We start from the raw sequence: 46,807 nt of genomic DNA, 5'->3' as shown, positions 1-46,807 counted from the left end.
ACCCCCGCGAGTCGCCCGCTTTCCGCGCCCGAGTTGCCCGGATCGGGCGCCCCGCTCCCGGCGTCGCCCGGGATCGCGGTCGGGCCAGCCCGGTCCGACGCGGCCGCGCCCGTGGCGGTGCCCGACGCGCCCGCAGGCGATCCGGCCGACGAGCGGGCGCGCCTCGACGCCGCCATCGCCACGGTCACGTCCGAGATCCGGGCCGGCCGCGCCGCCGCCGCCGCGGAGCTGGGCCCCGCCGAGGCGGCGATCTTCGACGCCCACCTGCTGCTGCTCGACGACCCCGAGCTGGTGGAGGACGCCGGCGCGGGCATCGGGGACGGGGCGGCGGCCGAGCGGGCCTGGTCCGACGCCGCGGAACGCGCCGCGGCCGCCTTCGACGCCCTGCCCGACCCGTACCTCGCGGCCCGCGCCGCAGACGTCCGCGCCGTCGGGGACCAGGTGCTCCGCGTCCTCGTCGGGGGTGCTGCCGACATCCCGGACGACCACGCGGACGGGCCGCCCGCCGTGCTCGTCGCCGCCGACCTCACCCCGGCCCGGGCCGCGGCGCTGGACCCGGCGCGCGTGGCGGGTGTGGTGCTCGCGGGCGGGAGTCCCACCGCACACAGCGCGATCCTGCTCCGCGCCCGCGGCGTGCCGGCGGTGCTCGGGGCCGGTGCGCAGGTGCTGGAGGTGCCCGACGGCACGCTGATCGCGCTGGACGGGACCACGGGCGAGCTCGTCGTCGACCCCACGCCCGACACCGTCGCGGTGTTCCGGGAGCGCGCCGCCGCGCAGGCCGTCCGGGACCGGGAGGCCCGCGAACGGTCCGCCGCCCCGGCGGTGACGCGGGACGGCGTCACCGTGCTCGTCGGGGCGAACGTCGGCTCGCCCGCCGAGGCGACGGCGGCCGTGGCCGGCGGTGCCGACCTGGTCGGGCTGGTGCGAACCGAGTTCCTCTTCCTCGGGCGCGCGGCCGCCCCGGACGTCGACGAGCAGGAGGCGGCCTACCGCGCCGTCGCCATCGCGCTTGGCGGGAAGCGGATCACCCTGCGCACCCTCGACGTCGGTGGCGACAAGCCGCTGCCCTACCTGCCGCTGCCCGCCGAGGCCAACCCGTACCTCGGCCTGCGCGGGATCCGGCTGGCCACGGCGTTCCCGGACCTGCTCGCCGACCAGCTGCTGGCCGCGGTGCGGGTGGCCCACGACGCGCCGGTGAGCCTGATGTTCCCGATGATCACGACGCTCGACGAGCTGGTCGTCGCCCGCCGCGCGCTGGACGCGGCGATCGCCCGCGAGGGCCGGGGCACACCGCCCGGGCTGGAGGTGGGGATCATGGTCGAGGTCCCGGCCGCGGCGCTGAAGGCCGCGGCGTTCGTGCCGCACGTCGACTTCTTCAGCATCGGCACCAACGACCTCACCCAGTACGCGCTCGCCGCCGAGCGGGGCAACCCGGCGGTCGCCGCGCTGGCCGACCCCCTCGACCCCGGCGTGCTCCGCCTCGTCGACGCCGTGTGCCGGGCGGCGGGGGAACGGGTACTGGTGGCCGTCTGCGGCGAGGCGGCGGCCGATCCGCTCGCCGCCGAGCTGCTGGTCGGGCTCGGGGTGCGGGAGCTGAGCGTGGCACCGCCCGCGGTGGCCGGGGTGAAGCAGGCCGTGCGGGACGTGGACGCGGCACAAGCCGCTGCCCGCGCCACCGCAGCCCTGACCGCGAGCGGACCGGCCGACGTGCGCCATTGATCGTTCATGCGGCCCGCCCCCCGGTGACGGCCGCAAGGACGGCGGGCAGTGCGTCGGCGTCGGCCTTGACCGAACGCCAGGCGATGAACGCGTCCGGCCGCACGAGCAGCGCTCCCGTGGCGTCGATCCCGACCGACTCCGGCCAGTCGCCGTCGATCCGCACCACCGGGAGGTCCAGCGTCCGTGCGGCGTCGTCCCACTCCTCGGAGCCGGTCAGGAGGGTGAACCCCGGGCCGATCATGTCCAGTGTGGACACACCGTCGATCCACCGGTGCCGCAGGTGCGAGCCCGGCGCCCCGTCGAGAGCCGCCGCGACGTCCTCCGTGGACGGCAACGGCGGCACCGGGCCGGCGATCGCCGAGGAGTCGTAGCGGTAGCCCATCGTGACCATCGGGGCGTACCAGGCACCGGCCCTGTCGCGCTCGGCGACCTCGGACGGGTCCCAGTGCAGCCGCGGGTTCGCCCATCGCAGCATGGCCTGCGCGGTCACGATCTGGGCGAGCGCGTGCCGTTCCTCGTGGTAGCTGTCGAGCAGCCGGTCCCCGGCCCTGCCGGTGAGCACCATGGCGAGCTTCCAGGCCAGGTTGTGGGCGTCCGCGATCCCGGTGTTGAGGCCGAACCCGCCCAGCGGCGAGATGGCCCGCGCTGCGTCACCGACCAGGAAAGCGCGCCCGGACCGGAACGCGTCCGCCATCCGGACCGTCGCTCGCCACGGCAGGACGCTGACGATCTCGAGCGGCACGTCGGCGCCCAGGGCGGTGCGGATCGACGCGGCGCAGGTCTCGTCGGTGAACCTGCCGTCCGCCGGCGGCTTGGTGTGGAACACCCAGCGCCCTTCCCCGACGGCGAGCAGCATTCCGCGCGCGTCCGGATGGCTGATCTCGGTCAGCATCGGCAACGGGCCGAACCGGCCGACCAGGTCGGCGTCGAACAGGATGTTTAGCGTGGTGTCCCCGATCTCGCCCGGCCCGGTCGTGCCGATGCCGAGCGCGGCGCGAACGGTGGTGTTCACGCCGTCGGCGCCGATCAGGTAGGCGGCGCGGACCGTGCGGCCGTCGGAGAGCGAAACGTCGACGCCGTCGGCGTCCTGCTCGACGCCGGTGACGGCCACGCCGATCTCGATCGTCGCGCCGCGGTCGTGCGCCGCCGGAAGCAGCACGGAGTCGAGCCTGTCCTGTGAATAGTGGCCGCGCGGCGTCTCCGGTGACAGGTCGGGGCCCGTGAACCGCGGCGCCCGCGACGGTTGCGTGCGGTCGATCTCCGCGACCGTGCGCGCGTCGGCCTTTCCCGGCACGGCCGAACGCACGGCGACGGCGTCGATCGCCTCGCTGAGTCCGGCGGAGCGGAACAGCTCCAGCGTGCGAGGGCTGACGCCGAGTGCGCGCGGATGCACCGACGGCCGGGTGCGGCGCTCGAGGACGAGGACCGGAATCCCCTGCTGACCGAGGAAGACGGCGGCGGCCAGGCCGACGGTGCCACCGCCGGCGATCACGACCTGAGACATTGGATCCTCCTTGGGAACAGTGTGCCCGATATCGGGAACACTGTAGCCGTACCCGTACGCTGTGCCCATGCCCGCCCGTGACCGTCCCCTCGCCACGCTGGTCTGGATGCGCGACCGGGACCGCGGTGCCCGGCAGGCGATGAGCGAGGAGAGGATCGTGCGTGCGGCCGTCGCGCTGGCCGACAGCGAGGGCATCGACGCGCTGTCGATGCGCCGGATCGCCACGGAGCTGGGCTCGGGCACCACGTCCCTGTACCGGCACATCACCGGCAAGGACGAGCTGATCGAGCTCATGGTCGACGCCGTGTACGGAGACCGGCCGCTGCCGCCGGACCCTGGCGACGACTGGCGTGCCGGGCTGGCGACCGTGGCCCACGACTTCCGGGCGTCACTGCTCCGGCACCCGTGGCTCGCCCAGCAGGCGTCCCGCCGCCCGGCGCTGGGGCCGAACGTCATCGCCCGGCTCGACCACGCCCTCGCCGTCGTCGACCGCTTCACCCACGACGCGACCAGGGCGAACATGATCGTCAGTGCGGTGAACACCTACGTCCTCGGCTCGGTGGCCGCCGAGTTGGCCGATCGGGAGGTCCAGCGCTCCACCGGCATGACCGAGGACGAATGGCGCACCTCCGTGGGTACCTACGTCCGCCAGGTCGTCGAGTCGGGCCGCTACCCACACTTCAACCGCCGCATCCTCGACGCCGAGGACCCCGACGCCGACGCCCGCTTCGCGTTCGGCCTCGACTGCCTGCTGGGCGGGATCGCGTCGGGCTAGATCCCGACCCGCTGCCCGTAGTCCGGCAGCGCGATGTTGCCGGCCTTGGCGAACTGCGCGGCGATCAAGGGCCGCAACGGCCAGCGCGTCATCCAGTTCATCGAGGCCGTCCGGATGCGGATCTCGAACCGGCCCTGCGGCGCGTACCCGCTCACGCCGCCGGGCGGCAGCTTCTGGCCTTCCGTGACGTAGGGCCGCATCACCTGCTCGTAGCGCGCGAACGCGGCCCGGTGGTCGCCGTCGGAGGCGGCGAGCTCACCGGCGAGCACGTAGGCGCCGACGAGGGCGAGGCTCGTGCCCAGGCCGGTTAGCGGGCTCGGGCAGTAGCCCGCGTCGCCGAGCAGCACGACCCGGCCCGCCGACCAGCGGTCGAGGTGCACCTGGCCCATGGAGTCGAACGCGAAGTCGGGCGCCTCCCGCATGGCTGCGAGGAGTCGCGGGGTCTCCCACCCGACGCCGGCGAGGCGCCGGGCCACGATGTCGCGCTGCTGGGCGATGTCCCGGCGGTCGTACGTGATCGGCTCGGAGCGGAAGCTGAGGCCGGCCTTGATCTCGTGGGGGAGCCGGCCCGGCCGGGCGGAGGCGACGAGCCCGCCGGGGGCGTTGTGCATGAGGTACCAGCCGTCGAGATCGATGTCGGCCGGCGCGGTGAACCAGGCGGTGTAGCAGCCGATCGGACGGACCGAGTCCGCCTCCGGGCCGAACGCGAGGCTCCGGACCGCCGAGTGCAGCCCGTCGGCGCCGATGACGAGGCCGAAGCGGCGGGGTGCGGCCTTCTCGAACGTGACGGTGACGCCGTCGTCGTCCTGGTCGATTCCGGTGATCGTGTCGTCGAACAGGTACTCGGTGCCCGGGAGGCTCGCGCGGTGGAGGACCGCGGCGAGGTCGCCGCGCAGGACCTCGATCTCGGAGACGATGCCTTCGCCGCCGAAGGCGTCGGCCCCGAGCCGCGCCTTGATGTGGCCGGTGCCGTCGACGTAGGCGAGCCCGCGCTGGTCGAGGGCGACGGCCCGCACGTCGTCCATCAGGCTCATGCGCTCGACGACCGTGCGGCCCGCGCCGCGCAGGTCGACGGCCTGGCCGCCGGGCCGTAGTGCGGGCGCCCGCTCGACGACGGTGGGGGTGAAGCCATTCTTGCGTAGCCAGTACGCCAGTGCGGGCCCGGCGATGCTCGCCCCGGAGATGAGGATGTTCGTGTTCTGCATGTGCAATAGCGTACGGCGTACAAACAGTTCGCATCAAGTCATCTAGCTGCATAAATGCTGGGACGGAGTGCACTAGTGCGGGCATTCTGGGGTCGACCTGCCTCGACGGGTCACCGCGGAGTCGCTAGTCTCGTCCGCGGCTCAAGTGCACTAGTACGGAGGGATCGTGGAGAGCAGTCCGCCGTATGCGCGGATCGTCGCCGAGCTGCGCCGGCGGATCGAGACGGGTGATCTCGCGCCCGGTGACCGGGTGCCTTCCACGCGGGAGATCACCCGGCACTGGGGCGTCGCCATGGCCACCGCCACCAAGGTGCTGGGCGTGCTGCGCCAGGAGGGGCTGGTACGCGCTGTGCCCGGTTCGGGCACCGTGGTGGAGACGCGCCCGGGGACGACGGCGCCCCGGCCGGTCGTGCCTCCGGCAGCATCGGAACCGGCGCTCGATCAGGCGCGGCCCCGCGTCCGCCCCGCACCCGACGCCGTCCTGACCCCCGAGCGGATCGTGGCCGTCGCCATCGCCATCGCCGACGCCGAAGGGCTCGACGGCCTGTCGATGCGACGGGTGGCCGCCGAGCTCGGAGCGGCCACCATGGCCCTTTACCGGCACGTCGTCGACAAGGACGACCTCGTGCTGCGGATGTTGGACGCCGCTCTGAGCGAGTGGCGACCGCCTGCGGACGCTCCGGACGGGTGGCGGCCCCGGCTCGAGATCGTGGGCCGCACGCTGTGGGCGTTGTTCCGCCGCCACCCCTGGCTCGCCCCGGTGGTGTCGATGACGCGGCCGCAGGCCGTCGCCGGAGGGCTGGCCCTGTTCGAGTGGACGCTGGCTTCGTTCGAGGGTTGCGGCGCCGACCACGCGACAGTCATGACCACCTACCTCACGCTCGTCAACTATGTGCGTGGGACGGCGGTGAACCTCGAACCCGAGGCCGAGGCCGAGGCGGCCACCGGACTCAACCCCGACGAGTGGATGGACACGCAGGAAGCAGCCATGCGATCGGTCCTCGGCGACGGCCGCTTCCCGACGTTCGAACGGGTGCTCTCCACCCCGTACGACTTCGACCTGGACGCGCTCTTCGAGTTCGGCCTGCAGCGACTGCTCGACGGCTTGGCCGTGGTGCTGCCCTCGTAGGCCTGCGCGTGACCGCGGCGGAGCGGCTACCCGAACGGGCGGCCCGGGTAGCCCCCGTAGGGGTACGGCATCTGCGGCGCGGAGTAGGGGACCTGAGGGCCCAGGTACGGCACCTGTGGCCCGGCAGGTGGCATCCGCGTTCCGTAGAACCCCGACAGGTCCTGCGCAGGCCGCTGGACCGCGACCGTGACCGGGTTGATCACCGAGTTGGCGGCGCCGCCCCCGTACACCTGCTCGTGGAAGCTCTGACCCGGTTCGCCGCCGTACATCCGGAAGTACCAGCGCTCGTGCTTGATCGCGTCGTCGACCAGGCGCAGGTACTCCTTCTCCCCGTCGCCGCCCACCCGGGCGGCCTCCTTGTCGATCAGCTTCCGCACGGCCTCCATGGCAGGACCCACCGGGGCGAACGGGTCCGTGTAGCGGCCGGGGTGGCGCAGTTCCTGCCACCGCTGGATCAGCGGGTTCGTCCGTTGCCGGTAGCGCTGGATCAGCACCGTGTGGAGTTCGGCGACCGCGCTCACCGCCGAGCGGGTGTAGTTCTCCATGGTGACCCGGTCGTTCCCCGACCTGGCCACCACCCCTCCGAAGTGGAAGTTCCAGGGCGGGTCGTCGGGCGACCGGGTACCGCCGGGCGCCGCGAAGTCCGGCCCGTCGCTGCCCAGCGAGGTGATCGCGAAGGACTGCCCGACGCCCGGGTTGGCGTACTGGTTGAGGCCCATCTCCTGCGCGCCCACCAGGGTCCCCGCGCGATGGGCCGCCCCGTAGGCCTCGACGGCCGCGCGCTCGTCGAACGTGCCGTCGCCGGACGCAGGACGTCCGGGGCCGGCCGGGGTCATCCGGTGGCCGAGCTCGAGGGCACGCTGCTCGGAGTACTGCCTGCCGTCGTCTGCGATGATCTCCCCGCGCCGCCGGCGCCGGGGAATGCCCATCAGCAGCCCGGCGACCTCGATGCACTCGTCCTCGGTGCGCTGTCCGAAGCGCCGAGCCGACGACGGCGCGGGAGCTGCCACCACGCGGTTCAGGGTTCGCCGGCGGCCGTCCGAACCGGCGACCCTGATGGTCTCGGGCCGCTGTTTCAGCCGGTAGAAACTGCCGGTGGCCCGCAGCGCGGCCACGGACTCCTCCAACACCGATGAGCTGCTGTAGAACTCCTTCGGCTCGAGGTTCGGAGCATCGTGCACGGCGAGGTCCGCCTTCGCCGAGACCCGGACGGGAACCGGATTCTCCGCCGACGGGCTGAGCGAGGGGGCGTCGTGGCTGAGCGCCCAGGGCAGCTGCCCGGCGGGCGTCTCGGCCGCGGGCCGCGTCCGTAGCCAGGTGTGGGGGGTCTGCGAGACGAAGTTCGGCCCCGGTCCGGTTCCGCTGCTCACCTGCTGCTGGCCGAAACGTTGCACCGGAACGGCCCGCTGGATCAGCTGGGTGACCGCGGCGTTGCCGACGGTGCCCTGCATCCGGAGCAACGGAACGCGGGGGTCGCGTTCGTCAGCGGCCTTCGCGGACGCGTGGCGTGCCGGTGAGCGGTCCGGTCGGCGCCGGTCGCGCGTTCCGTCGGATACCCTCATCTCACGCCTTCCCCGTCCGTTCCCGCCCGCTGGTGATCCCTGGTCCGGGCATGAGCGACCCACGTTCCAGGCTAGGGCGCTCGTTCCGCCCGCATCACGGTCGAGCGGTCGGTCACGGGGGAAGGGCGGTTGCCCGTTCGTACCGGCCCTTCGGGCACCGGGGCGCGGCGACCCCTAGACCTGCGGCGTGATCGCGCTGAGCGCCTTCGACGAGCGGATCGCGGCGGTCAGGTCCACCAGCGCGGCGCCGTGCGCGGCAGCCAGGGCGGCGCTGTCCTCGGTGAGCGTGGTGCGGTCGACGTAGCCGCTGTGGTCGAAGTAGAGCCCGGGGGACAGCACCTGCACCGCGAAGAAGCTCGCCAGCACGTTGCGCAGGTCGCCGAGCGCGAGGAAGTGGTGGCCGCTCGCCCCGGTGAGGACGATGGCCGCGGCCTTGCCCTGCAGCGGTGCGGTGCTCTCGCCCCACTTGCCGCGCTCGGTGCCCTCGAGCAGCCCCTTGAGCAGGGCGCTGTAGGTGGCGCGGTAGACGGGGCTGCCGAGCACCACGGCATCGGCGGCGTCGATCGCGGCGACCACCTCGGGGAGCTCGGTGGAGCCCAGCTCCACCAGCGTGGTGGCGGCACCCGCGGCGGCGGCACCGGCGAGGACCCCGGCGATCGCGGTGCTGGTGCGCCCGCCCGCATCCGGCCCACCCGCGATCCCCAGCACGGACAACGACTCGGTCATCAGCTCTCCTCCGGATCGGCCGTCACGCCGTAGCGGCCGCGGTAGTACAGCAGGGGCAGGCGAGCTGGGTCGGCACCGAGGTCGCGCACGCGGCCGATGGCGACCGTGTGGTCACCGCCGTCGTACTCGTTCCACAGCGAGCAGTCGATCCACGCGCTGACGCCGTCGAGGATCGGCGCGCCGGACGGCGCCGGGCGCCACGGCACCCCGGCGAACTTGTCGACCCCGGAACGGGCGAACCCGGCGCTGAGCTCCTGGTGGTCGGCGGCGAGGACGTTGACGCAGAACGCGCCGACGTCACGGATCCGGGGCCACGTCGACGACGACCGCGCCGGCGCAAAGGTGATCAGCGGGGGATCGAGCGACAGGGAGGCGAAGGACTGACAGGTGAAGCCGATCGGCCCGTCCTGGCCCGTCGCGGTGACCACCACGATGCCGGAGACGAAGTGACCCAGCACCTCCCGCATGACGGCCGGCGAGACCGGACCGGGTGGTGCGCTCATACTTCGAGCGTAGGACGGCGGAGGCGCCCGCGGTGGCCTCGACGTGAGGCAGCCCACACCGCTGGCGGACCGGGATGTCGGCCACTCGTCGAGCTGGGGGGCGAGTCGCCGCAGATCGTGTTCCCGGACACGGCCCGCGCCGAGGGCGCCACGATCGCCTACGGCGGTGCCGCCGACGAGGGGCCGGGCGGGCTGTTCGTCCGGCCGACGGCCGCCCGGCTGCGGGCAGGCACCGTCTGGATCAACGCACCGCGTGGTGGCGCCGGGCCGGGCTCGACGAGTACCTCGAGAGCAAGTCGGTGTGGGTCGAGCTCACCGGCGGTACCCGCGACCTGTTCACGCTGGGCCGACCGCCCGCCTCGGGAGGAACCGGACCTCCTGGTCGGCCGCGGTCATCACCGAGTAGGTCGAGCCCGCCTGGCCCGCGGCGCCGCCGTGGCGCCCGTCGGGGGTGAGGGCGAGCGTGCGCAGCTCCGCCCGGAAGGTGTCGGGCAGGGTGGCCGCGTCGGCCAGCATGGCGGCGCACGCCGTCTCCGGGTCGTCGCCCGCGGCGAGCCGGTCCACGACGACCCGGGCACCGGTGGCGCGGATGCTCAGCTCGCCGCGCCCGGTGCACGCCGCCCCGCCGTGGCGCAGGTCGCAGTAGTTGCCCGCCCCGGCGATCGCGGAGTCCCCGACCCGGCCGGGGTACTTCCACGGGTAGCCGCTGGTGGACACGCCCACCACCAGCTCGCCCCTCTCGTCGAGGGCCAGGACGTTGATCGTGCCCCACGGTCCCTCGTGCGGGGCCAGCCGCTTCACCAGCTCCAGCGCCGCGAGCCGGTAGGCGATGTCGCCCGAGCCCGCCCGGGTGTTCTCGCCCTCCACCGACTCCTCGGTGACCGACAGGGCGTCGTGCCAGGCCTTGCGGGCCTCCTCGGTGAGGAGCTCGGCCGTGGTGAAGCCGCACTCGGCGGCGAACAGCTCGGCCCCCTCACCCACCAGCAACGCGTGCTGGGGGAGGCGTTCCATGACGGCCCGGGCCACCGAGATCGGGTGCGGGTAGCCGCGCACCGCGGCCACCGCCCCGAAGGCCCGGGTGGAGCCGACCATCACCGACGCGTCCAGCTCCACCTCGCCGCGGGCGTTGGGCAGCCCTCCGGTGCCGACGTAGTGGTCGGCCAGGTTGTCCTCGCACAGCAGCAGGGCCGCCTCCACCGCGTCGAGCGCGCTCCCACCGGCGCGCAGCACGGCCATTCCGGCGGGCAGACCCGCCTCGCTGCGCTCACTGCCGATGATCACCGGGTCGGTCACGGGTGACGTCCTTTCGCGGGGGGCGGTCGTTCGGTGGCGTGCCGGCACGTGGCCGGGCCCCTCACCCTTCATGACGTGCGCGGTGAACGGCAACCGGGTGTTCTGGCCGTAGCCGGAAACGGTCGCCATGAACAGTGGGCCGACCGCAGTTCCATTGCCGAAGAGTGCGGCCTTCGCCGGTGTTCTGCGGTCGATCGCAGAGGGGACCGCGGCGCCCGTGCGCATCTTCGGATGCGTCAGCGAAATGTATTTCGCGCGCGCGACCGGCCCGCCCGGAACAGCCCGTGAGCTGGTCGAACATGGAGAACACCGGGATCTCATCAGCCCGCGCGGGGGCAGGCAAATGTCGCGGAGGGCCGGGCAAGGGGGTGTCCGCCCGCCCTGCTCGAACTGGCCAGGATGTGCTGTATACAGTTGCGGGGAATGTATGTGCTGGGCCGGACCGGACAAGCAGGAGCTCGCATGAAATTCACTGTCCTCGGTTCCGGTGCCATCGGTGGCACGGTCGGCGCCCATTTGTCCCGATCCGGCCACGACGTCCTCTTCTGTGATGCGGACCCGGCACACGTTGCCGCGATCGAGGCCGACGGGCTGCGGATCACCGGGCCGGTGGACGAGTTCACGGTGCGGGCGCCCGCGGTGCTTCCCGCCGGTCTGCCGGAGCTGGTCGACGGCGTGGTGCTCGTGGCCGTGAAGGGGCACCACACCGCGGCGGCCGCCGAGGTGCTGCGCGGCAGGCTGGCCCCCGGCGCGGTCGTCGTGTCGATGCAGAACGGTCTGACGGCGGACCTGCTGTCCGGCGTGGTCGGGCGCGACCGGCTGCTCGCCTGCTTCGTCAACTTCGGGGCCGACGTGGTGGGACCCGGCGTCGTGATGCAGGGCAACGTCGCGACGTTCCGGATCGGCGAGCTGGACGGCCGGCTGACCGACCGCCTGCGCGAGCTCGCCGGCGTCCTGCCCTACGCCGAGCCGACCGGCGACATCCTCGGCTACCTCTGGGCCAAGCAGGCCTACGGCGCACTGCTGTTCACCGGTGCCGTCTCGGACCTGTCGATCGCCGACTCCCTGGAGGACCCGCAGTTCCGGCCGTTGATGCTCGCGGTCGCGCGCGAGGTGCTCGCCCAGTCGCCGGTCATCCCGATGCCCTTCGACGGGTTCGACCCGGCGGACCTGCCGGGGTCGCTGCGCAGGCTCGTCGCCGTCAACCGGGGCAGCGCGAAGAGCCACAGCGGGATCTACCGGGATCTCGCCGTGCGCAACCGCCGAACCGAGGTCGACGTCCAGCTGGGGCCCCTCACCGGCCCGCTCACCGGGTACGTCGCGGAGCTGATCCGGGCGATCGAACGGGGCGAGCGCGTGTGCGAGGTGGCCAACCTCGAACTGCTCGCCGCCTACGAGCGGCTGGAACGGCTCGGCCGTCCGTTGCACGCCGTGGTGGCCGCGCTCCCCGCGCCGCTGCGGGCGAAGGCGGGGCCGCTGCACGGCACGCCGATCGCGGTGAAGGACATCATCGACGTCGCGGGGAGCCCGCGCGGCAACGGCAACCCGCACGACATGGCGGGCGCACCTGCCGCCTCGGACGCGCCGGTGGTGGCCGCGCTGCGGGCGGCGGGCGCCGACGTCTTCGCGCTGGCCTCGTTGCTCGAGTACGCGGCGGGTGCACCCCACCCGGACCTGCCGGAAGCGAGGAACCCGGTGCGTCCGGACCGGACCGCCGGTGGGTCGAGCGGCGGGTCGGCCGCACTGGTCGCCGCGGGCGTGTGCCCGGCCGCGCTGGGCACCGACACCGGCGGGTCGATCCGCATCCCGGCGGCCTACTGCGGGGTCGTCGGCCTGAAACCGACCGCCGGCCTGATGAGCACCGAGGGTGTCACCCCGCTCTCGCCCACGCTGGACCACGTCGGGGTGCTGGCTGCGTCCGTGGCGGATGCCGCCGCCGTGCTGGCGGCGCTCACCGGAATCGGCGCGGCACCGGAGGAGACCCCCGCGCGGCCCGTCCGGCTCGGGGTGGTTGCCGACCAGCTGGCCGACCCGCGGCTCGATCCCGAGCTCGCGGCGATCACCCGGACGGCGCTGGACCGGCTCCTCGTCGCCGGCATGGCGCTGGCCGACCGCGACGGCACGGTGCTCAGCGGGCTGGAAGCGTGCCTGGCGGACATCCTGCTGGTCGAGGCCTGGCAGGTGCATGGGCAGGCGATCACCGGGCCCTGCGCCGAGCCCGACCGCTTCGGAGCCACGACCCTGCGCCTGCTTCGCACCGCCGCGGAGGTCGAGCCGCGGCGCCGTGACGCCGCACTGGCCCGCCGGGCTGAGCTGCGTCCCGCGGCCGACCGGCTCCTCGACGGGGTGGACGTCCTGGTCGGACCGGCCACCCCCTACGCGGCGCCCGAGCGGACCCCGCCGATCGACACCCCGGAAGGGCGGATCGAGGGGATCTTCAGCGCTCCCTACAACGTCTCCGGGCAGCCGGCGATCGTCGTGCCGTGCGGCCTCACCGCCGGCGGCCTACCGGTCGGCCTGCAGCTGGCAGCGCGCCACGGCGACGATGCAGGGCTGCTGCGGGTCGCGGCGGCCGTCGAGGTGGCGCTCGCCTGACTCCCCGTGATCGCTGCGAGCCGCACGTCACAGCCCTCGGGAGGGCGCTCTCGTACGGCTCGCGCCGATCAGCTCGCGTAGGCGCGCAGGCGGTCGGCCCGCTCACCGATGCGCAGCTTGGCCATCACCTCGCGCTCGATCTGCCGGACACGCTCCCGGGAGAGCCCGAAGCGGCGGCCGATCTGGTCGAGCGTGCACGGCTGACCGTCGTCGAGGCCGTAACGCATCCGGATGACCTGCTGCTCGCGGTCGTCCAGCGTGGCCAGCACCCGGCGCAGGTCGTCGTGCAGCAGGTGGGAGATCACCGTCGTCTCGGCGTCGGTGGCCTCGCCGTCCTCGATGAAGTCGCCGAGCGGCGCCTCCTCCTCGGACCCCACCGGCATGTCCAGGCTCACCGGGTCGCGCGCGTGGTCGAGCAGGTCGGCGATCTTCTCCTCGGCGATACCGGACTCGGTGGCCAGCTCCTCGTGGGTGGCGTCGCGTCCGAGCTTCTGGTGCAGATCGCGCTTGATGCGGGCCAGCTTGTTGACCTGCTCCACGAGATGCACGGGCAGCCGGATCGTGCGGGCCTGGTCGGCCATGCCGCGCGTGATCGCCTGCCGGATCCACCAGGTGGCGTAGGTGGAGAACTTGAAGCCCTTGGCGTAGTCGAACTTCTCGACCGCGCGGATCAGACCCAGGTTGCCCTCCTGGATCAGGTCCAGCAGCGGCATCCCGCGGCCCGTGTAGCGCTTGGCGAGCGATACCACGAGCCGGAGGTTGGCCTCCAGCAGGTGGTTGCGCGCCCGCATGCCGTCGCGGACGACTGCCCGCAGATCGGCCGCGTACCGCCGCTCCAGCTCCGTGCCCTCTTCGGCGGCCGCATCGAGCACGTGCTGGGCGAAGACGCCCGCCTCGATCCGCTTCGCCAGCTCGACCTCCTGCGCCGCGGAGAGCAGCGCGGTCTTACCGATGCCGTTGAGGTACACGCGCACCAGGTCCGCCGCAGGGCTCTGCGCGTCGAGGTCCTCGGCGGACAGCTCCGGACGCTCGGAGGTGGCCTCCGAGTGGTCAAAGTCTGTACGCTGTGTCGGGATGCCAGGACCGGCCGCGTTCGTCGGCCCGTTCATGGTGGGCGCTGTCATCTTTCCTCCCCTGCCGCAACCCGGCGGGGCGGTGTCGGAGCGCCGCCGCCGGGGTTCTCATGGGGTTGAACGCCTGCATGCGGCAGAACGTTCCCGCAGGAATGTGGTCGGCGCTTCATTCTCAGCGGGCCCTCAGACCGGGCATCAGGGCGCGGGCACCTCCGGCGTACCGCCTGGATCAGCAACAACGTCCCGCGCGTTCCGTTCGTGATCGTCCCCGCCTGCCCCGTCCGGCCGGGGCACCGAGAGCGCGTGGACGGCTGCCATCAACGGCGGCCAGTCCGTCCGCAACGCCTCCCGCCCCATGAACAGACCGAGGTGGCCGCCGTTCGCGGTGCGCCGGTGGATCCGGTCCTGCGGGGTGCCGACGGCCTCGGCGGCCGCGAAGAGCTGCGGTGGCGGAGTGATGTGGTCGGTCGACCCGGCGAGAAGAAACAGGGGGCAGGTGATGTTCGCCAGATCGGCCCGGCGACCGTCGACGACGAGCTCTCCGGAGATCAGCTCGTTGCGCCAGAACAGGTGCTCCACGAGCCAGAGGTAGAACGCACCGGGGATGTCCTGAGTGTGTTTGAACCAGTCCTCGAACACGCGGTAGCGCTCGACGTGTGCCCGGTCGTCGATGTTCTCGAGCAGCTGCAGCTGGCGGGAGATCTCCGACTGCGGCTGGATCGCGATGAAGTTGGTGAGCACCGCCCGGCCCGGCATGTTGCCGCCGCCCAGCGCGACGAGCGCACGGTAGGGGGCGAGACCGAATGCGCTGGTCAGAGTCCGTGTGGAGGACGCGATCACCGACTCTCCGGCGTGGAAGTCGATCGGTGCTCCCGCCAGCGTCAGGGTGTGGACGCGCTCGGGGTGCAGTGCGGCGTAGATCGCCGCGAGCCAGCCGCCCTGGCAGTCCCCGACGAGGTTGGCCCGCCCACCCATCCGCTCGATGGACCGGTCGATGACGTCGAGGTAGTCGGTGATGGTGACGCCTGCGGTCCGGGGGGTCGCGGCGCGCCACTCGAGCACGAAGAGCCGGTGCAGGCCCGCCGCCCTGATCACGGCCAGCTGGCTCTGTGTCGGCGAGAAGTCGACCACGCTCGAGGAGTGACCGGCCTGGGGCGGGAGCACCAGCGTCGGCACGACCTCGGCCGCCCGGTCGGCCGGCTCGGTGAAGTCGCGCAGGTGCGCGAACGGCGTGCTGAGCACGATCTCGCTGGGTAGGTGCCAGCTCGGCTCGCTGCGCCTGCGCATCTCCCGCCACCACCGCAGCCCGCGGTCCGCCATGCCGAGCGGGGTGGTGCTGCGGGAGATCGCGTCCGCCCACACGGCCCCGCTCGCCCTGGTCAGTTCGGCCAAACTGTTGGCGGCCGCTGCGGTGTTGTAGCCGGCGAGATGGGCCAGCGCGGCTGCCATGTCGGGCATCCGGGGCGGGGAGGCGTTCGTGCCTCGCGTGGTCGACATCACAGGGTTGGATGGCACGGATTGCGACGCCGCAGTCAAGTCGGACTCCCATCGGCAGTGACGGTTCCCGACTGTCGGTTGATCGGACAATCGGTTACCCGACGGTAGCTCCCGCTTGTCATCCCCGGCAACACGCATGTCCGGTCTGGTAAACCAAGCGGCAGATCGGGCGATTCTCGCCCGGGGTAGCGGCACGCGCGATGATGGACGCCATGAGCGCAGCGCGGCCCACGTCCCATGAGTCCACGGGTGACGGCCCTTCGGGCGACGGCCCTCCCGCCACGGCGTGGACGGCCCAGATGAACATGCTGGGTGACTTCATCCGGGCGCAACGTCAGCTCGCCAACCTGTCGCTGCGGGAGATGGCGTCGATGACGAGCGTGTCCAACGCGTACCTGAGTCAGGTGGAGCGCGGGCTGCACCAGCCGTCGCTGAAGGTGCTGCGCTCGATCGCCGATGCACTGCAGCTGTCCACCGAGCAGTTGCTCTCGCAGGCCGGGTGGGCCACCGCGACGGGGTCCGCCGCCGGATCCGCAGGGGGCTCCTCCGCCGGGGAGGCGACCGGCACCGAGGACGCGATCCGCAAGGACCCCCGGCTGTCTCCGGAGCAGCGGACCGCGCTGCTGGGGGTGTACCGCAGCTTCGTCGGGGGCGCCACGGAGTGAGAGGGCGGGATCACACTCAGTCTGCTTGACATACTTAACGCTGTTGCGCAGTCTAGGTAGCACAGGCACGCAACAACCCGTAGGAGAGAGGCCGAACATGAGCGCCCCGACCGACCAGTTCCTCGAGATCGCCACCCGTACGCAGGACGCCCTCACCAGCGCCGTCCGCACGTGGGCCGACACCGTCACCACCTTCACCGGCAGTGTCACCGGCTCGCGCCCCGCGCTGCCCGACGCCCAGGTCGCCGTCGACCGGTACTTCGACTTCGCCGAGCAGGTGCTCGAGAACCAGCGCCGCCTCGCCAAGACCGTCCTGACCGCCGGCGCCCAGGCCGCCGAGACCGTCACGGAGCAGGCCGCCCGCACCGCCGAGTCCGTGGCCGCGCGCACCGTGAACGCCACCGAGACCGCGGTGAACAAGGCCGCCGACGTCACCAAGGCCGCAGGCGAGCAGACCGCCTCCAACGCCCGCGCCGCGAAGGTCGCCGGCAAGTGATGTGAGCCCGCTACGGGCCCACAGCAGTACCGACGACAGAACATCCCGGCACCGCCACGACCCGACCGGGTCGCAGTGGCCCGGCGACGAAGGAGCCCCGCCCGGTACCCCCGGCCGGGGCTTCTGCCGTTCCCGGCGCCGGGCGGTTCCTGAGCGCGCTCAGACCTCCACGAGCACGGTGAACGGGCCGTCGTTCACCGACTCCACGGCCATCTCGGCCCCGAACACGCCGGTGGCGACCTCGGCGCCGCGGTCGCGCAGCGCGCCCACGACGGCCTCGACCAGCGGCTCGGCGTGCCCGGGCGGAGCCGCGGCCGACCAGGAGGGCCGCCTGCCCTTGCGCGTGTCGCCGTACAGGGTGAACTGGCTGATCACCAGCAGCGGCGCCCCCAGCTCGGCGCTGGACCGCTCGCCCTGAAGGATGCGCAGCTCGTGCAGCTTGCGGGCCATCACTGGCGCCGCGTCCGGACCGTCGTCCCGGCCCACCCCGAGCAGCACCAGCAGCCCCGGCCCGTCGATCCGGCCGACGACCTCGCCGTCCACCCGCACCGCCGCCCGGCTCACCCGCGCGACCACCGCCCTCACCGGCCCGGCTCCGGCGCGGGCAGCAGCACGCCGTGGCGGACGAACTCCCGCACCGCGGGCAGCGCCGCCGCGGCCAGCTCGTCGGTGGGGCGGTCGTGGGCGAAGGCCAGCAGCTCCACCAGCTCGCCGAGCGGCAGGGCGCCCTGGCATCCGGCCAGCAGCGCGGCGGCCGGGCCGTCCACCTCGTGGCGCCAGCGCGGACCGTCCAGCCGCGCCACCGCGGACCCGACCTCCGTCCAGCCCTCGGTGCCCGGTTCGGCGTAGGTCTCCAGCACCACCGACGGCGCCACCGCGAGGCGTGCGCCCAGCAGCGCCCGGTCATCGGCGTGGGCGTGCAGCCAGTCCACCCGGTCCAGCCAGCCCTCGACCTCCGGGCCCAGCGGATCCTCGACGTCGCCGGGCAGGTCCTCGAACACCACCGTCGACTCGCCGTCCCGGCGCGCCCCACCCGGTCGGCGCAGGGTCACGAACCCGAAGCCCACGGCCTCCACCCGCGCGCGCTCCATCCAGTCGAGCCAGGCCGCGGCCTGCTCGCGGGCTGCCGGCGAGGTGAGATCGAGCCCGGCGTCGCGCTGCCAGGTACCGACGTGCAGCGCGGGATCGGCCACCTCCCGTTGCACGACCCAGGCGTCCACGCCGGCGGGCAGCCACGACCGCACCCGGTCGGGCCAGTCCTCCCCGCGCACGTGCAGCCACGAGCCGAGCAGCTGGGCCACGCCGCCCGGTTCGAGGTGCTCGGGCAGTGCCCGCAGGAGCGCGGCGAGCGCGGCGTCCCCGTCCTGGCCGGAGTCGCGGTAGACGTAGTCCACCCGCGCGGGGCCCGGCACGAACGGCGGGTTCGACACGATCTGGTCGAACCGGCGCCCCGCCACGGGCTCCAGCCACGGCCCCTCCAGGAGTTCGACGTCGAGACCGTTCAGGGCGAATGTGGCGCGGGCCATCGCGAGGGCGCGCGGCGCGAGGTCCGTGCCGGTGACGGCGCGCGCGTGCCGGGTGGCGTGCAGGGCCTGCACACCGCAGCCGGTGCCCAGATCCAGCAGGGACCCGACCGCGCGTCGCGGCGTCGCGGCCGCCAGGGTCAGTGACGCCGCACCGACGCCCGTGACGTGGTCGCGCTCCTGGCGCCGCTGGTCGAGGTCGGAGAGGACCCACCAGTCGGCGCCCCCGTCCGCGGCGCCACCGGAGGGGTCCCCGCCGGAGATGTCGGCATCGGAGGTGTCTCCATAGGGGCGCAGGTCGAGGGCGGCCGCCCAGCCGCCGGGCACGGCGCGGAGCAGACCGGCCGCGGCCGCGTCGGCGGGGGCGAGCGGGGCGAGAGCCGCGGCCACCGCGGCGTCCGGCTCGACGGCGCCGAGCAGCAGCAGCCGCACCAGCACGCCGAGCTCCCCGCCGTCGCGGCTCGAGCGGAAGGCCGGCTCCACCTCGCCGCGCCCGAGCGCGGCGTGTGCCGACTGCCCGAGCAGCGCCCGGACGCCGTCGGTGGTGTAGCCGGCCCGGAGCAGGGCGGTGCGCAGCGCGTCGGCGGTGGCGGGGGAGAGGTGGGGCAGCACGGCGCCGATCCTCCCAAGAGGCCCGTCGGCCGCTGCCGCGGCGCTACCCTTTCTGGCGTGCCCCTCTGTCTGAGCCAGGACGCCGACGCCGACGCGCTGCTCGACCGCGACCCGTTCGCGCTGCTGGTCGGGATGCTGCTCGACCAGCAGTTCCCGATGGAGCGGGCCTTCGCCGGGCCCGCGCTGCTCGCGCAGCGCCTCGGCCGCACCGAGCTCGACCCCCGCGAGCTCGCGTCCTACGACCCCGAGGCGTTGGTCCAGATCTTCCGCGGGCCGCCCGCGATCCACCGCTACCCCGGCTCGATGGCCGCGCGCGTCCAGGCGCTGGCCGTCGCCGTCGTGGAGCAGTACGACGGCGACACCGGGCTCATCTGGCGCGACGTCGAGGACGGTCGTGAGCTGTTCCGCAGGCTCGCCGCGCTGCCCGGCTTCGGCACGCAGAAGGCGCAGATCTTCACCGCGCTGCTCGGCAAGCAGCGCGGGGTGACGCCCACGGGCTGGCGCGAGGCCGCGGGCGGCTACGGCGAGGACGGCTCCTTCCGGTCGGTCGCCGACGTCGTCGACGCCCCGTCGCTCGTGCGGGTCCGGGAGTACAAGCAGGCCAGGAAGGCCGAAGCGAAAGCGGGCAAGCCCGCCGCGGGCGCACCGAAGGGCTGAGCCCGGCCGCGTCCCACGGCGCCCACGCCCCAGGGCACTAGCATCGACCTCGTGCACCAGGTGCCTCCCGCGCGTCGTGGCGTCCGCGTCGTCGACCCCGACCAGGTGTGCGACGCCACCGCCGTCCTCGCCGACGGTGAGCAGCTCCGGCACGCAGCGGCCGTGCTCGACGCGCTCGGCGACGTGCACCGCCTGAGCATCCTGCTCGCGCTGCACCACGCCGGTGACCTGTGTGTCTCCGATCTGGCGTTCGCGGTCGGGATGAGCGACAGCGCGGTGTCGCACGCCCTGCGGCTGCTGCGGGCGCACGGGATGGTCGCCGCGCACCGCGAGGGCAGGCTCGTCCGCTACCGCGTGGTCGGCGGGCTCACCACGCGGCTGCTCGACGTGGTGTCCGAGGGCGTCGTGGGCGACGTCGTGCTGCACGCGCACAGCACTGCGGGAGCGCACCTCGACGCCGTGCCGGTGCCCCAGGACTGACACCCGATCGCGTCCGGGGTCGACAGGCGCGTCCGCCCCGGCAGTGGCACGATGACCACGGAGGCGGACGAAGGGCCAGCGGCCGGGCCACCGCTCAGCGTCGACACCGCCGGGTGCCGGCGCCGTCGCGGCCAACGAGGGAGTTCCCGTGGCAGATCCGCAGCGCGCGGAGGAGCCTGTTCTGATCACCGACGCCGCTCTTTCCTACGAGGAGGAGCTGGCCACACGCAAGCGTCGCTACAAGATCATGATGGGGATGCGCATCCCCTGCATGGTGCTCGCCGCCGTCTTCTACCAGATCCCGTGGCTGGCGGTCACGCTGCTCGTCCTGTCCATCCCGCTGCCGTGGATGGCGGTACTGATCGCCAACGACCGGCTGCCCATCAAGGCCGAGCCCGTCAACCGCTACCAGGCCGAGCGGCCCCAGATCGAGCCCCGCGACCACCCGGTCATCGAGGGCTGACCGCGGCCTGGGCCGGCGGCCGCCCGCCCAGGCAGGCCACCGCGGTGGCGGCGGCCGCGCACCCCGCGCGCAACGCCTCCACCGGGCTCGCCCCGCGCAGCCGGGCGACGAGCAGGCCGGCGTCGAACGCGTCGCCCGCCCCTGTCGGGTCGACCACGTCGGTCGTCAGGGCGGGAACCTCGACGCGGCCGTGGCGATCCACCCAGCGGGCCCCGCGGGGCCCGTCCGTGACGGCCACCGCGCCGTCCGGGCTCGTGTCCGCCAGCAGGTACGGCTCCGAACCGCCCAGGGCGGCGAGCTCGTCGGCGTTGGGCAGCAGCAGGTCGACGCCGCGGACCCAGTGCCGGAACTCCGCGGTGAGCGCGGGCGCCGCCTGCGGGTCGACCGACGTGCTCAGCCCGGCCTCGCGCGCCGCGGCGAGCGCCGCGAGCCCGGCGGCCCGGGAGGACGGCCCGAGCAGCACGTAGCCGGACAGGTGCAGGTGGTCGGCGCCGTCGAGGGCGGGGAGATCGCCCGGTACCAGCCGGCCCGCCGCGCCCCGGTCGGACAGCATCGTGCGCTCGTCGCCGTCCAGGAGCACCACGACGGTGCAGGTCGGCTCGTCCGGGTCGACGGCCAGCGCCGGGAGCACCCCCGCCGTGGCCAGGTCGGCCACGGCGGCGCGGCCTGCCGCGTCGTCGCCCACCCGCGCCACCAGCGTGACCTCCGCACCGAGGTACGCGAGCCACGCGGCGGTGTTGGCCCCGGCGCCCCCGGCGGCGGTCCGGATCCGGGCCGGGACGTCCGCCCCGCGAACCGCGGCCCCGGCCGGTGCGACGAGCACGTCGACCGCGACGTCGCCGACCACCACCACGCGCGGCCTGCGCCCGCCGCTCACGAGGGCCCCGCCGCTCACGATGGGGGAGTCGCATCGGCGAGCGCCACGGCGACCTGGGCCGCCAGCTCGGCGTTGGCGCGCACGAGGGCGAGGTTCGTGCGCAGGCTCGCCCCGCCGCTGCCGGCGTGGAAGTGCTCCAGCAGCGCCGGCGTGACGTCCTTGCCGGTGATGCCGCGCCGGGCCACCAGCGCCATGCCCTCGTCGAGCAGCCGGTCGTGCACCCCGGCGGCGAGCTCGTCGGCGGCCGGAACCGGCTGCGCCAGCACCATCCCCGCGGGGGAGCCGAGCGAGCGGTGGGCCCGCCAGACGGCGGCGGCCTCCACCGGGCTCTCCACCCGCCATGGCACGGGATGCCCGGAGTCGCGCCGGTAGAAGCCGGGGAACGCGTCGGTGCGGTAGCCGAGCACCGGCACCGACCCGGTCTCGAGCACCTCGAGCGTCGCGGGCACGTCGAGGATCGACTTCACCCCGGAGCACACGACGAGCACGCCGGTGACGGCGAGCGCGGCGAGGTCGGCGGAGACGTCCCAGCTGTCGCGGGCGCCGCGGTGCACCCCGCCGAGGCCGCCGGTGGCGAAGAGCGGCACCCCCACCGCCTGGGCCAGTGCGGCCGTCGCCGCCACCGTCGTCGCGCCGTCGCGGCCCAGCCCGACGGCCACGCCGAGGTCGCGCACCGACAGCTTGACGAGCCCGCCGCCGCAGACCCGGTCCAGCTCGGCGGGGGAGAGCCCGACCCGGGGCACCCCGTCGAGGACGGCGACGGTGGCGGGCACGGCGCCCTGGTCCCGGACGGCGGCCTCCAGATCGTCGGCGGCGGCACGGTTGTGCGGACGGGGCAGCCCGTGCGCGAGCAGGGTGCTCTCCAGCGCGACGACGGGACGCCCGGCCGCCACGGCGGCGGCGACCTCCTCGGACATCACGGTCGGTGCGGGTGGGAGCCGGGCGTGCGGGGAGACGGGAACGGGCACGTGCGGCATCATGGACGACATGGCCACCCAGGTGCTGCCCGACGTCGAGACCCGCCCAGAGGGCACCGACACCACGGGCAACGACGAGCCCAAGATGTTCCACTACGTGAAGAAGAACAAGATCGCGGAGAGCGCCGTGCTGGGCAACATGGTGGTGGCGCTGTGCGGCGAGACGTTCCCGGTCACGCGATCACCGAAGCCCGGTTCGCCCGTCTGCCCGGACTGCAAGAAGATCTACGAGGGGCTGCGCCCCGGCAGCGACGCCTGAGCGGCTGACCAGTGGGCAAGGTGCCGGTGCGCAGGGTCCTGCGCGGATGGCTGTACGACCGGCTGGTGGCCGGGATGACCACGGACTGGTACCGCGAGGTGCTGGTCCGGCTGCCGGACGGGGCACGTCTCCTCGACGTCGGTATCGGCACGGGCGCCGCGCTCGCCCGCTGCGCCGATGTCGTGCGCGCCAAGCGGCTCGACGTCGTCGGTCTCGACATCGACGCCGACTACCTCGAGCGGTGCCGCACCGAGATGGCGAACGCCGACCTCACGGCGCAGGTGGTGCCGGTGCTGTCGTCGGTCTACGACCACGAGGGCGGTCCGTACGACGCGGCGTACTTCAGCGCGAGCCTGATGCTGCTGCCCGACCCCGTGGCGGCCATCGCGCACGTGGCGGCGCAGCTCACGCCCGAGGGCCGGGTGTTCGCCACCCAGACCTTCCACCACCGGCGCTCGGCGCTGCTGGAGCGGGCGAAGCCGCTCGTCCGGCACTTCACGACGATCGAGTTCGGGCGGGTGACCTACGAGGACGACTTCCGCCGGGCGTTCGCGGACGCCGGGGTCGAGCTGATGGAGCTCACCACCATGAGCGGCACGCGGCGCTCTTCGTACCGGCTGGCGGTGGCCCGGGTCGGCGACCACGGCGACGGGCGGGGCTGCTCGGCGGCGTAGGGCTCGGGTCGGCCTAGCGTTGCCTGCATGAGTGCTTCGTCGACGGCCGTACTGGACGGCACCCGGGTCCTGGTGACCGGTGGCACGAGCGGCCTGGGCCGGGCAATGGCTCAGGCGCTCGTGCAGGCGGGTGCCCGGGTGGCGTTGACCAGCCGGGACGCGCAACGGGCGCAGGCCACCGCCGCGGAGCTGGGCGCCGGCGCCGTCGGGATAGAGCTCGACGTCCGCGACCCCGGCTCGGTGTCGGCGGCGGTCGATCGCGCCTACGCGGCGCTGGACGGCCTGGACCTGCTGGTCAACAACGCCGGGATCGGGATGCGGACGGTCAACCCGCGGTTCCTCACCGATCCGCAGCCCTTCTGGGACGTGACACCCGCCGGTTTCCGGGACGTGCTCGAGACCAAGGCGACCGGGACGTTCCTGGTCGCGCGGGCAGTGGTGCCGCGGATGCTGGGAGCCGGCGGTGGTCGGGTCGTCACGATCTCCATGAACGACCAGACGATGACCCGCCGCGGCTTCGTGCCCTACGGCCCGTCCGGTGCCGCCGTGGAGGCGCTGGCCCGGGTGATGGCCGCCGATCTGGCCGGCACCGCGGTCACCTCCAACATCCTGCTGCCGGGTGGGGCGAGCGCCACCGGGATGATCCCCGACGGGACGGCGGACGAGCTCCGGGGCCACCTGCTCGACCCGGCGGTCATGGGGGCGCCGATCGTGTGGCTGGCGTCCCCGGACGCCGCCGGAGTGCACGACGAGCGGATCGTCGCCCGTGACTTCGGGGAGTGGCTGGCGGCGCGCGGGAAGAACGACGTCTAAGGGCCCCGGTCGCGCCGGCCGGGAACTCCGCGCGGCTCCCGTTCGTGTTCCGGACATGGGGGACGAACGGGGCAGGGGGCGGCCGGTCGAGCAGCAGGTGCGTGCCGGGGCGGGCGGCTGCGTCCGCCGTCCGGCGGGGAACGGCGAGGTCGACATCGCCTACCTCCGCCCCCGGCCGCGGGAGGGGACACCGATCGTGTTCCTGCCCGGCGGGCCCGGCCTCGCCTCCGCCCTGCCCTACCGGGCGCTGCGGCGCCGAGCCGTGAAGCGCGGCCTCGACGTGATCATGATGGAACACCGGGGGGTCGGGGCCTCCCGGCGCGACATCACCGGCGCCGACCTGGCGATCGAGGCCGTCACCGGCGAGGCGGCGGCCGACGACCTCGCGGCCGTCCTCGACGCGACCGGCGTCGAGCGGGCCGTCGTCTACGGCAGCTCGTACGGCACCTACCTCGCGCAGCTGTTCGCCGTGCGGCACCCAGGACGGGTCGCCGGGATGGTGCTCGACTCCCCGATGCTGTCCGCGGTGGACGACGTCGCAACGGTCCGTGCCTTCCGCCGGGACCTCCTCTGGAAGGGCCCCGGCCGGGCCGCCGCGCTGTTCCGTGAGCTGCTCGACGCGGAGCAGGTCCCGGTCCCCGAAGCGAGCCACGTGGTGCAGGTCGTGTACGAGTTCGCCGGCCCCGAGGTCCTCGAACGGCTGCTCGCCGCCCGGCTGGCGGGGCGGGCACTGCGCACCTGGCGGCGCGTCGCCGAGCTGGGGGCCGGGGAGATCGAGGGACCGGGAACCCGGTTCGTGATGGAGCCCGATCTCGTCGCTGGCATCACCCACGGCGAGCTCGGGTACGGCGAGGCCCCGGACGGCCTCCCGCTCGACCCGCAGGAACTGTTCTCCCACCACGCGGCCGACCGCCCGCCGTTCACGGGCGAGCGCGTCGACCTGCCGGCGGCGTTGCCGCACTTCGCCTGGCCCACAGCGGTCGTGTCGGGCGAGCGTGACCTGCGCACCCCCCGGCCGATCGCCGAGCGGATCGTCGAGCTGGTCCCGGGTGCCGTGCTCGTGCCGCTCCCGGACCTCGGGCACAGCGCCATGGACACCCACCAGCTCGCCGCGCTCAACGTCGCCCACGTCCTGGCCGCGGGTGGGCTGGGACGGCTGCCGGATCTCACGCCGCGGATCGCGGCGCTCCCGCGCAGGGGCGCATCGGGCAAGCTCGGCCCCGTCATCCGGGCGGCACTCGCACTCGAGCTCGCGTTGCCCGGCGGCCGACAGGGCTCCCCTTCGAGCCGGGGCCGAGGCGATCGCCATCGACGGGGCGGCTAGGTGTAATGCCCAGGCGGGTTGTTGACGCGGCTGATGGGTGGTTGGCCGCCGAGGGCGGTGTGGCCGCGGTTGGCGGCGTGGAGCGTAGTTGAACCCGACCAGTGGCCGGTGCGGGTCTGGCGGGACTGGTCGCTGGCGCGGCCGTGCACCCCTCACATCCACGTGCACCGTGTTCGCAGCGGCAGATCACCGTGCCGGTGGGACGGTCGAGTCAGGTCGGCCGGGTGAGTCCGTGGCGGGTCAGGACGGCGTGCATTGTGGAGGCCGCCAGCCAGTGGGCCGACGCGGACCGGGCCGAGTTTGGGATGGTCGCTGCTGCGGACGACCCTCACCCGACAGGCCACCGCCACGAGCGCTGAACGGCTGTTGACCTGCGACGACCAACATCGATTCGAACATGTGTTCGAGTATGATGGTGGGGTGTCGGACAGTCCGCTCACCACCGCGCATCGCCTCCTGGTGGAGGCGATCGACGCGCTGTCCGCCGCCACCGACGGCGCTACAGACGACGACCTGCTGTCTGTCCTCACCTTGTGCGAAGGCACCAGCAGGCGGCTGGACCGGCTCGTCGTTGCCACCGTGTCGACTTTGGAGCGGCGGAGCACGTTCGCCGAGCGCGGCTACAAGTCGACCCCGGCGGCGTTGGGGGATCTGCTCGGGTGGGAACGGTTCGAGGCCCGGCAGCGGGTGGTCGCTGCCGAACAGGTCTGCCCCCGGGTCGGGATCGACGGCACTCTGCTGCCCGCCCGGTTGGCCGCCACCGCGGAGGTGTTCGCCGCCGGCGCCACCGGATTGCGGCACGTCGCGGTGATCGCCCGCGTGTTGGCCAGCCCGGCCGCCGAGCGGCTCACGCCCGAGGTGTGGGCGGGTGCCGAAGCCCAACTCGCCCACAAAGCGGCCGTCTATACGCCGTCGGAGCTGCAGACCTGGGGCACCGCTCTCGTGGAGGCCCTCGACGAGGACGGGCCCGAGCCCGACGACCGTCCACCCGCGCCGGTCAACGAACTGCACCTGCTCCGGCACCGCGGAAAGGCGGGCGGCACGCTGAAGGGCCGGTTCGATGACGCGGCGATGTTCGATGCCATTGCCACCGTGGTCGACTCCCACGCCCGGCCCGTCACCGGTGATGAGCAGCGCAGCCTCGCGCAACGGCAGGCCGAAGCCCTCGCGGATGTGTGTGGCTACGTGCTCGACCACGGTGACGTGCCCGAGTGCGGCGGGCGCCGTCCACATCTCACGGTGCTGGTCCGGCTGGAGGACCTGGAGAACCGGGCCCGCGCCGCGTGTTTGGACTTCGGTGGCACCTTGTCGCCGGAGTCGTTGCGGATGCTGGCCTGTGACGCCGCGGTCGTCCCCGTCGTGCTCAACGGGAAGGGCCAGCCCCTCGACGTCGGCCGGGTCACCCGCACCATCCCCGACGGGCTGCGCCGCGCGATCGCCGCCCGCGACCGCGGCTGCGCCGGGTGCGGGCGGCCACCGTCGTGGTGCGAGGTCCACCACATCACAGCCTGGCAGGACGGCGGCGACACCGCCCTGCACAACTGCGTGATGCTCTGCCGGGCGTGCCACCGCCTGCAGCACCACTCCGAGTGGGAAGTCCGCATCCGCGACGGGTTGCCCGAGCTGATCCCACCCGCCTGGATCGACCCGCAGCGAAGACCCCGCCGAAAACCACTCCTGCACCTCGCCGCGTAAGGGGGCGAGCAGATGGGCGGTCGGCTGAGCCTCTGTGATCACTGGGGGACACACGTGCCCGCGCTGCGATCCTGGCCGGCGACAGCCAGGCCGACACGCCGTCAACAACGCTCATGGGCACTACAGCTAGGCGCTCCGGGCCCGGGTCAGCGCTGCAGCACGTACTCCCCGGGGGCAGGGGCCACCGCGTGCAGACCGCGCCCGCCGAGCTCGGGTGGAGCGTCCCGGACCGGGCCGCTGCGGTCGCCGAGCCACGCCAGGTGGTCCGACCACCAGGAGCCGGGCACCGGCCGTGCTGCGGCGAGCCAGCGTTCGGCCGCGGGCGGCGTGGTCTCCGCGACGCGGAACCCCGCGGCGGGCGTGCCGGGCGGGCCGATCACCGAGGCGGCGGAGCCGTTCGTGGCCAGCACGAACCGGGTGGTGCCCCCGAGCAGCCCGGTGGTGCGGTAGCAGGATCTCCACACCGCCGAGTGGCCACCCAGTGCGGCCACCACGTACGCGTCGCGGTCGACCTTCGACAGGTCGACGGCCGTGCCGAGCATCTCGGCCGCCCCCGGGGTGGCGAGGGCGTTGCCCAGTGCGACGGCCACCAGATCGCGATGCAGACCGGCCGGCACGCGCACGGTGTCGGCGAGCCAGAACAGGTCCTCGGACGCAGGGGGCGCCTCACCGCACAGATAGCTGCGCACCCAGTACGGCCAGACGAGGTCGTTCGGGTGCGCCCAGGCGTGCTCCTCGACCAGCGTGGCGCCGTCGAGATGACCCCGGTGCTGCGACGCGGCAACGGCCGCCTCCGCCGCCTGCCGGGCGGCCGGGGACACCGGGGCGTCGGCCTCCTCCCGGTCGAGCGGGGCGAGCACGAAGGTCACCGACGCCACCCGCTCCTGCGCGCCGATCGCGGCGAGATGCGCCAGCAGCATCGCCGTGACCGTGCCGCCCGACGAGCTGACGGCCAGCAGCGACGTGCGGTGGGTACGGGTGATGTGCTCGCACGCGTCCATCGCGTCGAGGACGGCCTGCCCGTAGGTGTCGAGATCCCAGGAGGCGTGCTCGGGGCCCGGGTTGCGCCAGGACAGGAGGAACACCTGCTGCCCGCCGCGGACGAGGTGCTCGACGATGCTGCGGCCGGGCGCCAGGTCGGCCAGGTAGTAGCGGGTGGCCATCGGTGGCACCACGAGCACCGGGAGGTCGCGGACCTCCTCCGTCTGCGGGAGGTACTGGATCAGCTCGAACACGGGTGTGCGGAGCACGACCGCGCCCGGCGTGGCGGCGACGCCGGTGCCGACCTCGAACGCGTCGGGCTCGGTGGTGGCCGGCAGCCGTGGCGGCGAGCCGAGATCGCCGACGAGCCGCGCCGCCCCGCGAACGATGCTCGCCCCGCCCGTGCCGAGCGCCGAGCGCCACGCGAGCGGGTTGAGCGGTGTGTTGCTGGGGGCGAGTGCGTCGGCGAGGGTGCCGACGGCCGAGCGGACGCGCTCGTCGTCGGCGCCGTCGAGCTCGGCATCCGCGATGAGATCGGACACCGTGGCGCCCGCGGCCAGGTGGGTCTGCACGATCCGGCGCAGCAGGGGGTGGTCCCACGCGGGATCGGCGTACCGCTGGTCCTGCGGAGCGGGGGCCAGCGACGAGCGGCCCAGCCCGATCCGGGCCAGCTCGACGGCGAGGCCCGTACCCCGCCGGGCCACGGTCAGGGGCCGGGAGGTCAGCGCCGCCGCCAGCCGCGCCGCCGGCGCGAGCGGGAGCACCCGGCGTAGCGGGCCCCCGGTCGCGCTGCCGGTGAGCAGCAGCTCGAGCCCGAGCGCAGCCTCAGCGGCGTCGAGGCCAGCGCCGCGCCCGCCCGGGTGCCCGCTCGTCATCTGCACTCCTCCGTGGCTCGGCGGTCCTGAACCACTCTGCCCCCTGTCCGTCGGGCGGATCCGGCGCTCCGCCGTCCGAGTCCGTCGGGCGGCTCCCAGCAGCATGGGCGGGTCGGGGCACCGGGGGCAACTCGGGTGCAGGCGGCCCGCTGCCGCCGGGTCCGGAGAGGGCTCCGGTGCCCTGTGGATCCCGGTCCGCGAGGTTCGTCGGAGGTCATCGCGCACACAGGATGGACCACCCGACACGCCGCTCCCGCGGGTGCGGGGCATGGCGGGCCACACGGCACCGCCCGGTTACCCTGACCATGACCGCCGGCGGCCCAGGACCCGCCGCGATCCCGCCCCCCGGGGCCCGCGCCGACGCGGGGCCCGCGCACGGGCCGGATCCCGAGCACACCATGCGCGACGTTGAGGGAGTTGTGTGTCCCAGGCCCAGCAGATCGCTCCCTCCTCGCGTCCGCTCCGGGCCTGGCAGCGCAGCGCACTCGCCCGGTACCTGGCCGCCGCGCCCCGCGACTTCCTCGCGGTCGCGACGCCCGGCGCGGGCAAGACGGCGTTCGCGCTGCGGGTCGCCTCGGAGCTGCTGGCCGACCGGGTGATCGACGCCATCACGGTCGTCACCCCCACCGAGCACCTCAAGCACCAGTGGTCCGGGGCCGCCGCCCAGGTCGGCCTGGCCATCGACCCCGACTTCCGTAACTCGACCGGCGGCACGTCGTCGGACTACACCGGCATCGCCGTCACCTATGCCGGCGTGGCCGCCCACCCGCTGCTGCACCAGGCGCGCACGGAGAACCGCCGCACGCTCGTGATCCTCGACGAGGTGCACCACGCGGGCGACGCCCGCTCGTGGGGCGACGCCGTCAAGGAGGCGTTCGACCCGGCCGTCCGGCGGCTGACGCTCACCGGCACCCCGTTCCGCAGCGACGACAACCCCATCCCGTTCGTCGACTACCTGCCCGACGCCGAGGGTGCCCTGCGCAGCCGGGCCGACCACTCCTACGGCTACGCGGAGGCGCTCGCCGACGGCGTCGTGCGGCCGGTGGTCTTCATGGCCTACTCGGGCCTGTCGAGCTGGCGCACCAGCGCGGGCGAGGAGATCACGGCGCGACTCGGCGAGCCGATGACCGCCGAACAGACGGCCCGCGCGTGGCGCACCGCGCTGGACCCGGGCGGCGAGTGGATCCCGGCCGTGCTGGCCGCCGCGGACAAGCGGCTCAGCGGGCACCGCGCCGGCGGCATGCCCGACGCCGGTGGCCTGGTGATCGCCTCCGACCAGACCACCGCCCGCGCCTACGCCGCCATCCTCACCGAGGTGACGGGCACCGCTCCCGTCGTGGTGCTGTCCGACGAGCCGGGCGCGTCGGCGCGGATCGCCCGGTTCTCCGAGTCGGAGGACCGCTGGATGGTGGCCGTGCGCATGGTGAGCGAGGGAGTGGACGTGCCGCGGCTCGCGGTCGGCGTCTACGCCACCAGCGCCTCGACACCGCTGTTCTTCGCCCAGGCCGTCGGCCGGTTCGTCCGGTCGCGGCGGCCGGGGGAGACGGCCTCGGTGTTCGTGCCGAGCGTCCCCGTGCTGCTGGGGCTGGCGAGTGAGCTGGAGGCCCAGCGCGACCACGTGCTCGGCAAGCCCCACCGTGCCGACGAGCAGTGGGACGACGAGCTGCTCGCCCAGGCACAGCGGCAGGAGGACGAGCCGGGGGAGGACGAGAAGTCGTTCACCGCGCTGGGGGCGCAGGCCGAGCTGGACCAGCTCATCTACGAAGGCAGGTCGTTCTCCGCCGACGAGGAGGACTACCTCGGGCTGCCCGGGCTGCTCGAGCCCGACCAGGTGCGGACCCTGCTCAGCCAGCGGCAGAAGGAGTGGCTGAGCCGCTCGAAGACCAAGGCGGCCGCCGCGCCGGCTCCCGTGGCACCCGAGCCGCCGGCCGCCCGGCCGCAGCTGTCGGTCCGGGAGCGGCTGGGGGCGCTCCGCAAGGAGCTCAACACGCTGGTGGCGTTGCACCACCACCGCACGAACAAGCCCCACGGCATGATCCACAACGAGCTCCGCACGCTCTGCGGCGGGCCGCCCACCGCGATGGCCAGCATCGAACAGCTCGAGGAGCGGATCGCCACCCTGCGATCCTGGCGCTGACGAGCTCTGAGAGGGCCGGACATGACAGCGGGGCGGAGACCGATGGTCTCCGCCCCGCGATGGGTCCGGTTGGGGTAGGGGCCGGCTGCGCCGGCCCCGGTCAACTGCCCGACTGCACGTCGATCTCCATTTCGCGGAGCTTGTCTGCGTGAGCCCGTGCGTGGTGACCGCAGAACAGCAACTCGCCGCCCGACGGCAACACGGCACGAACCTTCGCGGCCGCTCCGCACCTGTCACAGCGGTCAGCGGCGGTCAACTCGGGCCGGGTCAGGGTTCCTGGCTGCATAGCGGTCTCCCTCCGTCTCGGCGCCGGATAGCTCCGGCACCGCTTGCTGCGACGACCGCTTGCGCGGTGCGTCCACACTCTCAGACGTACAGAACCCTGCACGTGTTCCCAGATCGGGCCGCAACAACCGTCACGTGACCGAGTGTGGTCGGTGGACTGGTCCTTGCGGTGGTGATCCCGGTGACAATCGCAGATTCAGTTGACTTGGAGTGAATGATGCGACGCCCGCCGTGACACCGCAAGACGGCTTGTGTTAACAGTCTCGGCGGGGTGACTACGCTCTGCAACATGACGGCCAGGGTGCGAGACCGGGTTCCGGCCCCTGTCCTGTTCGTCGCGGGCTCCACCTCGATGTATGTCGGCGCAGCCCTCGCTGTCGAGCTCTTCGCCCGATTGTCGCCGTCAGCAGTGGCGGTGTTACGCATGGTGGGCGCCGCCGCTGTGCTCCTCGCCTGGCGCCGTCCCGCCCGCAGTGCGTGGCGGGGGCCCCGGTTCGGGCAGGCCGTGGCATTCGGGCTGGCCACGGCCCTGATGAATGTCGCCTTCTACGAGGCCATCGCCCGGATCCCGCTCGGCACGGCGGTGGCGGTGGAGTTCTGCGGGCCGGTGGTGGTGGCTGCGGTGGCATCCCGCAGGCCGCGTGACGTCTGCGCGGTGGTGCTGGCCGCGGTCGGTGTGCTGCTCATCGTGGATGTGCGCTGGTCAGGCAGTCGGACAGGGATGTTGTGGGCGCTCGCGGCCGCGGCGCTGTGGGCGGTCTACATCCTGCTCGGGAAGCGGCTGGCGACGGCGGGCAACGGTCTGGACGATCTTGCGGTGGGGTTCGTGGTGGCCTCGGTGGTGCTGTCGCCGCTCCTGGTCGCCGGCGGTCCCTCGGTGGCGGCCGCGCTGGCCGACCCCGCGGTTCTGGCGCTCGGGCTCGGGCTGGGGGTGCTGTCCAGCGCGGTTCCGTACGTTCTGGACCAGATCGTGCTGCGGAAGGTCGGCCGGGCTCGTTTCGCGATCTTGTTGGCATTGCTCCCCGTCACTGCCACAGTGGTCGGGCTGATCGCGTTACGGCAGGTCCCGGGCGTGCTGGAGGCCGTGGGGACGGCCGCGGTGATCGTTGCGGTCGCCCTCCGGACCCGGAAGAAGGGGATGAACCGGAGGCGTCGGCGCCACCCTAAAGCCGATCACGGAGAGTGAATCGACGAACGGTCACACAGGGTGAGTGATTTGTACCTAATGGTGTGTTCGGCCGCCGAATGGATGATTCGGTTGCGACACGCCCGAGGACCGTCCGCGCCCCGTGGCGGGCCTCCGGGAGACGCCGGTGGAGTGGATCCCCCGTTACCCGATCGTCACCACCGGCGGCCGGGAGGCACGCGTGCGAGGTGGTGCCCCGGGACCGGGTCGACCCCGGCTCAGGACAGTGGTCCGCCGGTGATGGGATCGAAGCGGCCGTTCGGCAGGTCGGGAAGCCCGAGCTGGTCCCGCTCGGCCGGGGAGAGGAAGTCGGTCTCCCCGCCGTGCTTCGGCTTCGTGATCCAGTTCGCGAAGACGTCGATGTGGTCGGCGACGGCCCGCTCCGCGGCGGACCCGTGCGGGAACTTCTGCCCTCTCACGTTCGCGGTGAACTCCACGCCGAGCCAGTGCTCGGCGTCCCGCTCGTAGAACTCGGCGTGCCGCCGGGCCTGGGTCAGCGCGATCTTCACCGGACGCTCGACGTGCACGTGGTACTGCGCGTTGGCCTGCAGCGTCATCGGCGTGAGGTTCGCGCTCACCCCCGGGCCGCCGAGGTTGGAGTTCAGCAGGTGCCCCTTGATGAAGCGCGTCCCGGCCCGGCCGGTCAGCGCGTCTGCCGCGGCCGAGCCTGCGGCGTTCAGGTCGTTGACGGCCCTGTTCTCGCGGGGCCCGGGAGTGGAGCCGTACACGCCGGGAGTGTCGATCCCGGGACCGAGCTCCACCAGCACGCTGCTCGCGCCGCGATACGGGTCGGCGGTGCCGAAGAGGACGCTCCAGATCCGCTGCTGCTCCACCGCATGGGCCCGGACGCGGGCGTGTTCGGGCCGCAGCGTGGGTACGCGCTGCACCGCGGTGCTCTGCTGTGTCGTCGCACCGCCCGTGAGCAGGTCGGCCACCGCGCGGTTCCCCACCGCGCGCTGCAGCATCAGGATCGCGTCCGGCCCTCGGACCGGCGGCGAGGGAGCGGCCCGGGGTGGGCCGGAGCGCCGGGCGCGGGCCGGCTCCAGCTGCTCGGCCCGTTCCGGCGGCCGGTTGTTCGCCCGCATCTCGCTCCCAGGCCCCTCACCGGTTGCCTCCAGGACATCGTCGGTCACCACGGACCGCCGGTGTACGACCGCACGGACAGCCGTGGGGGCAGTACCCTTGCCCGCCCGGCCGGATCCCGCGAACTGAGCCCGAACAGGGTGACCTTCCGGATCCGGGCGGCGCGGCTCGCCGCGCTGCGCCGGGTCACCCTGGACGTGCACGCGGGCGAGTGCGTGGCGATCGTGCCGAAACACCTGTGACGTCGGGTCTCACCCTGGCGGGGCGCACGATCTTCCTGTCCTCGGGCGACGCAGCGGACACCACCGAGCAGGTCTACATCAACCCGAACGCCGGCCTGTTCATACGGGACCGACGGGGGCCTGAACTACCTCGGCTGCTCGGATCCGGCCATCACAGCGGCACTGCCCGGCGCCCTGCAGTCGGGCGACCCCGCCGCGTTCGCGAAGATCGGGGAGATGGCCAGCGCCACCGGCTGCTGGACCAACGTCGCCTACCGCAAGGACTTCATGGTCACCCAGACCTGGCTCAAGGGGGTGGAGCAGGCCCATGACATCGCGGCGCCCATGAGCCTGCGGATCGCCGACCTGTCGGCCTGACCTGCGGGACGAGAGGAGAGACACCCATGTCACGAACGGGAATCCGCGAGATCGTCCTGCTCACCCTCGGCTGGGAGGACCTGCCCCGAGCGGTGTCGATCGAGGGGGCTCCGTCACAGGAGCGGATGCGCGAGCCCGTCCCCGGGATCCTGCTGCACGCCGACGGCGGCTGGCTGCTGCTCGACACCGGCTTCAACACCGCGCTCCTGCACGACGCCGCGCTGCGCAGGCGCTTCCACGGCCGCCCCACCTACCGGGCGATCCTCCCGGGGCCGGGGGAGCCGCTGGAGGAGGCGCTCGCCCACGCGGGCATCGAGATCTCGGAGGTGCGCGCGGTCGGGCTCAGCCACCTGCACGTCGACCACGCGGGCGGTCTGCGGCACTTCACCGGGGTGCCTGTGCACTGCCAGCGGCGCGAGCTCGAGTTCGGGCTCACCGCGGAGGCCGAGCGGCACGCGATGTGCCGGGTCGACTACGACGACCCGGCCCACGACTGGCACCTGGCCGACGGTGACGTGGAGATCGCTCCGGGCGTCACCGCGGTGCTGACCGCCGGGCACACCCCGGGCCATCAGAGCTTCGTCGTGGACCTGGACGAGAGCGTCGGGGGCGGCGGTTTCGTCTTCGCGTTCGACGCCGCCGACCTCACCGAGAACATCGAGCAGGAGGTCTCGATCGGCGGGCGCGTCGACGCGACACCGGAGGAGTGCATCGAGCAGGTCCGCAGGCTGAAGGCCATCGCGGCCGAGCGTGGCTACCCGCTGGTCCCCGGCCACGACCCGGTCGTCTGGCCCGCCCTCACCGGCGAGCTGTCCGCGCGGTTCGGCCGGACCCCGGCCCGGTGAGCGCGACCGGGCCGCTCACACCGTGGCCGCTCAGACCGCCGCCACGGTCGCGGCCCGCACGGCGTGGCGCCGGGCCTGGGCCCGGGCGATCCTGAGGAACCGGTAGCGCCCGCCGCCGACCGCCTCCAGGACGTGCACCCCGACCAGCCCTTCCAGCAGCCGGCGGGCCTCCCCGTCCCCCACCCCGAGCAGGGGGGCCGCCGCGGGGATGTCCAGCAGCTCGCGGTCGCACAGCGCGACCCGGTCGCAGGCCGCGGCGAGCTCGGGGGCGAGCCTGCTCATCGCCCACGTGAACCGCAGCTGCGCGGCCCGGCAGTCCTCGTCGAGCACGACCGGGGACGCGAAGTCGTCGCGGATCTGCTGGTGCACCTCGCGCACGGTCTCCCGCGGCCGCGCCAGCAGCCGGGCGGCCGCGACCCGCACGGCGAGGGGCTGCGCGGAGCACTCCGCGACGATCCGGTGCGCGGCCGCGGGCTCGGCGCGCACGCGCTCGTGCCCCGCGAGCCGCCCCAGGAGCGTCAGCGCGTCCCCGGTGCCGAGCGGGCCCACCGCCACGGAGCGCAGCCCCGGCAGATCCATCATGCGCCGCCAGCTCGTGACGATCACCGCGGAGGACGGCGCCGCCGGCAGCAGCGGCAGCACCTGCTCGCTGCTGTCGGCGTCGTCGAGGACCACCAGGATCCGGCGCTCGGTGAGCAGCGTGCGCCACAGCGCGCTGCGCTCGCACGTCGTGGCCGGCAGCCGGTCGCGGCTGATCCCGAACGCCGCGAGGAACCCCCCGAGGATCTCTCCCGGGTCGACGGGCGGCTGTCCCGGCAGGCTCAGCCTCGCGAACAGCTGACCGTCCGGGAAGTGCCGGCGGACGGCCTGCGCGACGTGGGTGGCGAGCGCGGTCTTCCCCATGCCGGTGAAGCCGGTGATGCCGACGAGTGCGGGGCCGTCCGGACACAGCAGGCGCTCGGTGATCCACGTGATCTCGCCGGACCTGCCCACGAAGTCCGCCGAGTCGGCGGGTAGCTGGGCGGGTGTCGGCGCGTACACCGGGCCCGCGGCACGTGCGGCAGCGGTGGTGGCCGGGGCGTCGTCGGCGAGGATCCGGGCGTGCAGCTCGCGCAGGCCGGTGCCCGGCTCGAGGCCGAGCTCGTCCTGCAGCAGCCGCCGGACGTCCCGGTAGGCCTCCAGCGCCTCGGCCCGTCGCCCCGAGCGGTGCAGCGCGAGGATCAGCAGCTCCCACAGCCGTTCGCGCAGCGGATGCCGCGACACCAGCGCCGACAGCTCGGACGCCGCCTCGACGTGACAGCCCAGCTCGATGGACACGGCGAGCTCGTCCACCACCGCGGCCGAGCGCATCTGCTCCAGCCGCACGCGATGGGCGTCGAAACCCGGGCCGACGGCACCGCTGAGCGGCGCGCCCTGCCACAGCGCCAGACCGGCACGCAAGCCTGCCGCGGCGGCCGACAGGTCACCGCCCCGCCAGGCCGCCCGCGCCGCATGGAGGTGGTGCCGGAAGAGACCGACGTCGACGGCGAGCGGGTCCACCGGCAGCGTGTAGCCGCCTCCCGCCGAGGTGATGGGCCCGAGACTGCCGCCGCCCAGAATCCGGCGCAGCCGGTAGGCGTAGGTGCGGACGGTGCCCGCGGCGCCCCTCGGGACGTCCGTGCCCCACAGCTCGTGCGCGACCTCCTCGACCGGCACCGGCCGTCCCTCCCGCAGGAGCAGCACCGCGAGCATGGCCCGCTGCTGGCGCGACCCGAGGTCGAGCTCCACACCGTCCCGCCACGCCCGCACCTGACCGAGCAGCGCGAATCTCAGTGCTGGGTCCACCCGATGTGTCCTCCCGCTCACGTGATCGGACCGTCCGGCTGACGTCACGCGCCACCGACCGGCCTCTCCGGGCACTACGCGCCGGGTGGTGGCCCCCGTTCACCGCGGGCCGATCCGGGCGGTCGAGGGGAGCTCCGCGCCGACGACGTCGCTGGTGGGGACCGCGGATGGGCGGCCGGCTGTGCCAATCATCACGACTCCGCCGCCGACGGCCGACCGGTCGACGCGGTGTCGACGCGAGGTCGATGCGAGCGTGCTCACCTGGAGACGCCCACCCCGGTGAGAGGGGAGACCCGTGGATACCGCACCGGCCGTCCGGCAGGAGACTCCCTCGGGGGACGCGGTCACCGCGCTGGAGAGCGCGGTCGACGGCCCGGTTCTGCTGCCCGGGACCGACGAGTTCGCCGCCGAGTGCGCGGGGTTCAACCTGCTGGTGGTCCACCGTCCCGCGGTGGTCGTCGGCGCGACCGGCCCGCAGGACGTGCAGGCGGCCGTCCGGTTCGCGGTGCAGCACGGGCTGCCCGTCGCCGTGGTGTGCACGGGGCACCAGCCGTTCGAGCCGGTGCAGGGCGCGGTGCTCATCACCACGAGCCGGATGGACGCCGTGGAGATCGACGTCGCCGCCCGCACGGCGCGGACCGGGGCGGGCGCGGTCTGGCAGCAGGTGGTCGATGCGGCGGCTCCGGCCGGACTCGCACCCCTGAACGGCTCGTCCGCCAAGGTCGGCGTCACGGGGTACGTCCTCGGCGGCGGGCTCAGCCCGACGCTGGGGCGCACCTACGGATGGGCCGCCGACCACGTGCGGGCGATCGAGATCGTGACGGCCGACGGGGAGCTGCGCCGGGTCACCGCGACCGCCGAGCCGGAGCTGTTCTGGGCCGTGCGGGGGGCCAAGGGCAACTTCGGGGTCGTGACCGCGATGGAGATCGACCTGTTCCCGGTCAGCACCTACTTCGGCGGCGGCCTGTTCTACGCGGGCGAGCACACCGAGGCGGTCCTGCGCGCGTACCGGGAGTGGATCACGACGGCGCCGGACGAGCTCAGCTCCTCGGTGGCGCTCCTGCGGCTCCCGCCGTCACCCGAGGTCCCCGCGCCGCTGCGCGGCCGGCTGGCCGTCCACGTCCGCGTGTGCTTCCTCGGGCCGGCCGTCGAGGGCGAACGGCTGGTGGCGCCGCTGCGCGCCCTGGCACCCACGATCATCGACACCGTCATGCCGACGCCCTACCGCGCCTTCGCCTCGGTGCACCAGGATCCGGTCGACCCGGTGCCCCTCCGGATGCGCAACGCGCTGCTCACCGGGCTCACCGACGAGGTCGTCGACGCGCTCGTGGCGTTCGGCGGCCCCGGCTCGCGGGCTCACGGTGCTGGAGGTGCGTCACCTCGGTGCTGCGCTGGCGCGCCCCGCTGCGGTGCCCAGCGCTGTCGACGCCCGGGACGCCGGCGTGAGCGTGTGGGGCGCCGCCATCGGGCCCGCCGAGGCCACCGCGCCCGCGATCGCGCAGCTGGACCGGCTCATCACCCGCCTCCGGCCGTGGAGCACCGGACGGAGGTACCTCAACTTCATGAGCGGAGCGGACGGCGCCGAGTGCGCCTACACCGCGCAGACCTACCAGCGGCTGCGAACCGTCAAGCGCGCCTACGACCCCGGGAACGTCTTCCGGCTCAACAACCACAACATCCCGCCCGCCTGACCGGTGCGGCCGGGTGCCGCCCCGCGGCGGAGCCGGGCCGGGGCTGACTGCGCCGCAGGGCCCGTCGCAGCGTCTCCTCGCTGCCCAGACCGCTGCGCCGGGCCGCGGCGGCAATGCTCTCGCCGGCGAGGATGAGCGCCGTGGCGGCCTCCAGCCGCACCGAGCTGACGTACTCCGCCGGCGTGGCGCCGACCTCCTCCTTGAAGAGGCGGCTCAGGTGCCGGACGCTCAGCCCGACGTGCCGGGCGAGGGCGGGCAGGCTGTGGTCGGCGCCGGGGTCGGCGGCCACGTGGTCGCACAGGTCACGGAACAGGCCGCGGCGCGGCCGGGCGGTGCGGGCCGGCACCGACAGCTGGGGCTGAGCGCCGCGACGGCGCATGAACACCACCATGTCCTGGCCGATCCGGTGCGCCAGTTCGTCGCCCTCGTCCTCCTCGACCAGCGCGAGTGCGAGGTCGATCCCGGCGATCACCCCTGCCGGCCGTCGCGGACGTAGATCGCCTCGTGGTCCACGGCGACGGTGGGAAAGCGGCGCGCGAGCTCGGCCGTGTGCCGCCAGTGGGTGGTGGCGCGCAGCCCGTCCAGCAGCCCGAGGCTGCCGAGCGCGAACGACCCGGCGCAGACCGACGTCACCCGCCGCGCACCCGGGGCGAGCAGCCGGACCGCGTCGAGGAGCTCCGGCGGGGCCCCGCTCTCCACCAGCACCTCCCCGCCCGGCACGACCAGGGTGTCGACGACACCCACCGCTCCGGCCGGTCGGGTGACGCCCAGGCGCAGGCCGCTGGAGGTGGTGACGTCCGCGCCGTCCGGCGAGCACACCACCACGTCGTAGGGCGCCCCCATCGACCGGGCCACGTCGAACACCTCGAGCGGTCCGGTGACGTCGAGCAGCCGCACACCGTCGAAGACCAGCACGGCGATCGCCCGCCGCTGTCCGGGTGGGGTGGGGGGCACGACGTCCAGGCTAGGCCGGGATCTGCCACCCACCGGCCGGTCGTGGCCGCATCTGTGTCACTTGTGGCTCGACCGCCCTCTGACCGTCAGGGGGCCGCCACCGGGAGCACCACGCGTGAGCGGCCGTCCACCGCGATCGTCCGGTGTGACGGGAGTGTCCGCATGCCGTCGGCGGCCGGCTCGTCCGTACCGAGGTTGCGGGCGAAGCGCGGGTGGGCGCCGCCCGCCACCAGCAGCCGGATCCGGTGCCCCGCCGCGAACCGGTGGGCCATCGCGTCGAGGTCCACCCGCACGACCCGATCTGCCCGGTCCGCGTCGACGAGCCGCACGAAACCGTCGGAGACGTTGCGCGAACGGCCCTTCGCGTCCACGTCGCAGATGCGGACGAACAGGTCGGCGTGCGGGTTGTCGCTGGTGTGGGCGAGCTCCACCACGGGGCTCCCGACGACCTCCAGGTCAGCAGGGAGCGGCGGCCCGGTGAACGTCACGACGTCCGGCCGGGCCTCGAGCGCGCGGTTGTCCCGCACGCCACTGCCTCCGGCCAGTACCCGGCCACCGACCGACGGGGTCGGGTGGTCGGGGTTGTAGGTGAACATGACGGGGAGGGCGCCCGCAGCCGGTGCGGCACTGCCGAGCGCGCCGGCGGGCTGCAGGTGCAGCACCTGGCTGCCGGGCGGCGGCGGCCACTCCGGCAGGCCCCGCCAGCCACCGTCGGCACCACCCACGTGGATGCGGACGGGCGCGGGCCTGCGCGTGCCGGGCCGGCCGGCCAGGTGCTCACCCAGCCAGTCGAGGGTCTCGCGGGCGATGACGCCGCTTCCCTTCCCCGCCAGGTCGGTGTGGGTCCAGGGCCCGATGGTCAGGCCGACGTCGACCCCGCGGCGGTGCAGGTGCTCGTACCCGGCGAGGGTCTGGTCGAGGAACAGGTCCTGCCAGCCGCCGATCACCAGCACCGGGACCTGCACCCGGTCGAGCGCGGCGTCGAGCCGCATGTTCTCCCAGAACGGGTCGTCCGCGTCCGGCCGGGACGCCCAGTCCGGGTACCAGGGTGCGCGGCCGGAGAGCAGCGCCTGCCCGGCGGAGACGAGCGGCAGGTCGTGGAAGGCGGGCCGCAGGCGACGGGCCGCCGTCACGGCGCGCAGGAGCGCCTGCCCGCCGGTGGCCACCTCCTGGTGGGCCACCATCTCGCTCCACCCGAAGAAGTCGCCGAGGGAGAACGCGCCGGCGCCGTGCACCGCGCGGTGGAAGTCGTGCGGGGCCATGGTCACCACCGCCGTCCGCAGTTCCGGCGGCGGATCCATGAGCAGCGCCCACTGCGTGAACCCGAGGTAGGACGGTCCGAGCGTCGCGAGCCGCCCGTCGAACCAGGGTTGCTCCCGCATCCAGGCCACCGTGTCGTGGCCGTCGGCGATCTCGTGCCGCATCGGGGTGAACACGTCGCCGGAGCCGAACGTGCCCCGGCAGCTCTGCAGCAGCACGTGGTAACCGCGGGCCGCGTACAGCCGCGCGGAGAACAGGGCGTAGATCGATCCCCGGCCGTACGGACCGCGGACGAGCACCGTGCCGAGCGCGGGTGTGGTGGTCGGTGAGTAGAGGTCGGCGACGAGGTCGATGCCGTCGCGCATCGGCACGCGCAGCCCGCGGGTGACCGTGTACCCCGACTCCTCGGGCCGGCGCAGCACCAGCGCGGAGACCATCCGGTCGACGAGCCGCGCGCCGCGGCCGGGTGGGCTGGTGTCAGGGCTCGACTCGACCGTCGTCGTCATCGCTCTCCTCGTCGTGAGCCGGGGCGCGGCGGGGAGTGCCGGCGCCGGATTGCGGCAGAGCCACTTTCCCGCAATAGGGCGGGAGGAACCGGACCCTGCCGCAATCCGGACGGACGCGGGTCGCCCCCGGATCACACTGTTTTCTGCCACTCAGGGTGACCGCGACAACAAACTCGGGTGGTCGTCACGGAATCGTGACCTCACAGTGACGACTTGAACGATCCAGTGTGCTTGGCGCCACTCCGTTGGGGGACATACGTTGTCCGTCACAACATTCCCCCGCACCCGCGGGGATCCCCGACGCTGTGGAAGGACGATCAATGCGCATCAGGAGAGCCGCGATCGCGGCCGCGGGGCTGGGGCTCGCCCTCACGCTCGCCGCGTGCGGTCAGAACGCCGCCGCCCCGTCCGCGCCGTCCGCGAGCTCTGCTCCGGCCGGCGGGGTCAAGGTCGGGGTGATCCTCCCCGAGACGGCCAGCTCCGCCCGCTGGGAGGGCTTCGACAAGCCGCTCCTCACGGCGGCGATGCAGGCCCAGGGCCTCGACGCCGACATCCAGAACGCGCAGGGTGACGAGCAGAAGTTCTCGACACTCGCAGACGGAATGATCTCCAGCGGGGTCAAGGTGCTGGTCATCGCGTCGATCAGCAGTGAGTCCGGGGCCGCCGTCGCCGCGAAGGCCAAGGCCCAGGGCATCCCCGTGATCGACTACGACCGCCTCAACCTCGGCGGCACCAGCGACTACTACGTCTCGTTCGACAACACCAAGGTCGGCGAGCTGCAGGGCCAGGGTCTCGCCCAGGCGCTCACCGGCAAGCAGGGCGGCCAGGTGATCGAGATCGAGGGCGCTCCCACCGACAACAACGCCACCCTGTTCCACAACGGCCAGGAGAACATCCTCAAGCCGCTGTACGACAACGGCACCCTCAAGCTGGTGCAGTCGCAGCCCATCGACAACTGGGACAACCAGCAGGGCGGCACCACGTTCGAGCAGATCCTCACGAGTAACGGCGGCAAGGTCGACGGCGTCGTCGCCGCCAACGACGGCCTGGCGGGCGCGATCATCACCGTGCTCACCAAGTACGGCCTCAACGGCAAGGTCCCGGTGACCGGCCAGGACGCCACCCCCGACGGCCTGCAGGCCATCCTGCGCGGCGACCAGTACATGACGGTCTACAAGCCGATCGACCAGGAGGCCGAGGCCACCGCCAAGCTCGCCGCCGCACTGGCGAAGGGTGACACGGCCGCCGCCGACGCGATCGCGACGCAGACCGAGAAGGACCCGAAGGGCAACCGCGACGTCAAGTCGGTGCTGCTCACGCCGCAGCTCATCACCAAGGACAACGTCAAGACCGTGGTCGACGCCGGTGCCGTCAAGGCGTCGGAGATCTGCGTGCCCGCCACTCAGGCCGCCTGCGACCAGCTCGGTATCAAGTAACACTCGACCCTCGTGCGCGGGTGCCGTCGTCCGGTAGGGCACCGGGGGGCGGCACCCGCGCACGGGCACCGGAGGTGCCCGCATGACTGACCCGATCCTGCAGCTGCGCGGGGTGAACAAGAGCTTCGGCGCCGTCCAGGTGCTGCACGACGTGGACCTCACCGTCCGCGCCGGCGAGGTCACCGCACTCGTCGGGGACAACGGCGCCGGCAAGTCGACGCTCGTGAAGTGTGTCGCCGGGATCCACCCGATCGACAGCGGCGACGTGGTGTTCAACGGCAGCCCGGTGACGCTGAACGCGCCCACCGACGCCGCGAAGCTCGGCATCGAGGTCGTCTACCAGGACCTCGCGCTGGCGGACAACCTCGACATCGTCCAGAACATGTTCCTCGGCCGGGAGCGCGGCAAGTCGTGGCTGCTCGACGAGGCCGACATGGAGCAGGCCGCCCGGCGGACCCTCGCGTCGCTGTCCGTGCGCACCGTGACGTCCGTCCGGATGCCGGTCGCGGCCCTGTCCGGTGGGCAGCGGCAGACCGTCGCCATCGCCAAGGCCGTGCTCTGGGACTCCAAGGTGGTGCTGCTCGACGAGCCGACGGCTGCGCTGGGCGTCGCCCAGACCCGTCAGGTGCTCGACCTCATCAGGCGACTCGCCGAGCAGGGCCTCGGCGTCGTGCTGATCAGCCACAACATGGCTGACGTCTTCGAGGTCTCCGACCGCATCGCCACCCTGTACCTGGGCCGCATGGTGGCCCAGGTGCCCACCAAGGACATCACCAACACGCAGGCCGTCGAGCTGATCACCGCGGGCCGTTCCGGGGATCTCGGCCTGCAGCGACCCGAAAGCGTGACGGTCTGATGACGGCACCCACCGAGGGCCCCGAGAAGGCCCAGACGGAACAGAAGTCCCCGGCGACGAGCGCGGCCGAGCGCGCGGCGCCGGCCTCGTCACGCGCGGCCGACTTCGGCATCGACACCACCGCGAAGTCCACGGGTGAGGCGATCCGCGGCTACCTGGTGAGCCTGCGCAGCGGTGACCTCGGCGCCCTGCCTGCCCTGCTCGGCCTGCTGGCCCTGTTCATCCTCTTCACCGCGCTCGCGCCGGACACGTTCCCGAGCCTGCTGAACCTGGCCAACCTGCTCCAGCAGGGCGCCGGGCAGACCATCATCGCGATGGGCCTGGTGTTCGTGCTGCTCACCGGCGAGATCGACCTCGCGGCAGGCACCGCGTCCGGCCTCACCGCCTCGGTCATGGCGCTGCACCTGGTGAGCAACGGCAACCTGCTCGGTGCGATGGGCACCCCCGTGTTCCTGCTCTTCGCGGTGGTCATCGTCGTCGCGATCGTGCTGGCGGTGCTGCTGAAGATCTGGGCTGGCGCGATCGCCTCCGCGGGTGCGCTGCTGCTCCTGGTCATCGGGTTCCCCCCGAACCCGTGGCTCGAGATGCTGCTCGCCGTCCTGGTCGGGGTGGTGATCGGCTGTCTCACCGGCTTCCTCGTCGCGAAGGTCGGCATGCCGTCGTTCGTCGTGACGCTGGCGTTGTTCATCGCCTGGCAGGGCGTGATCCTGCAGCTGATCGGTGACGGCGGCACGCTGGGTCTGCGCGACCCCGTGATCGCCGCCGTGGCCAACGGCAACCTCTCCACGCTCGGCAGCTGGATCCTGTTCGTCGTGGCCGCCGGTGGTTATGCGGCGGTCATGCTCAACCGCCAGGTCTCCCGCCGCAAGCTCGGGCTCGTCGCCCAGCCGACGGGCCTGGTGCTGATCAAGACGATCGCCGTGGTGGTGCTCGCCGCCGTGGCGACCTACCTGCTCACGGTGAACCGCTCCCCGGGTCAGCTCCCGATCTCGGGCGTGCCCTACGTGGTGCCGCTCGTGCTCGTGCTCCTCGTCGCCGGCACCTACGTGCTCGACCGCACCCGTTTCGGCCGGCACGTGTACGCCGTCGGCGGCAACCGGGAGGCCGCGCGCCGCGCCGGTATCGACGTGGTCCGCATCCGGGCCGCCGTGTTCGTCATCTCCACGGCGTTCGCGGCGATCGGCGCCATCGTCTACTCGTCGAAGGTCGGGTCGGTGTCGCCGAGCGCGGGTGGGGGCAACACCCTGCTGTTCGCGGTCGGTGGCGCCGTCATCGGTGGCACGTCGCTGTTCGGCGGCCGTGGCCGGATCAGCAACGCCGTGATCGGTGGTGCGGTGCTGGCCATGGTCAACAACGGTCTCGGCCTGCTCGGGCAGCCCGCGTCCGTGGTCTTCCTCGTCAACGGGATCGTGCTGCTCCTGGCTGCGGGGGTGGACGTGCTGTCGCGGCGGCGCTCGGCGGTCGCCGGCAGGTGAGTCGCACCTGGGGTGGCGACGGTGGCGGCGGCCCGTCCGCCGCCACCGCGGGTGCGCGGCCCGACGAGGCCAGGCGGCACAACCGCGCAGCGCTGCTGCGACGCCTGCACGTCGACGGCCCGTGTACGCGGGCCACCCTCGCCAGTGAGCTCGGGCTCAACCGCAGCACGATCAAGGCGGTGGTCGACGGCCTCGCGGAGAGCGGTGTCGTCACCGAGGCGCTGCCCGCGCGGCGCAACGGGGCCGGGCGACCCTCCCTGATGGTGTTGCCCGAGCCGGAGGCGGCCGTCGTGCTCGCCGTCGACGTACGGGTGGAGCAGGTGGCGATGTCGATGGTCGGCATCGGCGGGCAGGTGCTCGGCCGGCACAGCTGGAACCTGCACCACCGCACCCGGACACCGGGCGAGGTGATCACCCACGTCGCGGAGTCGGCGCAGCTGCTCGCCGACGAGCTGGCGGTGACCGCGCTGGGCGTGGGCGTGTCGGTGCCGGGTGTGGTCCGGCGTGACGACGGGTTCGTGCACGAGGCCCCCAACCTGGGCTGGCGCGACATCTCCCTCGGGGCCCGCCTGGTCACGGTGCTGAAGGTCCCGGTGCAGGTGGCGAACGACGCCGAGCTCGGAGCGCTGGCCGAGCACGTCCGTGGCGACGCCCGCGACGTGGACGACCTCGTCTACATCTCGGCGGACAAGGGCGTGGGCGGCGGCGTGATCTCCGCCGGGGTGCCGCTGCGCGGCACGCGCGGGTACGTCGGCGAGCTCGGCCACCTCGTCGTCCGGCCCGGGGGCCGACCCTGTTACTGCGGGTCCCGGGGCTGCTGGGAGACGGAGGTCGGGGAGGCGGCGCTGTGCCGCGCTCTCGGGCTCGCCGAGGACACCCCCCGTGGCGTCCTGGTGGCGGAGCTCCGGTCGCTCGCCACCGCCCCGCTCCCCGGCCCGCTCGACGAGTTCGCCGAGTGGCTCGCCACCGGGCTCGTCACCGTGGTGAACATGATGGCGCCGGAGCTGGTGGTGCTCGGAGACCTGTTCACCGCGCTGCCGCCTGCCGTGGTGGCGGAGGTGCGCACGATGGTGCACGAGCGCAGCCTGGTGAGCCGTGCCGTGGGCGGCACCCGGATCGAGACGAGCCCGCTCGGCCGCGACGCGAAGCTGGTCGGCGCGGCCGAGCTGGCCTTCGAACCGATCCTCGGCACCGTCTGAGCGCTTCCGGGGGGAGCAGGGCGCGGCGTCAGGGGTAGCGGTTGTTCTTCTCGGCGGTCGGGTCGTTCTCAGCCGTCGCGGTAGTTGCGACGGGCCTGCCAGGTCTTGTCCATGTCGTAGTTGGCCCTCTTGACCTCGGCCCACCAGCGTCCGATGAACATCCCGGCGAACACCCCTACCGCCAGGATGAGCCACATTGCAGTCGTCATATGTCACCTCCAGTGAGAGCCTGCTCGCAGAGAGCGATATGTGTGTTACGCGTCATACTGCGGAGGAGTTGGGCGGCGCGATCGTGTCGGTGGACGGCAGCAGATGGTCACCGGACTGCGGGGGTTGATCGGTCCGAGATCCGCGTTTCCGCCCTGGGGAGGGCCGATGTGGGGATCTCGCCGGGGGAGATCGGTACGAGCCGCGCGTCATGGCCCCGTGGAGGGCGGTCACGTGCGGTTCGCGGTGATCACGCCGCCCGCGGGGTTCCGGGCGACTCGCGCACGCGAACCGGGCGACTCGCGGGTGGGT

43 protein-coding genes and 1 pseudogene are annotated in these 46,807 nt (G+C 73.5%); 24 read left to right on the top strand and 20 right to left on the bottom strand.

The genetic code is table 11. From position 1 onward, the window contains the following. On the top strand, window positions 1–1,719 hold a 1,719-nt coding region (ptsP, locus tag HF577_RS14985), incomplete at its 5' end, for a phosphoenolpyruvate--protein phosphotransferase (protein WP_169396457.1). Window positions 1,720–1,723: 4 nt separating this feature from the next. Here the strand turns inward: ptsP and HF577_RS14980 are convergent. Next, window positions 1,724–3,223, bottom strand: a complete 1,500-nt coding sequence (locus HF577_RS14980) for an FAD-dependent monooxygenase (RefSeq protein WP_169396456.1) — start codon at window positions 3,221–3,223, stop codon at window positions 1,724–1,726. 67 nt (window positions 3,224–3,290) lie between these two features. Between HF577_RS14980 and HF577_RS14975 the strand changes: the two genes are divergently transcribed. Continuing rightward, a complete protein-coding gene (locus HF577_RS14975) occupies window positions 3,291–3,998 on the top strand; it encodes a TetR/AcrR family transcriptional regulator (protein WP_169396455.1) in 708 nt (235 codons plus the stop codon). On the opposite strand, the gene HF577_RS14970 is transcribed toward HF577_RS14975, so the two are convergent. Then, window positions 3,995–5,203, bottom strand: a complete 1,209-nt coding sequence (locus tag HF577_RS14970; protein WP_169396454.1) for an FAD-dependent monooxygenase — start codon at window positions 5,201–5,203, stop codon at window positions 3,995–3,997. The genes HF577_RS14975 and HF577_RS14970 overlap by 4 nt on opposite strands. 166 nt (window positions 5,204–5,369) lie before the next feature. Here HF577_RS14970 and HF577_RS14965 point away from each other — a divergent pair, with 166 nt between their 5' ends. Continuing rightward, the gene (locus HF577_RS14965; protein WP_312859142.1) at window positions 5,370–6,332 is read left to right on the top strand and encodes a TetR/AcrR family transcriptional regulator C-terminal domain-containing protein; all 963 of its coding nucleotides are present in this window, start codon (window positions 5,370–5,372) and stop codon (window positions 6,330–6,332) included. Window positions 6,333–6,358: 26 nt separating this feature from the next. Here the strand turns inward: HF577_RS14965 and HF577_RS14960 are convergent, their stop codons facing one another. The 4 genes from HF577_RS14960 to HF577_RS14945 form a co-directional block, all read right to left on the bottom strand. Continuing rightward, entirely contained in the window at window positions 6,359–7,783 is a 1,425-nt protein-coding gene (locus tag HF577_RS14960) for a hypothetical protein (RefSeq protein WP_169396453.1), read from the bottom strand. Between the two features lie 285 nt (window positions 7,784–8,068). Further along, window positions 8,069–8,620, bottom strand: a complete 552-nt coding sequence (locus HF577_RS14955) for an NAD(P)H-dependent oxidoreductase (RefSeq protein WP_169396452.1) — start codon at window positions 8,618–8,620, stop codon at window positions 8,069–8,071. Beyond that, the gene (locus tag HF577_RS14950) at window positions 8,620–9,123 is read right to left on the bottom strand and encodes a flavin reductase family protein (RefSeq protein ID WP_169396451.1); all 504 of its coding nucleotides are present in this window, start codon (window positions 9,121–9,123) and stop codon (window positions 8,620–8,622) included. Before HF577_RS14950 ends, HF577_RS14955 begins: the two co-directional genes overlap by 1 nt. Window positions 9,124–9,459: 336 nt before the next feature. Continuing rightward, window positions 9,460–10,416 carry an isoaspartyl peptidase/L-asparaginase gene (locus HF577_RS14945; RefSeq protein ID WP_169396450.1) on the bottom strand — a complete coding sequence of 319 codons (957 nt, stop codon included), beginning with the start codon at window positions 10,414–10,416 and terminating at the stop codon, window positions 9,460–9,462. A 462-nt stretch (window positions 10,417–10,878) separates the two neighbouring features. On the opposite strand from HF577_RS14945, the gene HF577_RS14940 reads away from it, so the two are divergent. After that, window positions 10,879–13,011: an amidase family protein gene (locus tag HF577_RS14940; RefSeq protein ID WP_169396449.1), complete on the top strand. Its 2,133-nt coding sequence runs from the start codon at window positions 10,879–10,881 to the stop codon at window positions 13,009–13,011. A 68-nt stretch (window positions 13,012–13,079) separates the two neighbouring features. On the opposite strand, the gene HF577_RS14935 is transcribed toward HF577_RS14940, so the two are convergent. Next, entirely contained in the window at window positions 13,080–14,135 is a 1,056-nt protein-coding gene (locus HF577_RS14935; protein ID WP_246266386.1) for a sigma-70 family RNA polymerase sigma factor, read from the bottom strand. Between the two features lie 144 nt (window positions 14,136–14,279). Next, the gene (locus HF577_RS14930; protein WP_169396448.1) at window positions 14,280–15,581 is read right to left on the bottom strand and encodes an alpha/beta fold hydrolase; all 1,302 of its coding nucleotides are present in this window, start codon (window positions 15,579–15,581) and stop codon (window positions 14,280–14,282) included. Window positions 15,582–15,793: 212 nt separating this feature from the next. Here HF577_RS14930 and HF577_RS14925 point away from each other — a divergent pair, with 212 nt between their 5' ends. Then, window positions 15,794–16,246, top strand: a complete 453-nt coding sequence (locus HF577_RS14925) for a helix-turn-helix domain-containing protein (RefSeq protein ID WP_211174296.1) — start codon at window positions 15,794–15,796, stop codon at window positions 16,244–16,246. A 97-nt stretch (window positions 16,247–16,343) separates the two neighbouring features. Continuing rightward, window positions 16,344–16,742 (top strand): hypothetical protein, encoded by a 399-nt coding sequence (locus HF577_RS14920; protein WP_169396447.1) that lies wholly within the window; start codon window positions 16,344–16,346, stop codon window positions 16,740–16,742. A 159-nt stretch (window positions 16,743–16,901) separates the two neighbouring features. On the opposite strand, the gene dtd is transcribed toward HF577_RS14920, so the two are convergent. Both dtd and HF577_RS14910 read right to left on the bottom strand, forming a co-directional pair. Beyond that, window positions 16,902–17,327: a D-aminoacyl-tRNA deacylase gene (gene dtd / locus HF577_RS14915; protein ID WP_169396446.1), complete on the bottom strand. Its 426-nt coding sequence runs from the start codon at window positions 17,325–17,327 to the stop codon at window positions 16,902–16,904. Next, a complete protein-coding gene (locus HF577_RS14910) occupies window positions 17,324–18,877 on the bottom strand; it encodes a DUF7782 domain-containing protein (RefSeq protein WP_169396445.1) in 1,554 nt (517 codons plus the stop codon). The genes dtd and HF577_RS14910 overlap by 4 nt, the downstream gene beginning before the upstream one ends. A 57-nt stretch (window positions 18,878–18,934) precedes the next feature. Here HF577_RS14910 and HF577_RS14905 point away from each other — a divergent pair, with 57 nt between their 5' ends. From HF577_RS14905 to HF577_RS14895, 3 genes are all read left to right on the top strand, one after another. Then, the gene (locus HF577_RS14905) at window positions 18,935–19,534 is read left to right on the top strand and encodes an HhH-GPD-type base excision DNA repair protein (RefSeq protein WP_312859141.1); all 600 of its coding nucleotides are present in this window, start codon (window positions 18,935–18,937) and stop codon (window positions 19,532–19,534) included. 51 nt (window positions 19,535–19,585) lie between these two features. Continuing rightward, on the top strand, window positions 19,586–20,014 hold the full coding sequence (locus HF577_RS14900; protein ID WP_169396443.1) for an ArsR/SmtB family transcription factor: 429 nt from the start codon (window positions 19,586–19,588) through the stop codon (window positions 20,012–20,014). A gap of 148 nt (window positions 20,015–20,162) precedes the next feature. Next, window positions 20,163–20,477: a DUF3099 domain-containing protein gene (locus HF577_RS14895; RefSeq protein WP_169396442.1), complete on the top strand. Its 315-nt coding sequence runs from the start codon at window positions 20,163–20,165 to the stop codon at window positions 20,475–20,477. Here the strand turns inward: HF577_RS14895 and HF577_RS14890 are convergent. Beyond that, window positions 20,464–21,372 (bottom strand): carbohydrate kinase family protein, encoded by a 909-nt coding sequence (locus HF577_RS14890; protein WP_169396441.1) that lies wholly within the window; start codon window positions 21,370–21,372, stop codon window positions 20,464–20,466. The genes HF577_RS14895 and HF577_RS14890 overlap by 14 nt on opposite strands. Continuing rightward, the gene (locus HF577_RS14885; RefSeq protein WP_246266393.1) at window positions 21,369–22,331 is read right to left on the bottom strand and encodes a pseudouridine-5'-phosphate glycosidase; all 963 of its coding nucleotides are present in this window, start codon (window positions 22,329–22,331) and stop codon (window positions 21,369–21,371) included. Before HF577_RS14885 ends, HF577_RS14890 begins: the two co-directional genes overlap by 4 nt. Before the next feature lie 10 nt (window positions 22,332–22,341). On the opposite strand from HF577_RS14885, the gene HF577_RS14880 reads away from it, so the two are divergent. From HF577_RS14880 to HF577_RS14860, 5 genes are all read left to right on the top strand, one after another. Next, entirely contained in the window at window positions 22,342–22,590 is a 249-nt protein-coding gene (locus tag HF577_RS14880; protein WP_169396440.1) for a DUF3039 domain-containing protein, read from the top strand. A 26-nt stretch (window positions 22,591–22,616) separates the two neighbouring features. Then, complete coding sequence (locus HF577_RS14875) at window positions 22,617–23,264, top strand: class I SAM-dependent methyltransferase (RefSeq protein WP_211174295.1); 648 nt, start codon at window positions 22,617–22,619, stop codon at window positions 23,262–23,264. 27 nt (window positions 23,265–23,291) lie between these two features. Further along, on the top strand, window positions 23,292–24,077 hold the full coding sequence (locus HF577_RS14870) for an SDR family NAD(P)-dependent oxidoreductase (protein WP_169396439.1): 786 nt from the start codon (window positions 23,292–23,294) through the stop codon (window positions 24,075–24,077). Window positions 24,078–24,132: 55 nt separating this feature from the next. After that, complete coding sequence (locus tag HF577_RS14865; protein WP_169396438.1) at window positions 24,133–25,401, top strand: alpha/beta fold hydrolase; 1,269 nt, start codon at window positions 24,133–24,135, stop codon at window positions 25,399–25,401. Window positions 25,402–25,821: 420 nt separating this feature from the next. Then, window positions 25,822–27,096 (top strand): HNH endonuclease signature motif containing protein, encoded by a 1,275-nt coding sequence (locus HF577_RS14860; RefSeq protein WP_169396437.1) that lies wholly within the window; start codon window positions 25,822–25,824, stop codon window positions 27,094–27,096. A 146-nt stretch (window positions 27,097–27,242) separates the two neighbouring features. Here the strand turns inward: HF577_RS14860 and HF577_RS14855 are convergent, their stop codons facing one another. Beyond that, on the bottom strand, window positions 27,243–28,952 hold the full coding sequence (locus HF577_RS14855) for a PHA/PHB synthase family protein (RefSeq protein WP_169396436.1): 1,710 nt from the start codon (window positions 28,950–28,952) through the stop codon (window positions 27,243–27,245). A gap of 421 nt (window positions 28,953–29,373) precedes the next feature. Here HF577_RS14855 and HF577_RS14850 point away from each other — a divergent pair, with 421 nt between their 5' ends. Next, window positions 29,374–31,089, top strand: coding sequence for a DEAD/DEAH box helicase (locus tag HF577_RS14850; protein WP_169396435.1), 1,716 nt, complete (start codon window positions 29,374–29,376; stop codon window positions 31,087–31,089). Between the two features lie 100 nt (window positions 31,090–31,189). On the opposite strand, the gene HF577_RS38320 is transcribed toward HF577_RS14850, so the two are convergent. Beyond that, window positions 31,190–31,375, bottom strand: a complete 186-nt coding sequence (locus HF577_RS38320) for a DUF7455 domain-containing protein (RefSeq protein ID WP_169396434.1) — start codon at window positions 31,373–31,375, stop codon at window positions 31,190–31,192. Window positions 31,376–31,663: 288 nt separating this feature from the next. Here HF577_RS38320 and HF577_RS14840 point away from each other — a divergent pair, with 288 nt between their 5' ends. Next, window positions 31,664–32,560: an EamA family transporter gene (locus HF577_RS14840; protein ID WP_246266385.1), complete on the top strand. Its 897-nt coding sequence runs from the start codon at window positions 31,664–31,666 to the stop codon at window positions 32,558–32,560. Between the two features lie 218 nt (window positions 32,561–32,778). On the opposite strand, the gene HF577_RS14835 is transcribed toward HF577_RS14840, so the two are convergent. After that, window positions 32,779–33,693 carry a hypothetical protein gene (locus HF577_RS14835; RefSeq protein ID WP_169396433.1) on the bottom strand — a complete coding sequence of 305 codons (915 nt, stop codon included), beginning with the start codon at window positions 33,691–33,693 and terminating at the stop codon, window positions 32,779–32,781. Between the two features lie 408 nt (window positions 33,694–34,101). Between HF577_RS14835 and HF577_RS14830 the strand changes: the two genes are divergently transcribed. Together HF577_RS14830 and HF577_RS14825 are read left to right on the top strand one after the other, a co-directional pair. Then, window positions 34,102–34,242 carry a hypothetical protein gene (locus HF577_RS14830; RefSeq protein ID WP_169396432.1) on the top strand — a complete coding sequence of 47 codons (141 nt, stop codon included), beginning with the start codon at window positions 34,102–34,104 and terminating at the stop codon, window positions 34,240–34,242. Window positions 34,243–34,268: 26 nt separating this feature from the next. Continuing rightward, window positions 34,269–35,087, top strand: a complete 819-nt coding sequence (locus HF577_RS14825; RefSeq protein ID WP_169396431.1) for an N-acyl homoserine lactonase family protein — start codon at window positions 34,269–34,271, stop codon at window positions 35,085–35,087. A gap of 30 nt (window positions 35,088–35,117) precedes the next feature. Here HF577_RS14825 and HF577_RS14820 read toward each other — a convergent pair whose 3' ends face one another. Further along, complete coding sequence (locus tag HF577_RS14820; protein ID WP_169396430.1) at window positions 35,118–36,911, bottom strand: AfsR/SARP family transcriptional regulator; 1,794 nt, start codon at window positions 36,909–36,911, stop codon at window positions 35,118–35,120. Window positions 36,912–37,206: 295 nt separating this feature from the next. Here HF577_RS14820 and HF577_RS38315 point away from each other — a divergent pair. Together HF577_RS38315 and HF577_RS38310 are read left to right on the top strand one after the other, a co-directional pair. Beyond that, a pseudogene (locus HF577_RS38315) lies at window positions 37,207–37,698 on the top strand (FAD-binding oxidoreductase); the annotation flags it as partial. A 775-nt stretch (window positions 37,699–38,473) separates the two neighbouring features. After that, window positions 38,474–38,602 (top strand): BBE domain-containing protein, encoded by a 129-nt coding sequence (locus HF577_RS38310; RefSeq protein ID WP_246266389.1) that lies wholly within the window; start codon window positions 38,474–38,476, stop codon window positions 38,600–38,602. Here HF577_RS38310 and HF577_RS37495 read toward each other — a convergent pair. From HF577_RS37495 to HF577_RS14805, 3 genes are all read right to left on the bottom strand, one after another. Then, window positions 38,574–39,074: a helix-turn-helix domain-containing protein gene (locus tag HF577_RS37495; protein WP_211174294.1), complete on the bottom strand. Its 501-nt coding sequence runs from the start codon at window positions 39,072–39,074 to the stop codon at window positions 38,574–38,576. The genes HF577_RS38310 and HF577_RS37495 overlap by 29 nt on opposite strands. Then, window positions 39,071–39,556 carry a DJ-1/PfpI family protein gene (locus HF577_RS37490; protein WP_211174293.1) on the bottom strand — a complete coding sequence of 162 codons (486 nt, stop codon included), beginning with the start codon at window positions 39,554–39,556 and terminating at the stop codon, window positions 39,071–39,073. Before HF577_RS37490 ends, HF577_RS37495 begins: the two co-directional genes overlap by 4 nt. Before the next feature lie 86 nt (window positions 39,557–39,642). Continuing rightward, complete coding sequence (locus HF577_RS14805) at window positions 39,643–41,322, bottom strand: CocE/NonD family hydrolase (protein WP_169396429.1); 1,680 nt, start codon at window positions 41,320–41,322, stop codon at window positions 39,643–39,645. A gap of 320 nt (window positions 41,323–41,642) precedes the next feature. On the opposite strand from HF577_RS14805, the gene HF577_RS14800 reads away from it, so the two are divergent. The 4 genes from HF577_RS14800 to HF577_RS14785 all read left to right on the top strand — a co-directional run bounded on the left by HF577_RS14800 (window position 41,643) and on the right by HF577_RS14785 (window position 46,288). Further along, window positions 41,643–42,758, top strand: a complete 1,116-nt coding sequence (locus tag HF577_RS14800; RefSeq protein WP_169396428.1) for a sugar ABC transporter substrate-binding protein — start codon at window positions 41,643–41,645, stop codon at window positions 42,756–42,758. An 82-nt stretch (window positions 42,759–42,840) separates the two neighbouring features. Continuing rightward, the gene (locus tag HF577_RS14795; RefSeq protein ID WP_169396427.1) at window positions 42,841–43,614 is read left to right on the top strand and encodes an ATP-binding cassette domain-containing protein; all 774 of its coding nucleotides are present in this window, start codon (window positions 42,841–42,843) and stop codon (window positions 43,612–43,614) included. Next, window positions 43,614–45,089 carry a sugar ABC transporter permease gene (locus HF577_RS14790; RefSeq protein WP_169396426.1) on the top strand — a complete coding sequence of 492 codons (1,476 nt, stop codon included), beginning with the start codon at window positions 43,614–43,616 and terminating at the stop codon, window positions 45,087–45,089. The genes HF577_RS14795 and HF577_RS14790 overlap by 1 nt, the downstream gene beginning before the upstream one ends. After that, window positions 45,086–46,288 carry an ROK family protein gene (locus tag HF577_RS14785; protein ID WP_169396425.1) on the top strand — a complete coding sequence of 401 codons (1,203 nt, stop codon included), beginning with the start codon at window positions 45,086–45,088 and terminating at the stop codon, window positions 46,286–46,288. The genes HF577_RS14790 and HF577_RS14785 overlap by 4 nt, the downstream gene beginning before the upstream one ends. A 68-nt stretch (window positions 46,289–46,356) precedes the next feature. Here HF577_RS14785 and HF577_RS14780 read toward each other — a convergent pair whose 3' ends face one another. After that, window positions 46,357–46,497 (bottom strand): hypothetical protein, encoded by a 141-nt coding sequence (locus HF577_RS14780; RefSeq protein ID WP_169396424.1) that lies wholly within the window; start codon window positions 46,495–46,497, stop codon window positions 46,357–46,359. Window positions 46,498–46,807 lie beyond the last annotated feature (310 nt).

It is taken from the genome of Pseudonocardia xinjiangensis, assembly GCF_012911925.1.
Classification (GTDB): domain Bacteria; phylum Actinomycetota; class Actinomycetes; order Mycobacteriales; family Pseudonocardiaceae; genus Pseudonocardia; species Pseudonocardia xinjiangensis.
Note: the sequence above shows the minus strand (reverse complement) of the source record. Positions and strands in the feature narration are given on the sequence as shown.

Excerpts from the sequence above, each read along its gene's own strand:
- HF577_RS14980 (WP_169396456.1), bottom strand. The coding sequence starts at position 3,223 with ATGTCTCAGGTCGTGATCGCCGGCGGTGGCACCGTCGGCCTGGCCGCC.
- HF577_RS14975 (WP_169396455.1), top strand. The coding sequence starts at position 3,291 with ATGCCCGCCCGTGACCGTCCCCTCGCCACGCTGGTCTGGATGCGCGAC.
- HF577_RS14970 (WP_169396454.1), bottom strand. The coding sequence starts at position 5,203 with ATGCAGAACACGAACATCCTCATCTCCGGGGCGAGCATCGCCGGGCCC.
- HF577_RS14960 (WP_169396453.1), bottom strand. The coding sequence starts at position 7,783 with ATGCAGGGCACCGTCGGCAACGCCGCGGTCACCCAGCTGATCCAGCGG.
- HF577_RS14955 (WP_169396452.1), bottom strand. The coding sequence starts at position 8,620 with ATGACCGAGTCGTTGTCCGTGCTGGGGATCGCGGGTGGGCCGGATGCG.
- HF577_RS14950 (WP_169396451.1), bottom strand. The coding sequence starts at position 9,123 with ATGAGCGCACCACCCGGTCCGGTCTCGCCGGCCGTCATGCGGGAGGTG.
- HF577_RS14940 (WP_169396449.1), top strand. The coding sequence starts at position 10,879 with ATGAAATTCACTGTCCTCGGTTCCGGTGCCATCGGTGGCACGGTCGGC.
- HF577_RS14935 (WP_246266386.1), bottom strand. The coding sequence starts at position 14,135 with ATGACAGCGCCCACCATGAACGGGCCGACGAACGCGGCCGGTCCTGGC.
- HF577_RS14930 (WP_169396448.1), bottom strand. The coding sequence starts at position 15,581 with ATGTCGACCACGCGAGGCACGAACGCCTCCCCGCCCCGGATGCCCGAC.
- HF577_RS14925 (WP_211174296.1), top strand. The coding sequence starts at position 15,794 with ATGAGCGCAGCGCGGCCCACGTCCCATGAGTCCACGGGTGACGGCCCT.
- HF577_RS14920 (WP_169396447.1), top strand. The coding sequence starts at position 16,344 with ATGAGCGCCCCGACCGACCAGTTCCTCGAGATCGCCACCCGTACGCAG.
- HF577_RS14885 (WP_246266393.1), bottom strand. The coding sequence starts at position 22,331 with ATGCCGCACGTGCCCGTTCCCGTCTCCCCGCACGCCCGGCTCCCACCC.
- HF577_RS14880 (WP_169396440.1), top strand. The coding sequence starts at position 22,342 with ATGGCCACCCAGGTGCTGCCCGACGTCGAGACCCGCCCAGAGGGCACC.
- HF577_RS14870 (WP_169396439.1), top strand. The coding sequence starts at position 23,292 with ATGAGTGCTTCGTCGACGGCCGTACTGGACGGCACCCGGGTCCTGGTG.
- HF577_RS14865 (WP_169396438.1), top strand. The coding sequence starts at position 24,133 with ATGGGGGACGAACGGGGCAGGGGGCGGCCGGTCGAGCAGCAGGTGCGT.
- HF577_RS14855 (WP_169396436.1), bottom strand. The coding sequence starts at position 28,952 with ATGACGAGCGGGCACCCGGGCGGGCGCGGCGCTGGCCTCGACGCCGCT.
- HF577_RS38320 (WP_169396434.1), bottom strand. The coding sequence starts at position 31,375 with ATGCAGCCAGGAACCCTGACCCGGCCCGAGTTGACCGCCGCTGACCGC.
- HF577_RS14840 (WP_246266385.1), top strand. The coding sequence starts at position 31,664 with ATGACGGCCAGGGTGCGAGACCGGGTTCCGGCCCCTGTCCTGTTCGTC.
- HF577_RS14830 (WP_169396432.1), top strand. The coding sequence starts at position 34,102 with ATGGCCAGCGCCACCGGCTGCTGGACCAACGTCGCCTACCGCAAGGAC.
- HF577_RS14825 (WP_169396431.1), top strand. The coding sequence starts at position 34,269 with ATGTCACGAACGGGAATCCGCGAGATCGTCCTGCTCACCCTCGGCTGG.
- HF577_RS38310 (WP_246266389.1), top strand. The coding sequence starts at position 38,474 with ATGAGCGGAGCGGACGGCGCCGAGTGCGCCTACACCGCGCAGACCTAC.
- HF577_RS14805 (WP_169396429.1), bottom strand. The coding sequence starts at position 41,322 with ATGACGACGACGGTCGAGTCGAGCCCTGACACCAGCCCACCCGGCCGC.
- HF577_RS14800 (WP_169396428.1), top strand. The coding sequence starts at position 41,643 with ATGCGCATCAGGAGAGCCGCGATCGCGGCCGCGGGGCTGGGGCTCGCC.
- HF577_RS14795 (WP_169396427.1), top strand. The coding sequence starts at position 42,841 with ATGACTGACCCGATCCTGCAGCTGCGCGGGGTGAACAAGAGCTTCGGC.
- HF577_RS14790 (WP_169396426.1), top strand. The coding sequence starts at position 43,614 with ATGACGGCACCCACCGAGGGCCCCGAGAAGGCCCAGACGGAACAGAAG.
- HF577_RS14780 (WP_169396424.1), bottom strand. The coding sequence starts at position 46,497 with ATGACGACTGCAATGTGGCTCATCCTGGCGGTAGGGGTGTTCGCCGGG.